We start from the raw sequence: 56,856 nt of genomic DNA, 5'->3' as shown, positions 1-56,856 counted from the left end.
CCCAGCCGACCACGCGCCAGTCGCCATCGACGATGCCGCGCACGGCGGAAGCGCCTTCGGCAGCCTTGGAGCCGCGCACTTCCTCGCCCTTGTCGTCGAAGCGCGGCGCGCCATAGCCATGCGGCTTTTCCACCGTGCCAAAATCCTTGCTGACCTTGGCCCAGATCGGCTCGTCGCCCATGACGTCGGCATCGGCGGCGTCGACGATGAAGGAGACGCGGCGCAGTTTCGGGCCTTCCGCCTGTTCCTTGGCAGCGGCTTCGCGGCCGATGAAATCGTTCTTCTCGAGCTTGATGAAGCGGTCCATCGAGCCTTCGAATGGTCCGTAGATCGGCCGCAGCTCGCGGAACCAGGTCGGGAAGTTCTTTTCCAGGCGCATCGAGAGCAGGGCGCGCATGCCGAAATCGACCAGGCCGAATTCCTCGCCGGCATCCTTGATCGCCTTATAGACCAGGCGCTGGTAGGCCGGCGCCATCCAGATCTCGTAGCCGAGATCGCCGGTGTAGGTGATGCGGTTGACCATGCAGGGGGCGCCGCCGACCGCCATCTCGCGGAAATCCATGAAGCGGAAGGCTTTGGTCGAGATGTCGACATCGACCAGCTTCTGCAAGAGGTCTCGTGACTTTGGTCCGGCGATCGACAGGCCGACCAGCGTCTGGTCGAAGCGATGGATGCGCACCGAACCGTCTTTCGGCAGGTGCTTCTCGAACCAGCGCATGTGGTATTTCTGCGCGGCCGAAGAGCCCCAGATCATGAAGCGGTCTTCGCCGGCCTTGGCGATGGTGAAGTCGCCGATCAGCTTGCCGAATTCGTTGATCATTGGGGTTAGCACGATGCGGCCGGTCTTCGGCATGCGGTTGGTCATCAGCCGGTTGAGGAACTCTTCCGCGCCCGGCCCCGACACTTCGTATTTGGCGAAGTTGGCGATTTCGGTGACGCCGACGCGCTCGCGCGTGGCGCGCACTTCCTCGCCGATCGGGCCGAAATCGTTGGAGCGGTGGAACGAGACGATATCCCTGGGCTCCTTGCCCTTCGGCGCGAACCAGAGCGGGGTTTCAAGGCCCCACGAGTTGCCCATGACGGCGTTGTTGGCGAGCATGGTGTCGTAGAGTGGGGTCGTCTGCGCCGGGCGTGCGGCCGGCAGTTCCTCATTGGGGAAGCGGATCGAGAAGCGGCGCGAATAGTTTTCGCGCACCTTGGCGTTGGTGTAGCGCAGACCGGCCCATTCGCCGAAGCGGGCGACATCCATGCCCCAGACGTCGAAGCCGGGATCGCCATGCACCATCCAGTTCGACAGAGCGAGGCCGACGCCGCCGCCCTGGCTGAAGCCGGCCATGACGGCGCAGGCGCACCAGAAATTGGTCAGGCCCTGCACCGGACCGACCAGCGGGTTGCCGTCGAGCGCGAAGGTGAAGGGGCCGTTGATGATCTGCTTGATGCCGGCCTTCTCGATGCCGGGGAAGTGCTTGAAGCCGATTTCCAGCGACGGCGCGATGCGGTCGAGATCGGGCGGCAGCAGTTCATGGCCGAAATCCCAGGGTGTGTTGACCGGCGACCATGGCTTGCAGGCTTTCTCATAGGTGCCGAGCAGGATGCCGTTCCGCTCCTGGCGGGTGTAGATCTCACCCTTGAAGTCGAGCACGCCGATCATCTCGCGGCCGGTCGACTTGTTGAACTCCTCGACCTCCGGCATCGGCTCGGTCAGGAGATACATGTGCTCCATGGCCAGCACAGGCAGTTCGACGCCGACCATGCGGCCGATCTCACGCGCCCACAGGCCGCCGCAATTGACGACATGCTCGGCGTGGACCGTGCCCTGTTCGGTGACGACGTTCCAGGTGCCGTCGGGCTGCTGCGTGAGATCGACGACGCGGTTGCGCAGCACGATCTCGGCACCGAGTTTCTTCGCCGCCTTGGAATAGGCGATGGTGGTGCCGGACGGGTCGAGATGGCCTTCGACCGGATCCCACATGGCGCCGACGAAGTTCTTCTCATCCATCAGCGGGAACATCGCCTTGGCTTCGGACGGTGTGATCAGCTCGGTGTCCATGCCGAGATAGCGGCCCTTGGCGTGGGCCAGCCGCAGGAAGTCCATGCGCTCCGGCGTATCGGCCATCATCACGCCGCCGGTCAGGTGCAGCGAGCAGGACTGGCCCGAGATTTCCTCGATCTCCTTGTAGAGCTGCACGGTGTAGGCCTGCAGCTTGGCGACGTTGGGGTCGCCGTTCAGCGTGTGGAAACCGCCGGCCGCGTGCCAGGACGAGCCGGAGGTCAGCTCCGAACGCTCGATCAGCATGATGTCGGTCCAGCCGGCCTTGGCCAAGTGATAGAGCACCGAGCAGCCGACGACACCGCCGCCGATGACAACCGCTTTTACATGGGATTTCATGAAGATAGGTCCGTTTTTGCGTAAATTGAATCAGAGGTTTCGGTCGCTGGCGGTCACGACGCCCGCCATGCACGATCAAAAATCGGTCGGCGCGCCGCCTTCGGCCGTGCGCTTCTGGACGAAGTCGTTGAGTTCCTCGCGGATCGCCGGATCCATGTAGGGTTCTTCATAGGATGCCAGCCGTTCCTTCCAGACCTTGTTGGCCTTCTCCATCGCCGTTGGCGAGCCAGCTTCCGCCCAGGTCTCGAAATTGCGCCAATCGGAAATGATCGGCGAATAGAAGGCGGTCTTGTAGCGGTCCTGCGTATGCTGGGTGCCGAAGAAATGGCCGCCGGGGCCAACCGACTGGATGGCGTCGAAGCCGAGCGCCTCCTCTGACAGGTCGAGCGGGGTGAGGAATTCGGCCACCATCTGCAACAGGTCGATGTCGAGAATGGTTTTCTCGTAGGAGCAGCGCAGGCCGCCCTCGAGCCAGCCGGCGGCATGCATCATCAGATTGCCGCCGCCCTGGATGGCGCCCCACAGCGAGAACACGCTCTCATAGGCCGCCTGCGCGTCGACCGTGTTGGCGGCGCAGGTGTTGGAGGTGCGGTAGGGGATGTTATAGCGGCGGGCAAGCTGGCCGCCGACAAGCTGCGCCTTCATATATTCGGGCGTGCCGAAGGCCGGTGAGCCGGACTTCATGTCGACATTGGAAGTGAAGCCGCCATAGCCGACAGGCGCGCCCCTGCGCACCATCTGGGCAAAGGCGATGCCGGACAGCGCCTCGGCATTCTGCTGCACCAGCGCGCCGGCGATGGTGACCGGCGCCATGGCGCCCGACAGGGTGAAGGGCGTGACGACAACGACCTGGCCCTTGCTCGACATCTGGATGATACCTTCCATCATCGGCACGTCGAGCTTGAGCGGCGAATTGGTGTTGATGATGGTGAAGACGGACGGCTCCTCGAGCAGTTGCTCGGGGCTGATGCCGCGCGCGATCCTGGCGATCTCGATGCCGTCGACATTGCGCTCCTTGCCGAGCGAATAGATGTGAAACACCTTGTCGGTCAGCGTGGCGAGGTCGCGGATGCATTCGAGGTGGCGCACCGACGGATGGATATCGGTCGGCTCGACCGGATAGCCGCCGGTGCAGTTCAGGATGTTGTGCATCTGCGCCAGGCGCAGGAAATTGCGGTAGTCGGCCTGGTTGCCGGGTCGGCGGCCTCGATCGATGTCGGAGCAGTTCGGCGCCGACGCCATCATCGAGATGATCAGATTGTCGCCGCCAAAGCGCACATTATGCGCAGGGTTGCGGGCATGGATGGTGAATTCCGGCGGGCAGTGCGAGATGAGTTCGAGGATCATGTCGCTGTCGAAGCGTACGCGCTCCGAGCCTTCGCGCACATCGGCGCCATGCGCCTTCATGATGCGGCGGGCTTCGTCGTGCAGGACGTCGACGCCGATTTCCCTGAGCACGCGCAAGGAGGCGAGGTGGATCGATTCCAGCTCGTCTTCCGACACCAGCCTGGTTGGCGCCAGCGGGTTTTTCAGCTGGCGGAAAGCCGGTTGCTCGAACGCGGCCGAGCCTCCGGCGCGCTTTCCGGCGCGGCCGCCACGGCGGGCACGGTCGGGTGCCAGGGCCGGTTCTAAGGGGTTTACGGCGGCGGTCATGATGGTCCTCGTAGGATGCGAATAGCGGGCGGCATAATGGACCGGCGGCCCGCCGGCCATTGCGGAGGCGGCGACCACTAGGGCGAGGGAAGCGACATGCCGGAACGGCAGCTGTGTGGCCGCGGCATCGCCTGATCACCGCGCTGTTGGCGCAAGCGGATTTAGCTTACCGGCCCTTTCTTTCCCCGAATTGAACCCGTAGCTGGTGGGCCTTGCCGGCAGGGAGGTCAGCCGGCACCTCACATGGAATGATGGAATGGTCGCAACCAGCTCGAGCGAAGGCGAAGCGGGGACGCAGTGGGCAGCGCTCGCCGGCGTCACCGCGGCACTTGCCATGTTCGGCGCCGCGCAAGGGCTGAGCTCACCGCTGTTCACGCTTTTGATGCAGAAGCAAGGTATGTCGCCCGGGCTGATCGGCCTGTCGGCGGCGATGATGCCGCTCGGCCTGATCCTGTCGGCCTCGTTCGTGCCGGCGGCGGTGCGGCTGGTCGGTGCGCGCAACCTGGCGGTCGGCTGCTCGCTGATCGGCGCGCTGTGTTTCCTCGGCATCGGCTATCTGCAGAACTGGATGGCCTGGTACATCATCCGCTTCATCATCGGGGTCGTCATCAATCCGCTCTATATCCTCGGCGAGGTCTGGGCGCTGTCGCTAGCGCCGCCTTCGCGGCGCGGCCGGGTGATGGGCGTGTTCAACACGCTGATGGGCGCCGGTTATGCGGCGGGGCCCTTCACCCTGACCTTCGTCGGCACGTCGGGCTGGGCACCCTTCAGCGTCGGCATCGGTGGCTTCGTGCTTTGCGCGGTCATCCTGCGCCTTGTCTCCTCGAAGCTTACCGGGTTCGAGGATGACGGGCAGCCAGCCGGCAGCTTTGTCGGCTTCGCCCGGCTGGCGCCGGCGCTGCTGCTGGCCGTGCTGGTCTCGGCCGCCGTCCAGCAGAGCACCTATGCGCTGGTCCCGGTCTTCGGCACCGGCTATGGCCTGCCGGAAGCCGTGCTCGCCGCGCTGGTGATGGCACTGTCGCTCGGCAACATCCTGCTGCAGATCCCGCTCGGCCTGCTGGCGGAACGGTTCGGTGGCCGCCCGATGATCGTAGCCTGCGCGGTGGCGACCGCAATCTGCGCGGCGCTGCTGCCGCTGCTGATCACCACGCCGCTGATCTGGGGCGTGCTGCTGGTGATGGGCGCGGTGGGCTACGGCGTCTATACGATGGCATTGGTCGAACTCGGCAGCCGCTTCAAGGGCACGCTGCTCGTCACCGGCAATGCGGCCTTCGCCCTGCTGTGGGGCGTTGGCGGCATTGTCGGCCCGCCGGGCGCCGGCCTGCTGATGCAAGGCATCGGCCCGCTGGGCCTGCCCGTGGTGATCTTCGGTCTCGATGCGGCTCTGGTCGCCTTCGCCTTGTTCCGCTCCTCGCAACGCCGAGCCTCCTGACATGGATCTGGCTGGAGCAAGCGCTTTCCGCTGGCGGGGCTTACCGCTGTTTGGCCGAGCCGGTAATCCTGCCGGGCACCAACGGTAGGACCATGGCCGCGGCGGATTCGAAAACTGGCGAAGGAATGCAATGGGCGGCGATCACCGGCGTGATCGCGACCGTCTCGGTGTTCGCCATCGCGCAGGGGCTGTCCTATCCGCTGCTGAGCTTCATCCTGCAGCGCCAGGGCGTCTCGCCGGCGATGATCGGCCTGTCGGCGGCGATGACGCCGATCGGCTTCATCGTCTCGTCGCCGCTGATCCCGGGGCTGGCGCGGCGGTTCGGGGCGGGGCGCACGGCGCTTACTTGCGCCGCGCTCTCGGCCGTGGTGCTGGCGCTGATCGGCTGGACGCAGAATGTCTATCTGTGGTTTCCGCTGCGCTTCCTGATCGGCGTGGTGACCAACCCGCTATACGTCTTGAGCGAGATCTGGGTGATTGCCCTTGCGCCGCCGGCCAGGCGCGGGCGCATCATGGGCGTCTATTCGACGATCATTTCGGCCGGCTTCGCGGCCGGCCCGCTCTGCCTGCTCGCCGTCGGTACGCAGGGATGGCCGCCCTTCCTCGTCGGTATTTGTGCCTTCGTGCTATGCGGCATGTGCCTGGCGTCGGTGCTGCCGCGCCTGCCGAAGGTGGACGAGGCCGGGCATCGGGTTTCCGTTCTAGGCTTCGTACCGATGGCGTGGCTGCTTCTGTTGGCGGTCATCGTGGCCGCGGGTTTCGAACAGGGGGCGCTGGCCTTGCTGCCGGTCTATGGCAACCACTATGGTATCGCGGAAGCCCGCATGTCGGCGCTGCTGTCGATGATGATCGCCGGCAACATTGCCATGCAGGTGCCGCTCGGCCTGCTGGCGGAGAGGCTGACCGCACGCCTGGTGCGGCTCGCCTGTGTTTCCTTGACCGTGCTCGGATGCGTGTTGCTGCCGCTTCTCATCGAAACGCCGCTGATCTGGCCGATGATCTTCGTCTGGGGAGCGGTCTCCTACGGCATCTACACGATGTCGATCATCGAGCTGGGCGAGCGTTTCACCGGCTCGACCCTGGTCGCCGGCAACGCCGCCTTCTCGCTGATGTGGGGCGTCGGCGGCATAGCCGTGCCGCCGCTGGCCGGCAGCGCCATGGATATACTGGGTGCGAGAGGCCTGCCGATCACGCTTTGCCTCATGTGCCTGGCCCTGACGGTCGCGAGCCTCGCTGGTCGCGCGAAGGCCTAAATCCTTGGCTGCAACTCTTGAATATCGGACGCGGCATGTCGATGTTGCATGCCCAAGCATTGCCTATTTGGAGATTCCATGACCAAGCCCATCGCCAAGCCAGAAGCCGATACCGCGGACCCCTTCCTCTGGCTGGAGGACAGGACCAGCAAACAGTCGCTCGACTGGGTGCATGGCCAGAACGAGATCGCGGTTGGCGAATTGCAGGGCGATCCTTCGTATCAGGCGTCGTTCCAGACGGCACTCGACCTGATGACGGCCGAGGACAACATCGCCGTCGGCGCGGCAATAGCCGGCCACGTCTATAATTTCTGGCAGGACAAGACCAATGCGCTCGGCCTGTGGCGCCGCACGACAGTCGCTTCCTACAAGACCGAGAAGCCGGTCTGGGAAACGATCATCGACTTCGACGAGCTTGCGGCGAAGGAGGGGATAAAATGGGTGTTCAGCGGTGCCAGCCGGCTCTATCCGGACTTCAGCCGCTGCCTGCTGTCGATGTCGCCGGACGGCGGCGACGCCAGCGAGATGCGCGAATTCGACATCGAAACCAGATTGTTCATCGAGGGCGGGTTCCGTGCGCCGGCTTCCAAGTCGGGTTTCGGCTGGCTGGACAAGGACACGGTCATCGTCTCGGCGGCGTTCGAGGAATCCGACAAGACCGAGTCCGGCTACCCGCGTGTGATCAAGCTCTGGAAACGCGGCACGGCGCTGGAAGAGGCGACGCCGATCTTCGAGGCGCAGAAAGACGATCTCGCCGCAGGAGCCGGCGTCGAGTTCGACGGCGAGAAGCGTCACGTGTTCCTGGCGCGGGCTATCAATTTCTTCGCGTCGCACAGTTTCCTGCATCTCCCATCTGGCGAAAACAGGCGCATTCCGCTGCCCGACGACGCCACCGACACATCGCTTTTCAAGGACCAGCTGGTGTTCGGGGTGCGCACGCCATGGATGGCACCGGATGGCACGGTGTGCAAACCGGACGGGCTCTATTCGCTCGATTTCGCGCACTGGATCGAAAGCGGCGGTTTCGGCGCCATCGAAACCTTGCTGGCGCCGGCGCATCGCGTGTCCATCGCCGGGCTCGCCAGAACGCAGGACCGGCTGTTCGTCAGCCTGATGGACAACGTGCGCGGCAAGGTTCTCGTCTGCGAGCGCAAGAATGGCGCCTGGTCGCTGAAGCCGGTCGCGTTGCCTGAGAACGGCACTGTCGGCATCAGCCATGCCGAGCATTTCGGCTCCAGCGTGTCCTTCTCCTTCACCGATTTCCTGACGCCGAGCTCGATCATCTGGTCGGATGACGACGGCGAGACGCTTGCCACGGTGAAGTCGCAGCCGGCGCGCTTCGATGCCGCGCCGCTGATCTCGGAACAGTTCGAGGCGCGCTCGAAGGACGGCACGATGATCCCTTATTTCGTCGTCCGGCGGCGCGACCAGAAAGGGCCAGTGCCAACGCTGCTCTATGGCTATGGCGGCTTCGAAGTGCCGCTCTTGCCGGGCTACGCCGGCGTGCGTGGCAGGCTGTGGCTGGAGAAGGGCAATGCCTATGTGCAGGCCTGCATTCGCGGTGGCGGCGAGTTCGGGCCCGCCTGGCACCAGGCGGCGCTGAAAGGCAATCGCCAGAACGGTTTTGACGACTTCGCCGCGGTGGCCGAGGACGTCGTCAGACGCGGCATCGCGACGGCAAGCTCGCTCGGCATCCAAGGTGGCTCGAATGGCGGCCTGCTGACCGGCGTTTCACTGACGCAGCGCCCGGAACTCTTTGGCGCCGTCATCATCGAGGTGCCGCTGCTCGACATGCTGCGCTACACCGAATTGCCGCCCGGCGCCTCATGGATGGCCGAGTATGGCGATCCGTCGAAGCCGGAAGACGCCAGGTGGCTGTCCGCCTATTCGCCCTACCAGCATGTCAAGGTGGGTGCCGCCTATCCGCCGGTGCTGCTGACGACCTCGACCGCCGACGACCGCGTCCATCCCGGCCATGCCCGCAAGATGGCGGCACGCCTGCTGGAGGCCGGCCATGCCAGGACACTGTTCTTCGAGGAAACCGAAGGCGGCCATGGCGGACGGGGCGACCGCCGGCCGCAGGCGGCGCAGACGGCGATGAAATATGTCTTCCTGCAGCGGGCACTGAGCGCCAAGGTATAAGGCGCGTCGCGACGCGCTTTGTGCCTTTGTTTTCGTGCATGTCGTTCTCCTAAAACCGGGACCACTTTTAGGCGACATGCATAGAAGTATTCCGTCATGGGCCAAGCAAAGGGTGGTTCACCTCGGCCAGCCTTTGCTCTAAGGTGCCGGGCATGGCTCCTGCTATGACCTTTGTCTGCACGTTCGGGGTCGCGGTGACACCGTCGCCGCGCACGCTGCGCGCGGAGCTTTTGCGGTTGTGCGCCCGCATCGGTTATTCACCGCCTGCCAACCTCTGATGCATTCGCCCCGGCGCCTGCCGGACGGAATCCAGAGGAAAGAATCAGACATGACCTATCAGAATTATTCGCTGAAGCAGCTTCAGCAGATCGACGCCGCGCATCATCTCCATCCCTTCACCGACCACAAGGAATTGCGTGAAGCGGGTTCGCGCATCATCACCCACGCCAATGGCCCGTTCATCTACGATTCCGAAGGGTTGGAATTGCTCGACGGCATGGCCGGCCTGTGGTGCGTCAACATCGGATATGGCCGCGACGAACTCGCCGAGGCCGCCTACGCCCAGATGAAGGAACTGCCTTACTACAATTCCTTCTTCAAATGCTCGACGCCGACGCCGGTGCTGTTGTCCAAGAAGCTGGCCGAGATCGCGCCGAAGAACGTCAACCAGGTGTTCTACGGCTCCTCCGGCTCGGAAGCCAACGACACCGCCTTGCGTCTTGCACGCCACTACTGGGTGATCGAGGGCAAGCCGGAGAAGAACCGCATCATCTCGCGCAAGATGGCCTATCACGGCTCGACCATCGCCGCCACGTCGCTCGGCGGCATGGATGCCATGCACAAGCAGCTCAACGGGGCTGTGCCCAACATCGTGCATGTGATGATGCCCTATGCCTATGAGCTGGCGCTGCCGGGCGAGAGCGATCATGATTTCGGCCTGCGCGCGGCCAAATCGGTCGAGGACGCTATCCTCGAGGCCGGCGCCGACAAGGTCGCGGCCTTTATCGGCGAGCCGGTGATGGGCGCGGGCGGCGTCAAGATCCCGCCGGCGAGCTACTGGCCCGAAGTGCAGCGCATCTGCCGCAAATATGATGTGCTTTTGATGCTGGACGAGGTCATCACCGGCTATGGCCGCACCGGCGAGTGGTTCGCGGCCCAGACCTTCGGCATCGAACCGGACACCATCACCACGGCCAAGGCGCTGACCTCGGGCTATCAGCCGCTGTCGGCGCTGCTGGTCGGCGACCGCATCACCTCGACGCTGGTCGAGAAGGGCGGCGAGTTCAACCACGGCTACACCTATTCCGGGCATCCGGTGGCCTGCGCCGTGGCCTTGAAAAACCTCGAGATCATCGAGCAGGAAGGCCTGGTCGAGCGCGTCAGGAACGACACCGGGCCTTATTTCGCCAAGGCCTTGCAGGAGCGCATCGCCGGGCATGACCTGGTCGGCGAGGTGCGTTCGATCGGCCTGATGGGCGCGATCGAGATCGTCAAGGACAAAGCGACCAAGGAGCGGTTCCTGCCGTCGGGAAGTGCCGCGGTGACGGTGCGTGACCATGCCATCGCCAATGGCATGATGCTGCGCGCCACTGGCGACACCATGATCCTGTCGCCGCCGCTGATCTGGACCCGCGACACGATCGACATGGCCTGCGAGCGGATCGGCAAGGCGCTGGATCTGGCGCAGGCCGATCTGCGCAAGCGGTAAGGCGAACCTCGACCGGGCGTTTCTTCAGGGGAACGCCCGCCCTCGAGAAACATACTGCCTCCATGGGGAACAAACTTCACCCTCCGCGCGTAGTGTGTGGGGCGGCAGCCATCCGGCTGTAGCAAGGGGTTCATTTCCATGAGAAAAACCGGCAAGAGCCGACGCGCGCAAGAAGCGGCCAGCATCGGCGCTGACCTGATGTTGGCGCCGATGGTGGCGATGATGCGCCTGCCGTTGATGGCGATGGACGCCGGCAGCAGCCAGCCCTGGGGCACCGAAAGCGCGCGTGCGGTGAACGAGAAGACCGCGGCAATCGCCGAGGGCGCGTTCGCGGCGCAAATGTCCTTCCTGCAGTCGGCATCGCGATTCTGGCCGGAACTCCTTTCCGGTCGCACGCCGTCGCTGTTCAACGGCGTCGCGGCCGAACTGTCGATCAGCGCCGCGCTCAAGCCCGCCAGCCGCGCGGTGAAGGCGAATTTTCGCCGGCTGTCGTCAAAGGCTTGAAATAGACCCTGCCGAACTTTGATTTTGCGCATTGTCGAAATCATGGTCTAGAACCAATCGGCATACGCACCGATGGGGGACATCATGGCCGGACAACCGCTCAACCAGCCGGCTGAAATCCCGGCCGAGCTCGACCGTTGGAACTGGGGCGCCTTCTTCCTCAACTGGATCTGGGGCATCGGCAACAGCACTTTCATCGCACTGCTGGCACTGATCCCGGTCGTCAATCTCGTCATGATCTTCGTGCTCGGTGCACGCGGCAGCCGCTGGGCCTGGCAGAACCGGGCCTGGCGCGACGCGGAGCAGTTCCGCAAGACGCAGCGCAACTGGGCAATCGCCGGCCTTGCTATCTGGGTGCTCAGTATCGGGGGCTGTGCGACGGCGGTCGGCAGCATCCCCTTCATGTTCAAAGGCAGTGACGCCTACCACATGACCATGGACGCCGTGCGTGCCGATACCCGGGTCAAGGCGGCCATTGGCGACGACGTAACCGACAATTTCTGGGTCGGCGGCCATCTCAACGTCAGTGCGAATGGAACGGGCGACGCCCAGTTCAGCATTCCCGTCCACGGCGCCAAGGGCAAAGCCACCGTGTTTTCCCATATGGTCCGCAATGCCGGCACGTGGAGCATCCGCCTGCTCGTGGTCAGGGTTGATGGAGTGGACGCGCCGATCGTGCTGACCAACGAAGATCATGTGCCAATCCCGAATGCGGCGATTGGAATATAGACATGAGCCTTGAGTGAGCGCGGCAGAAATGCAAAAACCGCGCTCCATCGGGAACGCGGCTTTGCCAGATACGCATGGCGTTTCGCTACGCAAACACTTGGCGAAACTTACGGGCTCCGGTACGCGAGACCTGATCCGGAGCGCCGGGCGGATGCGATATGTCCGCCTCGCAGTCCGTTTTATAGCGACATCGTTACCGCAGAGTTATCGAGAGCTTAAGCAAATCTAAATTTGCGGTTTTCTGTCGGGTCGATCCGGGAAAAAACCCATCGAATCCGTTGGTTACGCTGGGTTACCCCTGAGAAAATTAATTATGCCGGAGAAATCGGCGCCGCCATGCCCCTGGGCGTTGAACAGGGCGTAGAGCTGCGCTGCCTCGGCGCCAAGCGGGGTTACCGCGCCCGCGCTCTGTGCGGCTTCCTGCGATAATTTCAGGTCTTTCAGCATAAGGGCAGCGGCAAAGCCCGGTCTGTAATCCCTGTTGGCGGGCGAGGTCGGCACCGGGCCGGGCACCGGACAATAGGTGGTCAAGGACCAGCATTGGCCGGAAGAGGTCGAGGCGACGTCGAACAGCGCCTGATGCGACAGGCCGAGCTTTTCGGCCAGCACGAAGGCCTCGGCGACGCCGATCATCGAAATGCCGAGGATCATGTTGTTGCAGATCTTCGCCGCCTGGCCGGCGCCGTCGCCGCCGCAATGAACGATGCGCCCGGCCATCGGCTTCAGGGCCGGTTCGGCGGCCGCGAAGGCGTCTTGCGAGCCGCCGGCCATGAAAGTCAGCGTGCCGGCCGCCGCCCCGCCGGTGCCGCCCGAAACGGGCGCGTCGATGGAGAGCAGTCCGTGTCTGGCGGCAATCGCATGCGCCTTGCGCGCCGACTCGACGTCGATCGTCGAGGAATCGATGAACAGCGCACCTTTTTTGGCCCCTGGCGCGATGTCCTCGTAGACCGACAGCACGTGCTTGCCGGCAGGGAGCATGGTGATGACCACATCAGCGTCCTTCACCGCCGCCAAGGCATTGGCCATGATCGTCACGCCATGTTCTTTTGCCACTGTCAGGTTTTCCGGCACTAGGTCGAAACCGTTTACCGCATGCCCAGCCTTGACCAGGTTGGCGGCCATCGGGTTGCCCATGTTGCCAAGACCGATGAAGGCGATCGTCGTCATTGTCTCACTCCCGGAGTTTGCTGGCTTCAGCGACCAATCAAGGCACGCGCGATGATGACGCGCATGATCTCGTTGGTGCCTTCGAGGATCTGGTGCACCCTGAGGTCGCGCACCAGCTTCTCGATGCCGTAGTCGTGCAGATAGCCGTAGCCGCCGAGCAGCTGCAGTGCATTGTTGGCGACGTTGAAGCCGGTGTCGGTGACGAAGCGCTTGGCCATGGCCGACCATTTACCGGCATCCGGCGCCTTGCGGTCGAGCTTGGAGGCGGCGGCATAGAGGAAGATGCGCGCTGCCTGCAGCTCGGTCTCCATGTCCGCCAGCCTGAACTGCAGCGCCTGGAATTGATTGATCTTCGAGCCGAAGGCCTTGCGCTCGGCGGTGTAGGACAGCGCCTTGTCGAGCGCAGACTGGGCGCCGCCCAGCGAACAGGCGGCGATGTTCAGCCGGCCGCCATCGAGCCCGGCCATGGCGATGCCGAAGCCCGCGCCTTCACCCGACAGGAGGTTTTCCGCCGGCACCTTGCAGTCCTCGAAGATGACCTGGCGGGTCGACTGCATGTGCCAGCCCATCTTGTGCTCGTTGGCGCCGAAGGAAAGGCCGGGCGCATCTTTCGGCACCACGATGGTGGAAATGCCTTGCGGCCCGTCGGCGCCGGTGCGCACCATGACGGCATAGACGTCGCTGTCGCCAGCGCCCGAGATGAATTGTTTGGCGCCGTTGAGGACATAGTCGCCGCCGCTCTTCGCCGCGCGTGTCTTCAGCGCCGCGGCGTCCGATCCGGAGCCCGGCTCGGTCAGGCAGTAGCTGGCCAGCCATTCCATCGAGGTGAGCTTCGGCAGGAAGCGCTGGCGCTGCTCGTCGTTGCCGAAGCGGTCGATCATCGAGGCCACCATATTGTGGATCGAGATGAAGGACGAAAAGCCCGGATCGGCATGCGACAGCGCCTCGAAGATCAGCACAGCGTCGAGGCGGCCGAGCGCCGAGCCGCCGACATCGTCCCTGACATAGATGCCACCGAGGCCGAGCGGCCCGGTCTCGCGGATCACATCGGCCGGGAAATGCTTCCTGCGATCCCAGTCGAGCGCATTCGGCGCGACGCGGTCGGCGGCGAAGGCCTGCGCCATCTCCTGGATGGCGCGCTGTTCCTCGTTGAGTTCGAACTGGCTGGTGCTCGCATCGACCGCGGCGTCCATGGCGTTCTCTCCCTATATGCCAGCTAGCCCGCTGGCCTGTCGTTTTTGGCTTTGCGCGCGCATCAATCTAGACCAATGATGCCGCCGCGCAACCCGACCCGCTGCGGAGCGGCTGTGCACCAATGCATGCCCGGAGCGAGATGTGACGAGAAAATTCGATGAGCTGCTTCGGCAATTCCACGCCTATCTCGCTTGCGTGGACAATGCCCTGGTGCGCGACGCCGTGGCCAGCATCGGCTGGGATATGCCGGCCCGCGCGCTGGAGCCGCATAGGATCAGCTGCGTGCGCCATCTCGACCGTGCCGCCGAGCTGGCGCCACCTGCTGCGAAAGCGTTGGTGCAATGGCTGGTGGAGCATCGCAACGGATTGCACTGGGGGCAGACGTACACCGAGACGGATTTCGGCAAGGCCTTCATCGACAATTATGGCTGGCTGGAAGTGTTCGGCACGCGCGGCCATTTTGCCAATGACGAAGTGGCCGCCGGCCTGCTGATCCTTGGGCCGGAGATCGTCTACCCCGACCATCATCACGTCGCCGAGGAGATCTACATTCCGCTGACGGGCGGTACGGAATGGCGCATGGGCGAGGGCGGTTTTCGCGTGCGGGAGGCGGGCGAGGTCGTCCACCACGCCTCGAATGTCAACCACGCGATGCGAACCGGCAAAGAGCCGCTTCTGGCGCTCTACATCTGGCGCGGCGGGCCGCTGGCGCAGAAATCCACGATCACCGGAACCGCCACGCAGGGCCGAAGCTGATGGCCAGGGCAATCATGCTGCAAGGCACGGGTTCGGATGTCGGCAAGACGGTGCTGGTCGCCGGCCTGTGCCGCGCCGCGAAGAAGCGCGGGCTCAAGGTGCGGCCGTTCAAGCCGCAGAACATGTCGAACAACGCCGCGGTCGCCGACATTCCCGGCGACACCAGCAAAAGCGGCGGCGAGATCGGCCGCGCGCAGTGGCTGCAGGCGATCGCTTGCGGCGTTGCGCCATCGGTGCACATGAATCCGGTTCTGCTCAAGCCGCAGACCGATATCGGCGCGCAGGTCATCGTGCAAGGCAAGGTGTTCGGCGAGGCGCGCGCGCGCGATTACCAGGCGCTGAAGGCCCGATTGATGGACGCCGTGCTGGACTCCTGGGGCAAGGTCGGCGAGGGCGCCGATCTGGTCGTCGTCGAGGGCGCCGGTTCGCCGGCCGAAATCAACCTCAGAAGCCGCGACATCGCTAATATGGGCTTTGCCACGCGTGCCGATGTGCCGGTTGTGCTGGTCGGCGACATCGATCGCGGCGGCGTCATCGCCTCGGTCGCGGGCACGCATCTGATCCTGCCGGAAGAAGACCGCCGCATGATCGTCGGCTACCTCATCAACAAGTTCCGCGGCGATGTCTCGCTGTTCGATGACGGCCTCAAGGCGATCGAGAAATTCACCGGCTGGCGCTGCTTTGGCGTCGTGCCATGGCTCAAGGCGGCGGCGCGGCTGCCTTCGGAGGATTCGGTGGTGCTGGAGCGGCTGGCATCCGGCGAGGCGCGGGCGCTGAAGGTGGCGGTGCCGATGCTTGGCCGCATCGCCAATTTCGACGACCTCGACCCGCTCAAGGCCGAACCGCAGGTCGAGGTGGTGTTCGTGCCGCCGGGAAAGCCGCTGCCGGCCGACGCCGGGCTGGTGGTCATTCCCGGCTCCAAATCGACGATCGGCGATCTCATAAGATTCCGCGAGAATGGCTGGGACCGGGATCTTGCCGCGCATCGCAAGCGCGGCGGCCATGTCGTCGGCATTTGCGGCGGCTTTCAGATGCTTGGTCGCAGGGTGCGCGATCCCGACGGCATCGAAGGCAGTGTCACCGAGGCCGAAGGGCTTGGCCTGCTCGATATCGAAACGGTGATGGAGCCGGAGAAGACGGTGCGCAATGTCAGCGCCCGCTCGGTCCAATTCGACCTGCCGCTCGAAGGCTACGAAATCCATCTCGGCCGCACCTCCGGCCCGGACACGATGCGGCCGTCGGCGATCATCAACGGCGTTGCAGACGGTGCGATCTCCGCTGATGGCAAGGTGTCAGGCACCTATATGCACGGCCTGTTCGGCGCCGACGCTTTTCGCGGAAAATTCCTCGAAAGCCTCGGCATAAAGGGCGCCGGCATCGACTACCGCGCCGACGTCGAACGGGCGCTAGACGACGTCGCGGCCGAGCTGGAGAGCCACCTCGACTGCGACGCGATCTTCGGCCTGGCTCGGTGAGGCGTGCCGATATTCAGGTGAGGCCGGCCTGCAAATGCCGGTTTCCTGTGCTTCCGGTGCTCACCTACTTGAGTACGCTCCGCTCCGGTTCTCGGTATCAGTCATTTTTCGGCTCGGCCTGACCTGAATCTCGGCACGCCTCAGGCAGCTCACGCCTTCTCCCCCGCCTTCGGCCAGTAGGTGCCGAACGACCAGACGCTGCCTTCCGGATCGCGGCAGATGAACTCGCGGCTGCCATAGTCGCGGTCGGTCAGTTCCTGGACGATCGTGGCGCCGGCGTTCCTGGCCTTGGCATAGGCGGCATCGGCGTCGTCGACGGCGACATAGATCGACTTGCCGCCGCCGGTGCCGGGTTCGCCGACCATCTTGCCGTAATCGTCGTCGCGTGCGCTGCCCAGCATGATCATCGAGGCACCAAAGACCAGTTCGGCATGGTGCACGACATCGCCTTCGCCATAGCGGGCACGGACGCTGAAGCCGAAGGCCTCGCAGAGCCAGTCAATCATTTTTGCCGCGTTTTTGTAGCGCAGGGCAGGGTAAAGGCGCGGGGCTTCGGTGGTGATGGGCATGGGAACCTCCTTGATCTGGGTCGGTCGATAACCCACTCTGTTCGAAGGCCGCTCCAGCGTCTTGAAGAAATGTTACCTGACCGAGAGCGCCGTCGGCGTCTCGCCGGCAAGGTCGCGGAACTCGCGCACCAGATGCGCCTGGTCGGCATAGCCGCAATCGGCGGCGATATCGGCCCAATCGGCGGTCTGCTGCCGTGACAGGCCAAGCGCCCGGTTGAAGCGGACGATGCGCGACAATGTCTTCGGGCCGATGCCGATCGCATTGGAAAAGCTGCCGGCGAGATGCTTTCGGCTCCAGCCCAGTTTTTCGGCGATGGCGGAAATGCGGGCCCGGCCGCCGGAGGCGATGATGCGGTCATAAGCCCAGGCGATTTCCAGTGGCGTTTCGGCGGCGCGCTCAAGCCGGGCGGTGACGAATGCTTCCGCAAGGTCGAAACGCGACGCCCAGTCCGGCGCATTGCCGAGCTGTTCACGCAGCGCCATGCCCTCGGCGCCCAGCACGTCGTCGAGGACGACCATGCTGTCGGTCAGTTCGCTCATCGGCAAGCGGAAGAAACGGCGCGCCCCAAGCGGCGTGAAGTTGACCTGTATGCAGCAGGCGGTGCCGAAGGATTCGATCATCACCGGTCCGGCAAAAAGCCCGGCTGCGAAACTGGCGAAGCGGTCATTGTCGTCGGGCGCCTTGCCGAGGCCGATGACAAAGGGCTCGGCGAAACTGAACACCAAAGGCACGGTGAGCGAAGCGTATTCGACGTTGCGGAAGTGGCCTGCCGCTGTTTCGCGATAGCCACAAATATCTGACACAATGCCGTCAAGTGCAGGATCAGGAAGGCGCCGGCGCATCTCGAAGCGCCCCGCGATGGAGCAATCCTGTTCCTTCCGGTGCTGCATCTCGATCGGCATCGGCCATCCTTCCGCCGGACAAATCTATCAGCCGTTGGTCAGAATCAAAAGCGCCCGGCTTTTGGCCGGGCGCTCTCTGTCCCCACTTCAAGGGAAACTTGTCAGGCGCCGCGCATCAGGCAGCCGGCGGCGAGCACGATGTAGGCAATGAGAACGATCCACACCGATGCGAGCGGGATAAATGCAAGAACGCCAAGGGCGGCAAGAATGCCGATGATGGCGATGACCAGGGAAATTATGAAAACGATCTGGGTAGGCGCGCTGAGATTCATGTGTGGCTCCTCCAACATGATTCGAACAGCGCCATAGTAACAGGCGCGTGATCACACACCAATCATGACACGCAGCGGGTTGGCCGGATCGGCCAGCAGCTTTACGGCCAGCGCCAGGCAGACGATCACCAGCAGCGGCTTGATCAGTCTGGCGCCGATGCGCATGGCGAGGCTTGCACCGACGCGGGCACCGAGGAACTGGGCAACGCCCATCATCAGGCCGATTTTCCAGGAGATGACACCGACAGCGGCGAAGACGATGAAGCCGCCGATGTTGGAGGCGAAGTTGAGCAGCTTGGTGTGCGCCGTCGCCTTAAGCACGCCGTAGCCGGCAAGGGCGACGAAGGCCAGCATATAGAAGGAGCCGGTGCCGGGGCCGAACAAGCCGTCATAGAAGCCGATTGCCGGCACCAGGGTCAGCCCGAACAGGAAGGGCGACAGGCGCTCGGCCCGGTCGACATCGTTCATGTTGGGCTTGAGCGCGAAATAGAGCGCAATGGCGATCAGCACCAGCGGCAGCAGGGCGCGCAGAAGATCGCCCGGAACGATGGTGGCCAGCAAGGCGCCAATGACACCGCCTGCAGCCGCCAGCAGCGCCGACGGCAACTGCCGACGCAGGTCGACATGGCCCTTGGAGGCATAGTGGATGGTGGCCGAGCCGGAGCCGAACATGCCTTGCAGCTTGTTGGTTCCAAGCGCTTCGACCGGCGAGAAGCCGGCAAGCAAAAGTGCCGGAATGGTGATCAGCCCACCGCCGCCGGCAATCGAATCGACAAAGCCCGCCGCGAAGGCGGCGAAGGCGAGCATGATGATTGTCTGGGTGGTGAGGTCGATCATCTGATGTACGGAGACGTCCGGTCGGCGGGATAACGGCGTTCGACCACGACAGCCCTGTTTGCGCAAGGCCGATTCCGCGCTACCTCTATCCAAGCGCAATGCGCTAGGATTTGGTTAACCCGGAAAGAGGCCCCTGATGGCATTCGCATTGCTGGACCAGATACGCTCCATCTTCGACGGCGACCCGGGCGTGCGCAAGGTCGCCGACGATCCTGTCCTGTCGGCCGAACTGCTGATGCTGTTCCGCATGATCCTGGCCGACGGGACGGTCAGCGAGAGCGAGATGGTTGCCTTCCGGCGCATCTGCAAGGACGCCTTCGGCATTCAGGAAACCAGTATCGACGCCGTCATCGAATATCTCAACGAGTTCGGCTACGAGACCAACGGCTCGCAGGCGATCGCGCTGTTTCGCGATCTCGACGTGGAACGGCGCAAGCAATTGGCCCAGCATATGGCAGAGATCGCCAAGGCGGATTCGCAGCTGGCCGAGAGCGAGGTGCGCCTCTTGCGCCGCACGCTCGACCTGCTCGACATCAGCCCTGTCGATGTGGTGAAGCCGGAAGAGTAGGGCGCAGTTCGCTGGCGTCGAGGAGCGCATTTGAATGGCCTTTGCCGGCAGCTATCTGGGACAGTTGCGAGAGTTGATCGGGAATCGCCTGGTGCTGATGCCGGGCGCGCGCGTCGTCATCGAGCGCGACGACGGCCGAATCCTGTTGCAGAAACGGACTGATTTCGGCTTGTGGGGCTTGCCTGGCGGTAATGCCGAGGAAGGCGAGGGTCTGGAAGCGGTGGCGGCCAGGGAGGTGGTCGAGGAAACTGGCCTGATCGTCAGGGGCATCGAGCCGTTCGGGTTCGGCTGCGACCCGCAGTATGAAACCTTCCAGTTTCCGAATGGCGACCGCACCCAGTTCTTCGCGCTGATGTTCTATGCGCGCTCCTTTGAAGGCGAGCCGGCCGTCATGGACGACGAGAGTAGTGCCGTTGGCTGGTTCTCTGTCGATAAACTGCCTGAAATGCTGCCCAATATGGTGCGCAGCATCGAAGCCTACCTTCAATTCAGGGCTACCGGAAAATTCCAGATGATCTGAGAGTTCAACCCTGTTCTTGCATCCGCCGAGCAATTGCCCGGTGCAGGTCTGGCGCGGCCGCGACCAGCGCCCTTGCGGCCTCGGATTGCGGATGATCGAGCACTTCGCTCGTCTTGCCGCGCTCGACGATCCTGCCGTCATGCATGACCAGCACCTCGTCCGTGATGGCCCGCGCAACGGTCAGGTCATGGGTGATGAAGAGGTAGGCGATGCCGAGCTTCTGGTTGAGTTCGGCGAACAGGTCGAGAATCTGGGCGCGAATCGAAACGTCGAGCGCCGAGACCGGCTCGTCGGCGACGACCAGCTTGGGGCGGGTGATGATGGCGCGGGCGATCGACAGGCGCTGCCGCTGGCCGCCCGAAAATTCGTGCGGGTATTTGTCCATGTCGCGCTGATCGAGGCCGACCTCGTGCAGTGCGTGCGCCACCATCTCGCGGCGCTCGGCCCGCGTCGGCTTCTTGTCCAGCACATGCAAGGGCTCCGCGACCAGTTTCTCGACCTTCTGGCGCGGATCGAAGGAGCCGTACGGGTCCTGGAAGACAACCTGCATGTCGCGCCGGGCGGGTTTCAACTCGGCCTCGCTCTTGCCGGTGACGGCCTCGCCGCGAAACCGGATCGTGCCCGAACTAGGCTTGTCCAGTGCCAGGATCATGCGGGCGAGCGTTGACTTACCGCAGCCGGAGCGGCCGACCAGTGCCACCGACTGGCCCGGCTGCATCGACAGGGAGACATTGTCGACGGCGCGAATAGAGGCAGCCCGTTTCAACAGGGAGGTGCGCCGCCCGGGATAATCGCGGGTCACGCTTTCGACCTGGAGCAGAGGCTTGCTTTGGCTTGCGTCATGCGTTCTGGCGCGTGCTGGCACATGCATCGAGGCCTGCGCCAGCTGGCGCGTGTAGGGATGGAGCTGTTCGGACAGCGTGCGGGCGGTGTCGCCGGCTTCCATCACCTCGCCGCGGCGTAGGATGGTGATGCGGTCGGCCATCTCGGTCACCACCGCGAGATCGTGCGAGATCAGGAGCAGTCCCATGCGGCTCTCGGCGACGAGGTCGCGCAGGAGGTCGAGGATCTGCGCCTGCAGCACCACGTCGAGCGCCGTTGTCGGCTCGTCGGCGATCAAGAGCTTCGGCTTCAGCGCGCAGGCGATGGCGATGACGACGCGCTGGCGCTGGCCGCCCGACAGTTCGTGCGGGTAGCGCGACATCGGGAATTTTGCTTGCGGCAGGCCAACGCGGTCGAGCATTTTTCGCGCCCGCTCTTCAGCCGCGGCGCGTGTGGCCTTGGTGTGCCAGCGTATGCCTTCGGCGACCTGCTCGCCGATGGTCTTGACGGGGTTGAGCGCCGTCATCGGCTCCTGGAACACCATGCCGATGTCGTCACCGCGCAGCGCGCACATCTGATCCTCGGTTGCTGCGAGGATGTCGATGCCGTCGAATGTCACGCGCCCGGTGGCGCGCGCGGCATGGGGCAAAAGCCGCATCACCGTCAGCGCCGTCATCGATTTGCCGGAGCCGGATTCGCCGACCAGCCCCATCACTTCACCGGGGGCGACGGAAAGCTCCATGTCTTTCAGGATTTGCGTGTCGCCGATGGTGAGCGACAGGTTGTCGATTTCCAGCAGGCTCATCGCTGCCGCCGCGATCTCGGGTCGAGAATGTCGGCGATGCCGTCGCCCAGGAGATTGAGCCCGAGCACGGTGATGACGATCGCCATGCCGGGAAAGATCGCCATCCATGGCGCCACCACCATGCGGGTCTGGGCGTCGAACAGCATGCGGCCCCAACTTGGCATTGGCGGCTGCGCGCCGAGGCCGAGATAGGAAAGCCCGGCTTCGGCGAGGATGCCCAGCGCGAACTGGATGGTGCCTTGCACCAGGAGCAGCGTGGCGATGTTGGGCAGCACATGTTCGATCGATATCTGCGTGCCGCTTTTTCCTGCGGCGCGCGCGGCCAGGATGAATTCGCGCGGCCAGATGGCCAGCGCTCCGGCGCGGGCGACGCGGGCAAAGACCGGGATGTTGAAGATGCCGATGGCGATGATGGCGTTGACGGCGCCCGGCCCGAAGATGGCGGTAATCATGATGGCCGACAGCAGCGCGGGGAAAGCAAAGACGAGGTCGTTGACGCGCATCAGCGCCTCGTCGACGAGGCCGCCGCGCGCGGCCGCAAAAGCGCCGAGCGGCACGCCGACGCCCATGCCGATGCCGACCGCGACCAGCGCCACGGCGATCGAATTGCGGGCGCCGACCATGATCATCGACAGGATGTCGCGGCCGAAGTGGTCGGTGCCGAACCAATGTGCCAGCGAGGGGCCTTGCGTCTTATCGGCTATGACCAGCTTCGTCACATCGTAGGGCGTCCAGACATAGGAGATGACAGCCATCGCCAGGATCAGCACGGTGATGACGAAGCCGGTGACGAAAGCCGTGTTCCGGAACGCCTTGGCCAGAATGCCACTGAGTGTCTCTTCAGGGATGTCGATGTGCAGGGTCATTGCCGGCCTCTCAGGCGGGGATCGACCACCGCATAGGAAAGGTCGACGACGAGGTTGACGGCTATGACGGCGGCGACCAGCAGCATGACGACGCTTTCGACGACGATCAGGTCGCGTTGGGTGATGGCCTGGAACACCAGTCGGCCGAGGCCGGGGAGATAAAAAACATTCTCGATGATGATGGTGCCGGCGAGCAGGAAGGCGAATTGGAGGCCAAGAATGGTCAGGACCGGGATCATGGCGTTGCGCAGCGCGTGCCGCCAGAGAACGGCGCGGTAGGGCAGGCCCTTGGCGCGGGCGGTGCGGATATAGTCCTCGTTCAGCACCTCGATCAGTGCCGAGCGGGTGACGCGCGCCAGGATGGCTGCCTGCGGCAAGGCCAGCGCCACCGCCGGCAGCAGCAGCGATTTCAGCGCCGGCCATATGCCGGCGCTCCAGCCGGGAAAGCCGCCGGCCGGCACCAGCCGCAGCCAGACGGCGAAGACATAGATCAGCATCAGCGCGAACCAGAAATTGGGCACGGCGACGCCAAGCTGGGCCGCGCCCATGGAAATCGTATCGCCGGCCCGGCCGCGCCGGCTGGCGGAAAACAGGCCGACCGGAATGGCGATGGCCGTGGAGAGCGCAAGCGCGATCAGCGCCAGCGGCAGCGACACGGCAAGCCGTTCACGCACGAGATCGATGACCGGCACCGAATAAGTATAGGAGCGGCCGAAATCGAGGCTGAGCAGGCCGCCGACCCAGTGCAGGTAACGCAAGAGGAGAGGCGCATTAAGGCCCATCTGGTTGCGCAAGAGTTCGACCTGGTCGGCGCTGGCGTTCATGCCGAGCATCAGCCGCGCCGGGTCGCCCGGCAGGATTTCCAGCACGGCGAACACCACGATGGAGGCCAGCACCAGCGTGGCAAGCGAGATGGCGAGGCGCTTGAGGAGGTAGGCGGTCATGGACACGGGACGACAGAGGTGTCGTCATCCTGGAGCGAAGCAGGAGCGAAGCTCCGTCGCGTAGACCCCAGGATCCATTCCGTGACAGAGGTCGAAGAGCGCGACGGTCCAGAACCAGCCTCGCGCCTCCCTGTTTCCACTGCCACGTCTCCCAGATTCTGCACCGCGGGGGCGCTCGTAAGTCACGGAATGGATCCTAGGGTCTGCGCAGTCGCTGCGCGCCTGCTTCGCCCTAGGATGACGAAACGAACCTCACTCGCTCCACTTCACCTTGGTCAGGTCGTTGGCGGGGATCGGTGCGCTTTCCCACAACCCTTGCAGCTTGGCGTCCCAGACTCCGACCTTGGGCAGTTCGTAGAGGAAACCGACCACGGCATCGTCGGCCAGGATCTTCTGCGCCTGGGCATACAGTTCCTTGCGTTTGGCCTCGTCGGACGTCAGTTCCAGATCAGCGATCACCTTGTTGAAGGCAGGGTTGGCGTAATTGAAGTAGTAGTCCTTGCGCGAATAGATATCGATGTCATTCGGCTCGGTATGGGACACGATGGTCAGGTCGTAGTCCTTCTTGGTGAACACCTGGTCCAGCCACTGCGCCCACTCGACGGGGATGATCTCGAGGTTGATGCCGACATCGCGGAGCTGCGAGGCGATGATCTCGCCCCCGAGCCGCGCATAGGTCGTCGGCGGCAGCTTCAACGTGGCCTTGAAGCCGTTCTCCAGTCCCGCTTCCTTCAGCAGTTCCTTGGCCTTGGCCACGTCGTGCGGATAGCGGCCGGTGAGGTCGACATAGTATTTGTTGGCCGGCGACATATGCGAGCCGATCGGCAGGCCGAGCCCGGCCGATGCGCCGTCGATGATCGCCTTGCGGTCGAGCGCATAGGAAATCGCCTGCCTGACCTGCAATTTGTCGAAGGGCGGCTTCTTGTTGTTGATCGACAGGATGGTCTCGCCTTCGGTCGCGCCCACCACCACCTTGAAGCGCGGATCATCCTTGACCTGGGAGACGCTGTCGGGATCGAAGAAGGGGAAGGCCTGGATGTCGCCGGAAAGCAGGGCCGGCACTGCCGCCGCGGCATCGGGAACGATGCGGAACTCGACCTTTTCGAGGAAGACAGGGGCGCCCCAGTAGTGATCCGATTTGAGCAGGGTGATCGATGAACCCTTGGCCCAGTTGCCGAACTTGAAGGGGCCGGTGCCAACAGGTTTTTCCTTGTTGGTGTCGGCGGATTTCGGCGACACGATCACCGCGTCGCCCCAGCCCATATTGTAGAGGAACGAGCCTTGCGGGTGGGTCAGCGTCACCTTCACGGTGGCGGGGTCGACCACGTCGACCTTGTCGATGGCGGCAAAGAGCTGCTTTTGCGCGTTGACGGAGTTTTCCGCGCGGGCACGGTCGAGCGAGAACTTCACGTCTTCGGCGCTGAAATCGGCGCCGTCGTGGAATTTCACGCCGCTGTGCAGCTTGAAGGTATAAACCTTGCCGTCATCGGAAATGGTCCAGCTTTCGGCGAGATCCGGCAAGACTTCGCCATTGGGGCCGATCCGGGTCAGGCCCTCGAACACGTTGGCGTAGGTGACCTCCCTGATTGCCGCGGCCGCTCCCGCCGTCGGGTCGAGATGCGGGGGTTCAAGCGGAATGCCGATGACGAGATCGGTTCGGGCGGCAAACGCCGAAGTGGCGGTTGCGACCGCCAGCACGGCAGCGGCCAGAAGGGTCTTCCAAAGTTTCATCGCTGAACTCCCCATGTGCTCAAATGCTCAAGCCCGGGGATAGAAGCGTGATTTCGCGCGGGAGTAAATTGCGTTTCGTGCTGTCGCGCCGCGCCAGGAGAAATGTTTTTGCGCCGCGGGCCGGTCATCCGGTCTTGCCGCGCAGCAGCACGTTGAGGCCGATCGCCATCACCTTGGCCGATTCCACCATGTCCTCTATGCCGACCCACTCGTCCGGCCGGTGGGCGAGATCGAGAATGCCGGGTCCATAGGCGATGCAGTCGTAGATATGGCCGATGCGGGCAATGTGCTTCTGGTCGTAGGTGCCGGGCGAAATGACGTAGTCGGGCTCGCGGTCGAAGATCGCATGAATGCCTTGCGCCACCGCCTTGACCACCGGCGCGTCGCGCTCGGTCATCAGCGGCAGCACTTCCATCAGGTCGCGGATCTCATAGTCGAACTTTTTGCGCTCGCGCTTCAGCCGCTCGAGAATACCGGTCACTTCGCCTTTGACCGTGGCGAGGTCTTCCTCGAGCAGGAAGCGGCGGTCGATGGTCAGCCGGCAGGAATCGGGCACGTTGGGCGAGGGCAGGCCAGGCCGGAAATCCTCGGTCTGGCCGCCATGGATGGAATTGATGTTCATGGTCGAGCGCCTGGCGCCTTCGGGCACCACCGGCATGCGCGTCATCTTGCGGTCGAGCGCCGGGAACAGTTCGTCCTCGAAAGCTTGCAGCACAGCGCCCATATGGCGCACCGCATTGTCGCCGAGAAACGGCATCGAGCCATGCGCGATCTCGCCCTTGGTCTCGATCTCGGCCCACCAGACGCCGCGATGGCCAAGGCAGATGCGGTCCTTGTTCAGCGGCTCGGGGATGATGACGTGGTCGACCCTGGGTTTGGAGAAATAGCCGAGCCTGGCCAGATGCGCGACACCGCCAAAGCCGCCGGACTCCTCGTCGACCGTGCCGGATACCTCGATGGCGCCGGGAAAGTCGGGATAGACCTCCATGAAGGCTTCGGCGGCGATGATCGACGCGGCCAGGCCGCCCTTCATGTCGCAGGCGCCGCGTCCATAGACCCTGCCGTCCCTGACGACGCCGGCAAAGGGATCGACTGTCCAGCCATCGCCGGCCTCCACGACGTCGATATGCGAGTTGAAGTGGACGCAGGCGCCGGGTGACCGGCCATCGAAGCGGGCCACGACATTGACGCGTGGGTAGCGATCGGTGTCGCCGGGCGTGCCTTCGGCGCGGATGAATTCGGTTTCAAAACCACGCTTCTTCAGCCGCGTGCCGATAAATTCCGCACATGGCCGGTAGGCTTCGCCGGGCGGATTGATGGTCGGAAACCGGATCAGGTCAGCGGTCAGCGCGACGACATCGTCGCGCCTGTCGTCGATTGCTTGAAGGAGTCGCTCGTTCATCAGGAGAGTTGAGCAACGAACGACGTTGCATTGCAAGCCCGCCGGCAATCAAGCCGGTGCGGCGTGTCGTGGTGGCAACTATCGCGGGAAATCGTTCAAATTCGCTGCTTTGGATTGGCAAATTGATCAAGGAGTGTGTGCTATCCGTTCACCGCCATTAAAAAGGTGAAAAACAACGTGATGGCAAGACGGCAAGGGGCAATCAAAGGGGTTTGATCGCATGAAGAAGTTCTTTCTCGTAGCAGCGGCGATGTTGGCAACCGCGCTGTTTAGTACGCCGTCCGCAAGTTACGCGGCGATGTTGGAAGCAAATATCGACGTGTCGTCACAGACGATGACGGTGCGGTATGGGTCGGAGGTTTATCGCTGGGTCGTATCGACTGCCCGTCCGGGCTATTTCACGCCGCGTGGCACCTATCGGCCGCAGCGGACCGCACGCATGTGGTATTCGCGCAAATACGAGATGTCGCCGATGCCTTATTCGGTGTTCTTCCATGGCGGCTATGCCATCCATGGGACAGGCGCCGTCAGGCAACTCGGCCGTCCGGCCTCGCATGGCTGCGTGCGGCTGCACACGGCCAATGCCGCGACCTTCTATTCCATGGTGCGGGAAGTGGGCTTCGGCAACACGCGCATCGTCGTGACGAACTAACCGCACGCCCAAATCTCGTTGCCGGGCGGAGCCCGGCGCGAGACTTTTTACTGACAGCATCAACAATCGGCCAAGGTTTACCCTGTTCCGAGAAGGACGGCTATTGCCGAGGGATAAGGGGTGTGCTTTCCATGCCAATGTCTGGCTGAGGACAATCGGCAGTATCGGGCGGTTTGAATTATTAGGGGTAGCTTAAATATTGCCGGCTGATCAATCGGTTCGCCGGGAAAGCTGCCATTGCGTGCCGTTTGCTGGAATTGACAGATGCATCCCCAGTCACAGATGGACGATCGTCTTCCCAGCCGGCCCGCCGGGGCGCTCATTCTTGGCGGGGCGCACGGGACGCTGGCGCTGGCCAGAAGCTTCGGCGCTCAAAAAGTGCCTGTCTGGCTGGTGAGCAACGACACGCCGTTGCCCAGCTTTTCGCGATATGCCCAGCGGACAATGACGTGGCCCGGCCCCGACGACGGTGGTGCCGTCGCCTTCCTGCTCGATCTGGCCAAGGTTCATGGGCTGGGCGGTTTTCTGCTGATCGCCGGCGGCGATCCAGAAGTTCGCTTCGTATCGCAGTCGATCGACCAGTTGTCCGCCTCGTTCGACGTTGTGCTGCCGCCTTGGCAGCAATTGAAATGGGTCTGCGAAAAGCCGCTGCTGTATCGCCGGGCGGGCGAACTGGGGCTTGCCGTTCCGCTGACCTATGAGATCAATTCGCTCGATCGGGCAGAGGCAGCCGAACTTCGCTTTCCCGTGATCCTGAAGCCGAACATGGGCGGGCGCAGCCGTTTTGCGCGTGCCAAGGCCGTTCTCGCCAATGACAAAGCAGCGTTTTTGACAGCCTATATCTGGGCTGCCGACGAGATCGGCAGCGAGAACGTCGTCATTCAGGAAATGATACCGGGCGGAGGCGAGGGCCAGTTCTCTTACGCAGCGCTCTGGACGAGGGCGCGCCGGTGGCGGAATTCACCGCCCGCCGCACGCGGCAATATCCGGTCGATTTCGGCTACACCAGCACCTTCGTGGAGGTAGTCGACGAACCGCAATTGATCGACGCCGCGCGCCGGCTGCTTGGATCGATCGCGCATCACGGACTGGTGGAGGTCGAATTCAAGCGCGATGCGCGCGATGGCTCGATGAAGGTGCTCGACGTCAATCCACGGCCGTGGACATGGTTTGGGCTGGGCGCCGCCGCCGGCGTCGACCTCGGCGCCATGCTTTGGGCGATCAAATCGGGCCAGACGGTAAAGACAGCTTCAGCGCGGCCCGCCACGTCGTGGATGTATCTGGTTCGGGATATTGTGGCGGCCGGCAAGCTGATCTCGAGCGGCCGGTTGGCAAAACGCGCCTATTTCAGCTCATTCACAGAAGTACGAGCATGGGCGACATTCCAGGAGAATGACCCGATGCCGGGCCTGATCGACGTGCCGTTGACTGGCTGGAGAGTGCTGACGCGACGGATACTTTCCGCAATCTTAACCGGGAAATGTTTAGGACGGCGGCGTGACGGAGTGAGTTCCACGGCTGCAGAACCAGACAGGCGAGACCGCTGACATGACCGTTTTTACGCCCAGGACGGACTGCGAGGTGGCCGTGATCGGTGCCGGTCCTTTTGGACTGGCCGTCGCTTCCGCCCTCAAGGGAGCAGGTGTCGATACGCTCACGCTTGGCGGCGCGATGTCCTTCTGGCGCGACCATATGCCGAGAGGCATGAGGCTGCGCTCGCCCTGGCACGCGACCTATATCGGCCACACCAAAGGTCCGCTCTCGCTCGATTCCTATGCAAAGGTCCTCGGAATCTCGCCCCGCGAACCGCTGCTGCTCGAAAACTTCGTCGACTATGGATTGTGGATCCAGGCCCAGACGGTTCCGGATCTGGATACCCGCAGAGTAAGTCGCGTCGAAACGACGACCGGAGGATTTCGTCTGGCGCTAGCCGAGGGCACTGCCGTCAAGGCGCGCCGCGTCGTCGTTGCCACCGGCCTGATGAACCAGCAACTGATCCCCGCTGTCTTCAACGGCATCCCACGACAACTGGTCAGCCATGCCAGTGAGCATACTGGCTATGAAGCCTTCCGCGGCAAGCGCGTTGCCGTCATCGGGCGTGGGCAAAGCGCCTGCGAATCCGCCGTGCTGCTCAAACGCAGTGGCGCTGAGGTCGAACTCATCTGCCATGGCGACATTCATTGGCTGGGCTATCGGGCGCTGTCGGGAAAGCAGAGCTGGAGCTTGCGCGACTTCCTGTCGGAGCGGCTCGCATCGCCGTCCAGGGTCGGCCCGTTCCCGATTTCCTGGCTGGTCGAAGTCCCAGGCTTTGTGCACCGGTTCCCGGAGCCAGCCCGGGCAGGGCTCAACAGGCGCAGCCTCGGCGCCGGCGCGACGGGCTGGCTGAAGCCGGACTTCGATGGGATAGAGATCAGGGCCGGCAGCAGGATCATCGGTGCATCCGCCAAGGACAATGGCATCGAACTGCGGTTCGAGAAGGATGCCGCCAGCTTCGATCACGTCCTGCTCGGCACGGGTTACCGGATCGATATTGCCAAGCTCGGTCTGTTCGCGCCCGCCATGCTTGCCGCGATTGCCCGCCGGGACGGGTTGCCGCTGCTTTCCGCGGGGTTCGAATCCAGCATCCCAGGCCTGCATTTCGTCGGCGGGAGCGCGGTCGGCAGTTTCGGCCCGCTGATGCGGTTCACCGCCGGCACGCCGTTTGCCGCGCGCACCGTCGCGCGGTTCATTCAGAAAACCAAAGACAGACGTTACGCGGCGGCCTGAACCTGGAAGACCGCATAGTCGATGGTGCGGACCGCATCGAGGAAGCTGGGCATGGCCGGCACGGACAATTCCTGGAAATTACCGGTTTCGCGGATGGTGGGCCGTGCCCAGTCGATCGCGCGATGGCTCGAGCTGCCATAGACGATGAAGCAATCTCGTGGGTGGCGTTCGAGCGATGACACGAGATTCTTCAGGACGATATCGAAGACGTCCTTCGAGAAGGGATTGTAGAAATAGACCACCAGGGGCACTTCCGGAAAATCGTAGGCCGCCGCATCCGCCTCGACGACGCTGAGCGCCCGGCATTTCTGCGTCGGGTCGCTTAAGCGCTCGATGTTACTGCGGGCGATCTCCACCAGTTCGCGTGCGAACTCCACGCCGATGATCTCGGCGAACGGATATCGCGAGGCCAGCAGCAGGGTTCGCGACTTTCCGGAGCCGATGTCGATGAACGTATGGTTGTGGAGATCGCGGGGCAGCGACTTCATGATGAAGTCGAAGGTTCTGGGCGATGTGCAGACGGCTTCATTGCCCATGGCGCGGTGCGGGCCGACGACACTGAGGGCGCCGAGCTGGATCGAGCCGGCCGTATCGACGCCGTGCCGGCGATCCCATTTCCGGGCGAGACGGTCGGCGAGCATATGCCTGATGTTGCGCTGGACAAAGCCAAGACTTGTGCCGAGCCCATGCCGGCGGATGAGCCTTATCGGCTCCAGCAGGCCATGCCGACGGAAATGGGACCACGCCCGGCCAAGACGGCCGAAGGAGCGATCCTCGAGGCCATCCCGATCCAGGCGCGGCATTTCGATATTCGTCATGCCACGGGTTCCATCCCAGTCGATGAACATCTCCTGGGGTATGTGCGCCCTGGTCGTTTAAGATTCCCTGACCAGTAACGTTACGAATGTCTGGATCGCAGGCCCATGAGTGCCGGAAATGGAAGCGGCAAACACTGCTGCGGAAGAGATCAACTGTTCGCGGCCGGGGCCTTTGCCTGCGGCTGCTTTTTACGCCGCGAGTTGCTGATCTCCCACCTTTTGTGGAACCACATCCATTGGCCGGGATCCTCGCGCACCCAGCGCTCGACCACGTCGTTCAGCATCTGGGTGGTGGCGTGGACGTCGACGCTGCCATCGGCGGTGCGCGGCAAGACCAGTTTGTCCTCGATCTCGAGGCGGAAGCGGTTGCCGGGCAATCTGATGCAACGCGCCGGGTAGACGTCGCAGTCATAGTGACGGGCAAGCGTGCCCAGCACACGGTTGCTCTGGCAGGGGCGGCCGAAGAATGTCGTGTCCAGGCCGTTGGAGAATTTCTGGTCGACGAGGACGCCGATATTGCCGCCGTTTTCCAGCACTCCGGCCAATGCGAACGAGGCGCCGGCCATCGACGGCAGCAGCGCCCCCATGGTCGAGCGCCGCGTCGAAAGGATGTAGTCGGCAAGGTAGGGGTTGTTCGGCGGACGAAACAGCGCCGTGATGTTCATGCCGAAGGTCGCCGCCGCCACCGGCAGCAGCTCGAAATTGCCGAGATGGCCGGTGAAGACGATGTGCGGCTGCTTCTCCGCGGCGATCTCGACGAAGTGCACTATTCCCTTGACCTCGACGCGGCCGGGCTTGCTGGCGGCCGGGTCATAGTCGAACAGGGCGTCGAGGAAGATGTATTCGGCGGCAAGGCGGGCCATGTTGCCCCACATATCGGAGGCGATGGCCTGGATTTCGTCCTCGCTCTTTTCCGGATAGGCCTTGCGCAGATTGTCGATGGCGACCTGGTGGCGTCCGACCCTGGGACCAATGAAGCGCGCGACGCGGTCGGCGAAATTCAGCGCGCTGTCGACCGGCAGCAGGCGCAGCACCGAAATGATGATCATCGCCGCGCGGGCAACCAGCCAGTAGTTCAGCTGGCGCAGCTGCCTGCCATAGCGAAACCTGAGATCGCGGCGAAACTTCTTGAGCACCGAAGTCAAGGCCTCAGGCGACGCGCAGGATGATCTTGCCGAAAACGTCGCGGCCTTCCATGCGCTTCAGCGCGGCGTCGATATCGTCGAAGCCGACTTCGGTGTCGATGACCGGCGCGACCTGTCCCGCCGCCATTTTCTGCATGGCGTTGGCCATGTTCTCCATGCGGCAGCCGAAGGAGCCGAGCAGCTTCAATTGCTGCTGGAAGAGCTGCATCAGGTTGATTTGCGTCGACACGCCTGATGTCGAGCCGCAGGTCACCAGGCGGCCGCCGCGCTTCAGGCACAGCATCGAGCCGGCAAAGGTGTCGGCGCCGACATGTTCGAAGACGACATCGACGCCCTTCTTCTTGGTCAGCTTGCGCACGACGCCCTCGAAGCGGTCTTCGCGGTAGTTGATGACGTGGTCGGCGCCGAGCGCCTTGGCCTTGTCGATCTTGTCGTTGGAACCGACCGTGGTGATGATGGTGCAGCCCATCCGCTTCGCCAGCTGGATGGCCGCCGAACCAATGCCGGAGCCGCCGGCATGGACGAGGATGGTTTCGCCGGGCTGCAGTCTCGCATTGTCGAACAGCATGTGCTCGACCGTGCCGAAGGTGACGGGGGCCACCGCGGCGCCGATGTCGCTCACGCCGGGCGGAGCGGGGACCAGCAGGCGCGCCGGCAGGTTGATCTTCTCCTGGGCAAAACCGTCGAGATGGAAGCCGTGGACGCCGGAAACATGTTCACAGAGATTGTCGCGGCCTTCGCGGCAGGCGCGGCAAAGGCCGCAGGTGCGCGCGCCGTAGATCGACACCAATTGTCCGGGCAGCAGGCTGGACACGCCGGGACCGACCGCCTCGACCTCGCCGGAGGCTTCGGCGCCGACGACCAGCGGCAGCTTGCGCTTGGCGAAGGCCATGCCGCGCCAGCCCCAGACGTCGATATGGTTCAGCGCCACCGCCTTGATGCGCAGCGTGACTTCGCCGAGTGCGGGTGGCGGGGGAGGCGGCAGGTCCACCGTCTCAAGACGGCGGTCCTCTATAAGTTGCAGTGCGCGCATAAGGCCTGTCGGTTCTGTTCGAGCGGAAGTGGCTCGCTTAGACCGGTTCCCGCGCCATGACAAGGCAAGTGTTCTGGCCGCCGAAGCCGAAGGAGTTCGACAGAACGCTGCGAACCTCGGCATTGCGCTTCTTGTTCGGCACCACGTCGAGCACGATCGCCGGGTCGGGATTGTCGTAGTTGATGGTCGGCGGAATGACGCTTTCGCGCATCGTCATCAGCGAGAACGCCGCCTCGACGGCGCCCGCCGCGGACAGCGTGTGGCCGATCATCGACTTGTTCGACGAGACCGGCATCGAGCCGATGCGCTCGCCGAACACGGTCGACAGCGACAGATGCTCCATCTTGTCGTTTTCCGGCGTCGAGGTGCCATGGGCGTTGACGTAGTCGATCTCGTCCTTGCTCAGGCCGGCATCCGCAAGGGCGGCGCGAACCGCCGCGATTGCCGGCGAACCGTCGGGCTTGGAGCGGGTGCGGTGGAAATCATCGGCCTTTTCGCCGCAGCCGCGCAGAATGCCAAGAACGGTGGCGCCACGGGCAAGGGCTGCCTCCAGTGATTCCAGCACCAGCGCGCCCGAACCTTCGGCGAGGACAAAACCATCGCGGTCCTTGGAGAACGGTTTTGACGCCTTTTCCGGGATGTCGTTGTGGGTCGACAGCGCCGACAGCAGCGAGAAGCGGATCAGCGCCTCGGCGGTCGCCGAGCCGTCGGCGCCGATCGACAGCGCCCGGTCACATTCGCCGCGGCGGATCGCCTCGACGCCGAGCTGGATGGCGGTGGCGCCCGAGGCGCAGGCGGTCGACAGCGTGATCGGTAGGCCGCGCGTGCCGAACCGGTCGGCGAGCCGGTCGGCGATCGAGCCGAACTGGGTGGTCTCGAAGATGTCGAGTTCCTTCAATCCGCGCGCCACCCGCAGCAGCCTTTCGGCGCCGGCGTCCTGTTTGTCGGAATTGTAGAGCGAGAAGCGTTCGTGCCAGTCGAGCTCGACGGGCGGCGAGGCGAGGAAGAGGGGACCGCCGAAATCACTGGAATCGAGGCCGGATTCGGCCACGGCTTCATGCGCGGCGGTTTCGGCCAGCTCGTAGGTGAGGGGGCTGGCGCCCTTCGCGCTTGAGTCCAGGAAGTCGACCATACCAGAAATGCGGGTGTTGAGGTGGTCGACCGGAAAGCGGGTGATCGGGTGGATGCCCGACTTGCCCGAGGTCAGCGCCGCCCAATTGTCAGCCTTGCCGACGCCAAGCGAAGTCACCACGCCGATGCCGGTGACGGCGACGATGGGTCTGCCCATGTGATCTCTGAAATTGGTCATCGGGAAGCCCTCGAGCGGTTCATCTCTGCAACATGGCTGGCGCCGACTTACGCCGACTTGACCAGCGCCATGCCCTCGAATTGGTGATAGCCGATCGCCGTTGCAAGGACGCTTGCGGGAATGCCTTCGAACGGCTTCTCGGCTGCGGCGTCAAAGACGGGGTAGGCGGCCTTGCGGTCGACGGCGAGTGCGGCAAGCGCCACGGCGAACGGAAACTGCGCTTCCTTCATGTGCCCGGTCAGCGTCGAGAAGCCGCGTGCGGCAATTGTCCCGTCGGCATCGAGCGCTGTTTTCTCGGCTGATGTTGCCGCATGCGCGCCCGAGGCACCCGAAAGCGCCAGCAGCTTGCCGTTCGGCAGCGCCGCCCGGCTCAGCAAGCCGGCGATTTCGGCGTCAAGTTCTCCACGCGACCGCCTGGCCCGGCCGGAGACGACCGGTCCGAGCTCGGCATAGATTTTGCGCCCACGGCTTTCCGCGTGTTCACGCTGTTCCAGCACCAGGAAGGCGCCGCCGGAGCCGGAGACCACGCCGCCACCCTCGGCACCCTGCCTTTGCCAGACAGGCTTCCAGGGGCCGCGATGCAGATAGCCGGCAAGCTCGTAGCCGAGCAGCATGTCGGAATGTTCGGTCTGGAACGCGCCGCCGACCAGGACATGTGTGGACTGGCCCGAGCGGATGCGGGCAGCGGCCGTCTCGACGGCGGAAACACCTGCGCCTTCCTCGCCCATGAAGGTGCGCGAGGAGCCCGTCACCTTATGGACGATGGAGATGTTGCCGGCGAGCAGGTTGGAAAGCTGCGCCAGGAACAAGGTCGGCCGCAATTCGGTGGTCAGCTTCTCGTTGAGCAACACGTCGCGGTCGTTGCGGCTTTCCGAAGCGGCAAGGATGGCGGCATCGACCGCCTCGTCGCGCTCGCCGCCACCGGCGGCCACCACCATGTCCATGGTCGCGCAGAGCTCGTCATTGCCCTTGATACCGGCGTCATCGAGCGCAAGGCCGGCGGCATAGGTGCCGAGCCGTTGCCATGTCTCCATCTGCCGCTGGTCGCCGCGCTTGGCGATCTGCAGGTTCCAGTCGATCTCCGGCAGCGGATGAACGGTATAGGGCGCGAAGCGCGCGGCTTCGAGCACCGGCTGCAGGCCCGGTTGCGCGAGCTTCTGCCAGTGGGCGTCAGGGCCTTCTCCCAGCGAGGAGACAAGGCCGATACCAGTGATGACGACGTCGCGGGGGCTACTCATGGGCGGCTTTGTGGGTCAGGCGGCAAAGCGCGTCAAGGTTGCGCGCTCAACTGATGTCAGGCGGTCTTGGCGGCGACCAGCGCGTCGATCTTGGCGCACAGGTTCTTCATGACGAAGTAGTCGTCGGTCGAAGCCTTGCCGTCATTGACTTCCTGGGTCCACTTTTCCAACGGCACCTTGATGCCGAATTCCTTGTCGATGGCAAAGACGATGTCGAGGAAATCGAGGCTGTCGATGCCGAGATCGTCGATCGTGTGGCTCTCGGGCGTGATGGTGTCGATATCGATCTCGCTGGTGTCGGCAATGATCTTGGCGACTTTGTCGAACGTGGTGGACAAGGGCTTTTCCTTCTTTGCGGGCGGAATCTGTCCGCATCCTGTTTGGGCGCTGTCTAATCGGTTTTTCCCGGCAGGAAAAGGCCTGATAGTCCGGGCGCAGATGGGAAGCGTGCCCAAGAAACGCAAGAAGGGCCGCCGGTCAACCCGGCGGCCCTTCCCATTACGTCAGGTTAGTCTCGGTTTCGATGCATGTCGTTTTCCCAAAACCGGGAACCACTTTTGGGCGACATGCATCAGCTGTCACGGAGCTTGACCAGGTCGTTCAGCAGCCCGCCCGTTCCGTTGTGGACGGTCAGCCGCTCGACCTTGCCGGCGATGGTTTCCAGAGCCTCGAGCTCCTTCAGTCGCAGCATCACCGGGTTCTCCGCCATCACCCTGGCCGTGTTGAGCAGGGAACGCGTGGCGTTCGTCTCCTCGCGGCGGCGGATGATGTTGGCCTCGGCCTGCTTTTCGGCCGAAACCACCTGGTTGAGGATCTCGCGCATCTCGCCCGGCAGGATCACATCCTTGAGCGCGATATCGCTGACCTCGACGCCGATCTCGGCCATGTCGGCACGGACCTTGGCCGCGGCTTCCTCGTCGACCGTCACCTTCTTTTCAAGGATCTGGTCGAGCGTCAGCGCGCCCAGCGTCTTGCGGAAGGCGTATTGCAGGGCGCGATAAAGGGCTTCGGAGAAGTCCTTCACGGCGCTCACCGCCTTGACCGGGTCGACGACCCGGTATTCGGCGGCGATGTTGACGCGGATCGTCACGCGATCCTTGGTCAGCACTTCCTGCCCGGCGACATCGAGCGACTGGCGCTTGAGGTCGACGACCTTCACCTGCACCATGCGTCCGACGTTCCAGAAGCCATGCGCGCCCGCGGCAAGCGTCCGCACCAGGACACCGTCGACGAACAGCAGCCCCGCCTGGCCATCGACGACCGGATGGACCGACATCAACTCCGCCTTCCGGGCCTGGCCGAGCCGGCGCATGACCGCCGGATCGATGGCGAGATCGGCCGACGCGTCGATCACGGCCACCGTCCACGGCCCGGCATCCGTCCACAGCACCAGCTTGCGGTCCGGCGCCAGCACGGCATGCAGATTGCCGTCACGCTCGATGATGGCGACATCCGTGCGCCCGGTGCGAACGACGGTGAAATGACGCGCGGCCACATCCGGTAGCTTGTCGAACAACGCCTTCTCGTATGCCGAAACGAATTCCGGGTTCTTCAGATCGTGCCTTGACACTTCCAGGCTCCCGCGCCGGTTGGCGAGCCAGTGCTCGCCCGGCATCAGGACGGCCTTGATCTCACCCTTGTGGAGGGTGAGGGCACGTTCGTTTTCCCTTACGAGGACGCGCTCGCGTCCAAGAACCTTGTCGAGAACAGTCATTGTCTTACTCCTGTCGGGCATGGCCCCATGCGAGGCGTCAACTCATGCGTCGATCTTCCCTTCGTTTCTCGTTTCACATCGTCTTCCGGGACGAATGATCCGGGGACCGGTGGCATCGATCCGTGGCGGGCCCTCGGGAGCGGATCGCGGGGCAGCGAAGCGGGCGCCGGAGGCCGAAGCCTCCCTTGCCGGCGACGATGCGCCTTGACCATCACCGCGGACCTGGCCGCGAGCCGATGGCGTCGGACCTTTCGAAACGGCCTTGGCCCGAAGGCTTCGGCCGTCCGTCAGGTCTTCAGCATTCCGGTCCCCGGACCGTTTTCTGGATAACACCACCCAAAGGTGTCGGCTTATCAGGCCGTTGGAGAAGGAATCGAACCTTCGACAGTCAGATTAACAATCTGATGCTCTAACCAAACTGAGCTATCCGTGGTGCAGACAGCAGGATTCGAACCTGCGACCTCCGGATCCAAATCCGGCGCTCTCCCTGACTGAGCTACATCCGCGATCCCAATCCCCAAAGCGGCGCCGTATACAGGGCGGCAATGCCGCCTGCACGGGCGGAGACGAAAGCTCCAACCGTTGTGCTCACTTCGGTTCTCGTGACCGGGAGCGCGGCTATAGAGCCTGCGACGGGTTGTCGCAAGCGGCATTGTCGCGGCCAATTCGTGGCTTCGTTCAGCAGTGGTATTTCGGCAACACTCGCATCCAACGTTGGAGGCGCGGATCGGTTCGTTAGAAGGTGACGCGGCCGAGCACGCGCAGACCGCCGCCTTGCGGCTCGACCACCACGGCTTCGCCTTCGCGCGGGGAAACACCGGTCAGCGCCACGATGTCTTCCAGATGGGTGACCATGACCAGATTGTCGGAGCCGGAATAGGCGCGGATTTCCTTCATGATGGCGGCGATCTGTGCTGCCTTCTGCGCATCGTCGCCCTTCAGGAGATCGAGCGGGGCGAAAAATTCCGGTTCGGCCTCGAAGGCGATACGCGCGGTGTCGAGGCAGCGGCAGTAGCGGCTGGACAGCACGCGTTCGATCGGCGCGGCGCGGGCGGCAAACAAGGCGCCGATCTTGCTCGCCTGCTGCTTGCCGCGCGCCGACAGATTGATCTGGGTGGCGCAGCTGTCGATGTCGAAATTGGCGGGGTCGGAGGTGCCGGTGACCATGGCATGGCGCAGCAGCACGACATGGCCGCCATCGCGCAGCAGCGCCCAGCCGGCATCCGTGGCATGGGCCGCGACGGGAACGACGAACAGCAACAGGGCCAGGGCAAATCGGATCATCGCAGTCCTTCAGGAGCCCGTCATCGGGTTCCGGTCATTCGCATATAGGGATCGGAACCCCGGCACAAAGACAAGCGGGCGTTGCAGACGTCCCAGCCTCACTTTTTGGCGATCTGCTTCTTCACCAGATCGATCTTCTGGTCGGTAAGCGGGATGGGGACGGTGTAGCCGGCTTCGGTAAAGCCCTGCTTGGCATTCTCGAAGAACGCGATAGCCCTGAGATACTCGGCCTTGCCGCCGCCATAGCTGGCGCGGTTCCAGTGGATGTCGCCGAGATTGTTCTGCTCGAAGGCCCACTGCAGGGGCTGGCTTTCCCTGGTGAAGACCTTCAGCGTTGCCGTGAAAGCCGCCTCGGCCTCGTCGAGATATTTTCCGGTCCGTTCGATATTGCCGAGATTGAGCAGGCTCATGCCGATGCCGTTCTGGGCGTTGGCCCAGTCGACGGGTGCGGTCTCGATGGTCAGCACTTCGAGTGCTGCCCGCCGCGCGGCGATCGAATCCCGCAGGATTTTGGGATCGGCATTGCTCATGCTGAGCCAGTGCAGCGTCGAGCCGAGGCCGGCCTGGGCCAGCGCCCATTGCCGCGGGTTTGTCTCGCGCTTGTACTCGCGCAACGCATTGCTGTAGGCGTCGACTGCCTCCCTGTAGTGCTCGGGCTTGTCCGTCACGCCGCCAAGCAATTGCAGCGTGTTGCCGAGATTGTAGTAGCTCATGGCCCAATCCTGCGGGAATTTCCGCCTGACATAGACCTGCCGCGCCGCCTGGAATGCTGCCACCGACTGTTCGAGCCTGGCCGCGTCGCGGGTCCGCTGGCCAAGCGTCTGGTAGATCGAGCCGAGATTGTTCTGCGCCGACGCCCAGTCCATCGGGAAGCGCTGCCGGGTAAACACCGTCAACGCATCGTCATAGGCCGCGGCGGCATCTTCGAGCGTGTCGGTGCCCATGTCGAAGCGGGCGACGCCGCTCAGCGCGTTGCCGAGGTTGAGCCGGCTGGTCGCCCAGGAGACCGGGAAGGTCTCACGGGTTCGCACCTTCAGCGCGGCGCGGAAGGCATCGGCCGCCTCGTTGATCTTGGCCTTGTCGTTGAGCTGGATGCCAAGCGTCACCAGCGTGTTGCCGAGATTGTTCTCGACCATCGCCCATTCCACGGGGGCTTTCTCGCGCGTGTACTCTTCAAGCGCCAGCCGGTAGGCGGCTTCGGCGTCCTTCAGATGCTCGCCGGCGGGTTCGCGCTGGGAGAGCGCATAGAGCGCGAGGCCGAGATTGTTCTGCGAAGCGGCCCAGTCGAGCGGCAGCTTGTCGCGCGGGCGCTTTTCCAACGTGGCGCGCATCGCCGCCACTGCCTCATTGAGCCGCTTCGGGTCGCTCTCGCGTTCGCCGATCTTCAAGAGGACATTGGCGAGGTTGTTTTGCGCCGCCGCCCAGTTGGGGTCGTCCTTCTCGCGCTCGAAGACGACGAGCGAATCGCGGAAGATCTGCGCGGCTTCTTCCAAATGCGCGGTCTCGGTCTCGCGCTCGCCGATGGTCTGCAGCACCACCGCCATGTTGTTGCGGGTGATGGCCCAATCCTTGTTCTGCTCGCCATTGGGAATGAAGTTCAGGATAACGTGATAGGCTTCGATCGCGTGCTGCAGTGCATCGAGATCGCCGGTGGCGGAACCGTGGGCGTTGAGTGCCTCGGCTTCCTGATTCTTGTAGTTCCAGCGCAGCTTGTCGTCCCATTTCTCGACCAGCGAGAAGGCCTTGGCATAGTCGTTGGCGGCGGATTTGTAGTCGAAGACCAGCGCTGCGGCGTCGGCGCGCTTGGCATAGATGGCGGCGTCGGCGATGCGCTTCTGCCTGACCAGTTCCTCGGCCTCGTCGACCGCACCGCTGTTCTGCTCGACCCTGCCGACCGCATCGTCGAGGAATTTGCGCGCCGTCACCATCGCTCCCTGGCCGATGGCCTTGTCGGCCGAGGCAACCAGCCGCTTGATCTCGGGATCGTCGGTGCGCAGTGCCGCGCGCTCGGACATCATCTTCTTCAGGCGCTCGGCCTGGGCGTCGAGCACGTTCTGCAGGTCGGTCGGATCCTCGGGGATCTTGTCCGTGCCCAGCGCCCTCAGCACGCCATAGAGCGCGTCGAGCGGCACGCCGTCCTGCAGCGAGGCCAGTTCCACCTGCGCCCGCTTCGGGTCGGGCAGGTCGGAGATGGTCAAGAGCAGCTGCCGCCTTTCGCCGGTGATCAGCCCGTCGTCACCGGTCGGCTCCGGCGGCGCGATGCCGAAATAAAGCAGCCGGCGCAGGCTTTCGTTGACCCAGGGGCGCTGCTTGGCCTTGGTGTCGAGATAGACTTCCTCGGTCACCATGCGCATGACGGAGCCGAACTCCGTGCCTTTCATCGCCGCGAGGTGGCGCAGCAGGGCGGCGGCATAGGGGCTGTTTTCGCCGGCCGCTCCGTCCAGCGCCGGGCGACCCGGTTCGGCGGCAAAGCCGACCACCGTGCCCAGGCTCGCATCCTGCGCCGACGCATTGGCAAGCGCCTTGGCGCCGCGCACCGGTTCCAGCCCGCCAGCGCCGATCGGCTCGGCGGAAGCGGTCGGCGCCCGGCGCACCAAAGCGTCCGCCGGAAACGGATTGGTGCGGCAGGCATCGAGCAGCATGATCGTCACCGGCACGGTCTTTTTCAACTCGTCCATGACGGCGGAAATCGGGACCAGCGCGTTATCGGCATCCTTCAGCGACGAGATGTCGGCATCGACCGGAACCAGATAATTCTCGCCGCCGGCCTCGATGCCGTGGCCGGAGTAATAGATGAGGGCGACGTCGGCTCCCTCGGCATCCTCGACGAAACGTTCGAGGTCGCGCTTCAGCTTGGCGGCATCGCGATCGGTGACGTTGCGGGCGTCGAAGCCGAGGTCGGTCAGCATCTTGGCCATGTCGCGGGCGTCATTGGCCGGGTTGGGCAGGGCGGCGATGTGCAGGTAATTCGACTGGCCGATGATCAGCGCCACGCCCTTGAGGCTTTTCGTCTCGGCCAATGCAAACGCCGTCGCGGCAAGACAAAATAGCGCGGCGACGAAAGCCGTCAGCCACACACGCGCAAGAAGGTTGCGTCCTGAGGTTTCGACAAAGGTCATTTGTCGTTCGTGCCCGCCCTGATACTCCAAACCCTCTATAACGCTGCCAGCCTACCATGATCAAATTCGGGCGCGATTGCGCCGCGCGCGTGGCTCGCCTATCCCTGAAAAATGTCTCCGCTTACAGAAACCGTGCTTTTCGTCTTCAGCCTGGTCGCGCTCGGCTATCTCGCCGGGTTGACCGGCTATCTCAGACCGGCGAGCGGCGAGGGGATATCGGATTTCGCGGTCTCGGTGGCGATGCCGCTGCTTCTGTTCCAGACCATGGTGAAGGCCGATTTCCACGGCGTCGCGCCGTGGCCGTTGTGGGGCGCTTATTTCACGGCGGCGGCCATCACCTGGGCCGCCGGCCATCTCGTCACCACGCGGATATTCGGGCGCGACGCGCGCGCCGGTGTCGTCGGCGGCGTGTCGTCGGCCTATTCCAATGTCGTGCTGCTGGGCGCTCCGTTCATCCTTGGCATATTCGGCCCGAGCGGCTTCGAAGTGCTGTCGCTGCTGGTCTCGGTGCACCTGCCGGTCATGATGATGGCCTCGATCGTGCTGTTCGAGATGTTCGGCCGGGGCGGTGGCGAACATGTGCATCCGCAGCGGGTGCTGCGCAGCTTCTTGCGGCGGATGTTCATCAATCCGCTGATCATCGGTATCCTGCTCGGCCTGGCATGGCGGCTGAGCGGCGTGCCGCTGCCCAGCCTCGTCATGCGGCTGGTCGATGCGCTGGCCAACACGGCAGGGCCGGTGGCGCTGTTTGCCATGGGGCTCAGCCTGCGCCGCTTCGGCATCTCCGGCAATGTCCGGCCGGCGCTGGCGCTTTCGGCGCTGAAATTGTTCCTGATGCCGGCGCTGGTTCTCGCCTTCGTCTGGCTGCTCGGCCTGCCGCCCCTGACCGCCAAGGTGGCGGTCGTGGTGGCGGCGCTGCCGTCGGGCATCAACTCCTATCTCATCGCGGTACAGTCCAACACGGGCCAGGCGCTGGCATCGAACCAGATGACCATCGCCACCGCCTCTGCCGCCGTCACCACGGCTTTCTGGCTGACGATTGTCCTGCATGTCTTCGGCTAGACCATGCGCAAATCGAGGCGAGGCGGCAAAGCTTGCTCTCGTCCCGGGCTGGCCCAACCCCTATATGCCATCTTGCGATTGCTTGCGGGCCTTGCCCTAGGTAAAGAGCAGTGGCTCCGGCGTGCCGGCTTCAATTCATGGCGCACGCTCACCGAAGATTTCACAGACCGGCCCGTTAGTGCGCCGAACGGAGGATAGACCATGCTTCAGAAAACCAGCCATTTCATGCGGCAGGCCAATCTCATCAACGGCGAATGGGTGCAGGCCGACAGCGGCCAGACGGTCGACGTCAACAACCCCGCCACCGGCCTCAAGATCGGCACCGTGCCGAAGTCGGGCAAGGCCGAGACCCGCCGCGCCATCGAGGCCGCGGACGCCGCCTTCAAGACCTGGCGCAAGACGACCGCGCTCGAGCGTTCGAAGCTCTTGCGCAAGCTGCACGATGCGATGATGGACAATCAGGACGTGCTCGCCGAGCTCTTGACCATCGAGCAGGGCAAGTCACTGTTCGAATCGAAGGGCGAGATCGGTTCGGCCGCGGCCTACATTCTGTGGTTCGCCGAGGAAGGCCGCCGCACCTATGGCGACGTCGTGCCCTCGCCATGGGCGGACCGCCGCATCCTGGTGACCAAGGAACCGGTCGGCGTCATCGCCGCCATCACGCCGTGGAATTTCCCGTCCTCGATGCTGGCCCGCAAGCTCGGTCCCGCGCTCGCCGCCGGCTGCACCGCCGTGGTGAAGCCCGCCTCGCAGACACCTTACTCGGGCCTCGCCTGGGGCGCGCTTGCCGAGGAAGTCGGCTTCCCCAAGGGCGTCGTCAACATCCTGACCGGTTCGGCCAGCGAGATCGGCGACGAGATCTGCGCCAATCCGCTGGTGTCGAAGATCACTTTCACCGGGTCGACCGAAGTCGGCAAGCTTCTCATCCAGAAGTCGTCGGTCACCGTGAAGAAGGTGTCGATGGAGCTTGGCGGCAACGCGCCGTTCATCGTCTTCGACGACGCCGATATCGACCGTGCCGTCGCCGGCGCCATCACCGCCAAGTACCGCAATTCGGGCCAGACCTGCGTCTGCACCAACCGCTTCCTCGTCCAGGCCGGCGTCTATGACAGGTTCGTCGAGAAGCTGGCTGCGGCCAGCAACGGGCTGAAGGTCGGTTCCGGCCTCGAGGAAGGCGTGCAGCAGGGACCGCTGATCGACGAGAAGGCGGTCGAGAAGGTGGAAGAGCTGATCGCCGACGCCACTGCCAAGGGCGGCAAGATCGTCGCCGGCGGCAAGCGTCATGCGCTCGGCGGTTCGTTCTTCCAGCCGACGGTGATCGCCAATGCGACGCCCAAGATGCGCTTCATGAAGGAAGAGATCTTTGGCCCGGTCGCCCCGGTGTTCAAGTTCGAGACCGAAGCGGAAGCCATCGCGCTCGCCAACGACACCGAATTCGGCCTTGCCTGCTATTTCTACACCGGCGATCTCGGCCGCGCCTTCCGCGTCATGGAGGGGCTGAAATACGGCATGGTCGGTGTCAATGAAGGCCTGATCACCACGCCGGAGGCGCCGTTCGGCGGCGTCAAGGAATCGGGCCTCGGCAAAGAAGGCGGACATCAGGGCATCGAGGATTACCTCGATACCAAATATGTCTGTATCGGCGGCCTCGGCCTCTGATACCTTATCCCCGAGGTCGACGGGCCTAGCCCGCCGACCTCGGGTTGAGAAAACCTGCCGAAATCCTTTGGATCAACTGACGTTTGCGGGCATGGCAATGAAGGACGGCGAGGTTTTCGGCACGACGCAGGCAGGCGAGCCGGTGCGCCGCTTCACCATCAGGGGCGGTGGCCTCACCGCCAACATCATCGGGCTCGGCGCCATCATCCAGGATTTGCGCCTGACCGGCCATGATGCGCCGCTGGTGCTCGGCTACGACACGCTGGAAGCCTACGAGGCCGACAACGCCTTCTTCGGCGCGGTGGTCGGCCGCTATGCCAACCGCATCCGCGACGGCCGCTTCACCATTAACGGCACCCGCTACCAGACCGAGCAAAATTTCCTCGGCAAGCATACGCTGCATGGCGGCTCGCAGGGCTATTCGCACCGGCCGTGGGCGGTTTCGCTGCATGGCAGGGACTTCGTTACGCTGACGCTGCACGATCCCGACGGCGCGATGGGCTTTCCCGGCGCCCTCGACGTCACCTGCACCTACCGGCTGAAAATCCCCGGCACGCTGAGCGTCGAGCTGACGGCGACCTGCGAGGAGCCGACGCCGTGCAATCTCACCCAACATTCCTATTTCAACCTGGATGATGGCGGCGCCGGCGACATTCTCGACCACAGGATGATGCTGAACGCCGGCGCCTATCTGCCGGTCGACAGCGACATGATCCCGACCGGCGTGGTCAAGCCGGTTGACGGTACGCCCTTCGATTTCCGCCAGGCGCGGCCGCTGCGCATGGAAACCGAGGGCGAGCAACTGCCTTACGACCAGAACTTCTGCCTCGCCGCGGCGCGCGGGCCGCTGCGGCAAGCGGCATGGACGCAAGGGGCGAGTTCCGGCGTCGAGATGGAGGTCTGGACCACGGAGCCTGGCGTTCAGCTCTATACCGGCCAGTATGTGACGCCGCGCAAGGGGCTCGAAGGCCGCGACTACAAGGCTTTTTCCGCCTTCTGCCTGGAACCGCAAATATGGCCGGATGCGCCGAACCGGCCGTATTTCCCGCAGGCGACGCTATGGCCGGGCGCGATCTATCACCATGTGACGGAATATCGTTTCCGCCTTCCATAGGTCTCCAGGCGGCTAGTTTTCGAACGCCGCCCGCAGCGTCTCGAATGGCGCCAGGGCGCCGCGGACCTGCACCACGGCAGCGGCAACGCGATGTGCCCGACTTGCCGCTTCGCGCGGGCCATGGCCGGCAAGTCGCGCCGCGAGATAGCCGCCATTGAAGGAATCGCCGGCGCCGGTGGTGTCGACGGCGGCCGCGACATGGATCGCCGGCACGTCGTGAAGAGTACCGTTTTCAGCAATGAGCGCCGGCTGTTCGCCATTCTTGATGACGACTTCACCGACCCGTTGCCGGAGCCGCTCGGCGGTCGCTTGCGGCGTCGCATCCTCAAACAACATCTGCTCGTCGGGGAAGGTTGGCAGCGCGATGTCGGTGACGCCGAGCGCTTCGACGATAGCCGCCTGCGCGTCCTCGCGAGTTCGCCAGAGCCGTGGCCGGTAATTGGGGTCGAAGGCGATCAGCGAGCCAGCGGCACGCGCCTTGGCCACGGCGGCCAGCAGTGTTTTGCGCGCGGCATCGTCCAGAATTGCCAAAGTGATTCCGGAAAAATACACAAGCGCCTGATTTTCAAGGTTTTTCGACAGTGCTGCGGGATCCGAGGCAAGCTGCCGGGCGGCGGCGTCGCCGCGCCAGTAGGTGAAGGAGCGCTCGGCACCGGTCAAGGTGATCGCATAGAGGCCGGGCCGCGCACCCGGTATCACCGGGCTGGAGCCGATGCCGATGCCGTTTTCGGCGAAGAAGCCGATCTGGCCTTGCGAAAAGGGGTCGTCGCCGAAGGCCGAGACATAGGTCGCCGGCCGGTCTGCGCTCAGCGCATGCAGCGCCCACAGCGTGTTGAACGAGTCGCCGGCAAACCCCATGCGCCAGTTCGGGCCGGTCTGGCCCGAAAGTTCGAGCATGCATTCGCCGATCGAGGCGACGCCGTTTCCCGCCATCTGCAATCCTCCAGTGGTTTCGGTGCTGTAGCTTTTTGCCGGCGGCAGCGCCATGCTTGGCAAGCAGGCTTTTTTGCGCCACAGCGTTTTCCCACAGGCTGGCGGGACGCGATCCACCCGGCCGAGCGTTATCCGCAGAAGAGGAACCGGTTTGGCATCGATATGGCGTTATCTCTTGGCGGGTCTTGGTCTGGCTGCTCTGCTGGTCGGCGTTCTTGCGGTCGTCTATCTGACCGCGCCGCAATCGGCGCAGATGGTCGGCCCGGATGTCTCGCGGACGAAGAAAACCGACAACGGGCTGTACATGGCGAGCTTCGTACCGGAACGGGGCGTGGTGCGGCAGGGCGAACTGGAATCCTGGCTGCTGACGCTGAAAACAAAGACGGGGGCTTCGGTGGAGCGCGCCGCGATCGCCATCTCCGGCGGCATGCCGCAACACAATCACGGCCTGCCGACCAGCCCGCAGGTGACCGACTATCTCGGCGATGGCCGCTACCGCATCGAGGGGCTGAAATTCACGATGAGCGGCTGGTGGCAACTTCGGTTCGCCATCTCGTCGGGCGCCGGCTCCGATACGGTGCTGTTCAACGTGGTGCTGTGAGCGATCGATGAAGCGCCTTTTCTGCTTTCTGGCGCTGATGGTCGCCGTCATCCTCGTCGGCTGCGGCAAGCCGGATTTTTCCGACGCGGAGAAGAAGACCATAGCCTCGCTGGCGTTGAACACGCTGCCGTCGCTGAAGCCCGACACCACCAATCGCTTCGCCGACGTGCCGGCCGCCGCCGCCCTTGGCTCGACGCTGTTCTTCGATCTTGGGATGAGCCGCGACGGCACGGTGTCGTGCTCGACCTGCCACAAGATAGACCGCCAGTTCCAGGACGACCTGCCGCAAGCGGTCGGCGTCGGCCATACCAACCGGCGCACCATGCCACTGGCCGGCGTGGCGCGCGATCCGTGGTTCTTCTGGGACGGCCGCCGCGACAGCCTGTGGGCACAAGCGCTGACGCCGCTGGAAAACCCGCTGGAGCAGGCAGGAAACCGTACTGCCTACGCGCACTACATCAAGGCACGCTTCGGCGAGCGCTATGAGCGCATTTTCGGGCCGCTGCCCGATTTTGCCGGCATTCCGCTGAATGCCAGCCCGCTTGGCAACGATGCCGAAAGGGCTGCCTGGAACGCGATGAGCGATGCGCAGCGCGACGCCATCAACCGCGTTTACGCCAATATCGGCAAGGCGATCGCGGCCTTCGAACGCTCGATCGAGCCGGCGCAGACGCGCTTCGATCGCTTTGCCCTGGACCTTGCCACCGGCGCCGAGCCGAAGAGCGATGCCGTCTTCACGCGGGAAGAAATCCTTGGGCTGAAACTGTTCATCGGCAAAGCCAATTGCGTGACTTGCCACAATGGCCCGCGCTTCACCGACAACGGTTTTCACAACACTGGCGTGCCACCCGTCACGGACCTGCCGCCGGACCGGGGGCGCGTCGATGCGGTGGCACAGGTCGAGGCCGATCCGTTCAACTGTTTTGGCGCCTATCGCGACGGCGACGTCAGCGCCTGCGGGGAACTGCGCTTCATGGTCAAGGATGGGCCGCAGCTGATCCGGGCTTACAAGACACCGTCGCTGCGCGGCGTGGCCACGCGGCCGCCCTATATGCATGCAGGGCAGTTTTCGTCGCTCGACGAGGTGGTGGCGCACTACGCCAAGGCGGCGCCGAGCGTGGAGGGGACAACCGAGATCCACCCGCTGCAGCTGTCGGACCGCGAACGCGCAGCGCTGGTGGCGTTTTTGAAGACGCTGTCGGAGTAGGCTCTTGTTTGACCATGATCTTGTCCGAAAACCGGCATCCACTTTTCGGGATCACGGTCAGCGATCCTTCACCGTCTCCATCGCCACGAAGGTCGAGGTCTGGGCGACATGGGGGAGCGCCGAGATGCGCTCGCCGAGCACGCGGCGGTAGGCAGCGATGTCGCGGGTGCGGACCTTGAGCAGGTAGTCGAAGCTCGACGCCATCATGTGACATTGCTCGATCTCCGGCACGGCCTGCACCGATCGGTTGAAAGCGTCGAGCGCGGCGGAACGGGTGTCGGACAGTTTCACCTGGACGAAGGCGACATGGCCTTCGCCCATGCGCTCACGGTCGATGATCGCCTGATAGCCCCTGATGTATCCGTCCTTCTCCAGCCGCTTGACCCGCGCCTGCACCGGCGTCTTCGAAAGACCGACCTTGGCGGCGAGTTCCGACATGGAAAGCCGGCCATTGCCCGCCAGCGCCGACAGGATGTTTCGGTCGATGCGGTCCAATTGGTCTTCTGTCATCAAAATCACAGTACAATCTCTGAGGAACTGGCACAATGATAGATCGATTGGACTATCTCGTCGATTTCTTTGGACCGACTGAAATCCGCGCCTGTGCTAGCTTGCGCCATTCGGTCCGGTGACCGCCGGCCCGCTCCCTGATGCTCGTTCCACGGGACCCGCCATGCCGCTCGACACCATCCGCCAGCAGATCCGCGCCAACTATCTTCCCGACGAAGACGAGGCCGTGAAGCGGCTGGCCGAGGCGACAGGGCTTTCGGCTGGGGATCGCGATGCGATCTCAGCGCGAGCCGCCGATCTGGTGCGGGCGGTGCGCGGCTCGTCCGATCCCCGGCTGATGGAGGTTTTCCTCTCGGCCTACGGCCTCTCCACCAAGGAGGGCGTGGCGCTGATGTGCCTGGCCGAGGCGTTGCTGCGCGTGCCCGACACCGAGACGATGGACGATCTGATCGCCGACAAGATCGCGCCGCATGACTGGTCGGCGCATTCCGGCGGATCGAGCTCGATCTTCGTCAACGCCTCGACCTGGGCGCTGATGCTGACCGGCCGTGTCCTTGACGAGGGCGAGGGCGGTATCGAAGGCACGCTGCGCTCCATGGTGCGCAGGCTGGGCGAGCCGGTCATCCGCAAGGCGGTGGCCGCCGCCATGCGCGAGATGGGCGAACAGTTCGTGCTCGGCCGCACCATCGCGGAAGCCGTCAAGCGCGGCCGGCCGATGACGCAGAAGGGCTACCTCTATTCCTTCGACATGCTGGGCGAGGCGGCCCGCACCGAGGCCGACGCGCTGCGCTACCACAAGGCCTATGCCGACGCGATTTCCTCGCTCGATGCCGGCTCCAACGGTCCCGACATCAGGCAGAACCACGGCATCTCGGTGAAGCTCTCGGCGCTGCATCCGCGCTACGAGGTGGCGCAGAAGGAAGAGATGCTGCCGGTCATGGCCGAGCGGCTGTTGTCGCTGGCACTCGCAGCCAGGCATTCGCGCATGGGTCTCAACATCGACGCAGAAGAGGCCGACCGCCTCGATTTGTCGCTGGATGTCATCGATCGCGTGCTGGCCGAGCCGGAACTCGCTGGCTGGAACGGCTTTGGTGTGGTGGTGCAAGCGTACGGGCCACGCGCGGCCTTCGTCATCGACTGGCTCTACGCGCTGGCGAAGAAATACGACCGCACAATCATGGTGCGGCTGGTTAAGGGCGCCTACTGGGACACCGAGATCAAGCGAGCGCAGACGCTCGGACTTGCCGGATATCCCGTCTTCACCCGCAAGGCCAACACCGACGTTTCCTACATGGCTTGCGCGAAGAAACTGCTTGGCATGACCGACCGCATTTACCCGCAATTCGCCACCCACAACGCCCACACCGTCGCCGCCATCCTGTCGATGGCCAAGAACCGCGATTCCTTCGAATTCCAGCGCCTGCATGGCATGGGCGAGGCGTTGCACGAGACGGTGCGTCAGGCCGAAGGCACGCGCTGCCGTATCTATGCGCCAGTCGGCGCGCATTCGGACCTGCTGGCCTATCTGGTCCGCCGGCTGCTCGAGAACGGCGCCAACTCCTCCTTCGTGCACCAACTGACCGACGAGGATGTCGAGCCGGAAGACATCGCGCGCGATCCGCTCGAAACGGTCGAAAGCCAAGGCCCCGCCGCCAATCCGGCGATTGCCAGGCCGTCGCAGATTTTTGGCGCAGGCCGCCGCAATTCCAGAGGTTTCGACATCACCGACACGGTGACGCTGGCGGCCATCGACAAGGCCAGGGCGGCGTTCGCCGGGCCGGACCGCTGGCATGCCAAGCCGATCACGCGGGCCGCCGGCTATGGCAAGCCGCGCCCGATCGTCAATCCGGCCAAGCCTGATGAAGTGGTCGGGACGGTTCACGAGGCCGCCGCCAAGCAGGTCACGATCGCCGTGCGCATCGCGGTGGAAGCGCAGCCGGCCTGGGCGAAGCGTCCCGTTGCCGAACGCGCCGCCATCCTCGATCGCGCCGCCGATCTCTATGAAGCCAATGCGGTCGAGTTCTTCGCGCTCGCCACCCGCGAGGCCGGCAAATCGCTGGCCGATGGTGTGGCGGAAGTGCGCGAGGCCGTCGACTTCCTGCGCTACTACGCCGCCGAGGCGGCCAATGCCGAGACCGGCACGCAGGCGCGCGGCGCGATCGTCTGCATTTCGCCGTGGAATTTTCCGCTCGCCATCTTCACCGGTCAGATCGCGGCAGCACTCGTTACCGGCAATTCGGTCATCGCCAAGCCGGCCGAACAGACACCGCTGATCGCCTTCCGCGCCGTCGAATTGCTGCGCGAGGCCGGCGTGCCGGAAGACATCATCCAGCTGCTGCCCGGCGATGGCCCGTCGGTGGGCGCGCCGCTGACCGCCGACCCACGCATTGCCGGCGTCTGCTTCACCGGCTCGACCGAGGTCGCCAAGCTGATCGAGAAGCAGCTGGCCGAGACCGCGGCACCCGACGCCATGCTGATCGCCGAGACCGGCGGTTTGAACGCCATGATCGTCGATTCCACGGCGCTGCCCGAGCAGGCGGTGCGCGACATCCTCGCCTCTGCCTTCCAGAGTGCCGGCCAGCGCTGTTCGGCGCTGCGTGTGCTCTACGTGCAGAAGGACGTCGAGAAGAAGATGCTGGAGATGCTGAAAGGCGCCATGGAAGCGCTCAACATCGGTGATCCCTGGCGGATTTCGACCGATGTCGGTCCGGTCATCGACGATGACGCGCAGTCCTCTATCCGTGACTATTGCACCAAGAAGGGTCTCGAGGGCCGGCTGATCGCCAAGCTCGAGGCGCCGAAGGACGGGCGCTTCGTCGCGCCGCATGTCTTCCGAGTCAAAGGCATCGAGGAGATGGAGCGCGAAGTCTTCGGGCCGGTATTGCATGTCGCCAGCTTCGACGCCGATGAGATCGACGCGGTGATCGCCGCCATCAACCGCAAGGGCTATGGCCTGACCTTCGGCCTGCACACCCGCATCGAAGGTCGCGTCCAGCATTTCGTCGACGGCATCCATGCTGGCAACATCTACGTCAACCGCAACCAGATCGGCGCCGTCGTCGGCTCGCAGCCCTTTGGCGGCGAGGGGCTGTCCGGCACCGGGCCGAAGGCCGGCGGCCCGCACTATCTGCGCCGCTTCCGCAAGGGGCCGGAAGCCGGTACGGAAGTTGGCGATGGCCACAAGGTGACGGCGACCGAACTGGCCGACAATCTGCCCGATCCGGCCCTCGGCGGCTGGTCGACGCGCCCGGACCGGATCGCCATCCTGAGGAAGCATCTGCGCGGCAAGGGCGCTGTCGCCATCGGCGCTGCCGCTGCAATCGATTTCGGCCAGGTCGACCTGCCCGGCCCGACCGGCGAAGCCAACACGCTGTCGCTGTCGCCGCGCGGGCGGGTGTTGTGCCTGGGGCCGGATGCCGACACGCTGCTTGCCCAGACTATTCAGGCGCTCGCCGCCGGCAATGCGGTGCTGGCCGTGGCCCCTGGGGCGCCGGCCGCCTTGTCGGCGCTGACCGGCAAGGGCTTGCCGCTCGCGGCGATAGATGGCCGCCCCGATCCGGTCGAGGCGCGCGCGCTGCGCGTCGATGTCGTCGCCTTTTCGGGCACGCCGGAGGCCGCGCGCATCGTGCGCAAGGTCATCGCCGACAGGACCGGCCCGATCGTGCCGCTGGTCAGCGAGGTGCTCAACCCGGCCGCCTATGCGCATGAGCGCGCGGTCTGCGTCGACACCACGGCAGCGGGCGGCAATGCCAGCCTGCTTGCCGCGGCCTAGTTCAGCCTATTCTCAGGCGCCCTCGACGACCGAAAAGCCCTCGAATTGCGGGTGGCCGAGATAGTGCACCTTCGTCGTGCCGACATTCCTGTGCGCGGCGCGGAAATTCTCCGACTTGGTCCAAGCGACGAAATCGTCCTGGCTCGCCCACACCGTGTGCGAGGCAAACAGTGTGTAGCCTTCGGTCTCGTTGACCGGGCCGCGCAGCAGATGGAATTCCCGAAAACCCTTCATCTCGGCAAGGCTGGAATCGCGGTTCTTCCACACGGCCTCGAAATCGGCTTCCGAGCCGTTCTGCACCTTGAAGCGGTTCATGGCGATGTACATGGGGTTCCTTTCTGAATTGGTGGACTGCTGCGATTGAAGGATGCGGGTTGGCCGCTCTCAGAACGGACCGATCGCACCGGTGAATTCCAGACTGTTGCCGACCTTTGGTGGGATCGGAGGGAAAGGGGCCGCCTTGCGAACGAAACCAAGCACGATCTGGTCGAAAGTTGCCGAGCCCGAGCTTTCGACGACACGCAGCTCATCGATGTTGCCCTGCCGGCCGATGACGAAGGTGACAACGGTGTTGCTGCGCGCCGTCGCTTGCAACGAAGGCGGCACTGCTCGATAGACGCGGCCAAGTTTGCTGATGACGTCGCTTCGGTAGCTGGACTCAGTGGCGGCCCCCGCCTCGTTCTGCCTTCTGCCCTTGCTGGCTGCCTGAGCCAGCCGATCCTGCCCATCTGCCGTGCCGCGCTTCTCATCCGCTGCTTTTGCAGGGGCGGCGGCCGGAGTTGGCCTGGCGCTGGGGATCGGCGGTTGCTCGGGAACGGCGACAGGCATCTCAGCGGTCTCGGCCTGGACGCTCGGCTGTGCCGGTGTTTCGGCCCTGGCAGCCACACTCTGGTCATCAGGGTGCGGGGTCGCCGCCACCAGTATGTCCGGTGTTGCCGCAGGCTGTTTGACAGCTTCCGGCAAAGGTTTGGGCGGCGGCTTGGCTGCTTCCGGGATGGGTTGGGGAGTTTGCTTTGCAGCTTCCCGCTCGGGCTGCGAGGGTTTTGTCGGCGGCACCGGTCTGGCCGCCGGCTCCGGTTTCGTCGGCTGCGGTTTTGGCTCCAGCGTGACATTGATCGATGCTGGATCCTTGTCCAAAGCGGTGCCGGCCACCTTGTCGCCTGCGCGATCGCTGCCTTCCGGTTGCTCCGCATTCCTGGAATCGAATGTGCCGGCGGGCGAGATCAGAAAGAATGCCGCCATGGCGGCGTGAAGCAGGCCGGAGACGACGAGGGCAATCGGCCATCGGGCCGCCGGCCGCGCGGCTGCAAGCGGCTCGGCCGGCGCTATCGCCAGCTCGCTGCCAGCGTCGGGGAGGGGACTGATTTCCTGCATGTCGCGGGCCGGAAATTGCAGCGGCCAGCGGGCAAAAGTCAAATCAAGATCGTTTGCCCCTGGCGTCAGCGATCCGTGGCCGGCCAGCGGCCAGGCAACGGTATTTGCTGTGAATGCGGGGTGCAGTCCCAAAGCCGTTCTCAGACGCCGAAGGCGATGCCGGTCTTGGTGTCCGTCTTCAGCCTGCGCATGCAGGCGGCCGGTTCGACGCCGGCGCCTGCGCATTCGGTCGCGCTGTTGATCAGCACGCGGCTGACCTTGGTGCAATCGGTGCCGGCGAGATCAAAGCGGGTCACCTTGGTCTTGCCTGCCGTCAGGTCCTTGAAATCGAGCACGGTCAGCCGGTCGACAACGCCGGCCTCGTTGAACAGGGCGATCTCGAAAGCCGCCTTGGAGAGGTCGGCACCGAGATTGTTGTTGACCAGGAAGGTCAGCCGGCAGCCCTTGTCGGAGGGTTGCGCGGCATTGAGCTCCAGGGTCAGCGCGGGGGCCGGCGCGGACCCTTCAGCCCGCGCCGGAACCATCGCAAGCGACATCGCCAACGTCGAGGGCAGCAGACGAAGGGATGTCGTCAAGCTCGCCATGCCATCAGCCTCCAAATCGCATTGTTGCCGCCAGTTTCAGCGTTATGCCCGGCTCATAGACCGCGACTGTCGTGCTGCCGTTCAGCGGGTTGGCGTATTTGACGTCGAATAGATTGTCGGCGCGGAAATCGACCTTCAGATTGTCTGTCGCCTGGTAGGTGGCGAAGGCATTGACCAGCGTGTAGTCCTCGGCCACCGCATTGCCCTTTGGTTTGCCATTGTACTGAACCTCACCACCAACGGTCAGCTTGTCCTCAAGGAAGCGCAGCCCGAGCTGGGCGGTGACCTGGGAGGAAGGGATGGTGGCGAGATCGGCTTCCACACCCTTGTAGGAAATGGTGTGGCCATTGGTGATCGAGGCCGAAAGCCCGGCATAGCCCCATCCGGCGTCGTAGACGCCTTCCAGCTCAAAGCCGTCGATCTTGGCCTGGGCGAAATTCTGATACTGGAAGCAGATCGGAATGCCGGGTCCGAACGGGCAGCCGCTGCCTGGAGCGAACGGCGACAGGGTCACGCCATCGATATAGTCATCGACATTGTTGTGGAAGTAGGCCGCCTTGACGCGAAGCGCGTCGCCGGGTTCGAAGATGTCGTTCTGCCTGTAGTTGATGCCGAATTCCGTCGTCTTGCCGGTCTCAGGCCGCAGATTGGGATTGGGCAGGAACGGGAAGGTGACGCCCGCCGGGTGGTTGCCGCTGATCAGCGTCTCCGTCAGCGACGGCGACCGATAGCCTTCGGCGTAGGTGCCGTAGAATTGCAGGCCGGCAAGGCCGGCGCTTTCGAACGGCGAGACGCCGACGGTGATGCGCGGCGACAGCCGGTCGCCCGAGGTTTCACGCGTGCTGTCCTTCAGGCTGTAATTGTCGTAGCGCAGTCCGGCGATGACTTCGAGCCAGTCCCAGGTGAGCTTGTCCTGGACATAGGCGCCGGACACGTTGCGCTTGCCCGAAGGCGTGTAGAAACTGTCGCCGCCGGCCGTACCGCCCGTCTTCACATCGTCGCCGACCCAGTCGCCGCCATAGGTCAATTCGTGGGCGATGCCACCTGTTTCGAAGCGCGATGTGTTCCAGATGTCGATACCCGTGGTGCCGACGTCGAAAGTCGATTGCGACCCCGCCGGCAGGACAGTGGGAAGACCCGTTATGGGATCAAACCGTTTTTGCGGGACAAGGCTGGTCAGGTCGAGATTGGTCTTGTTGTACGAGGTGTTGATGTGGAGATCGAGCCAGCTCTTGTCCTCGTCCGTGATGTTGTAACGGGCGGTGAACGTGTTCGACTTCAGGTCGACGTCGTTGACCGGCACGCCGCCGCTGGTTTCGTCCCAGCCGTCGCTTGAGCCGACCCAGCCCAGCTTCAACTCGCTGTTTTCGGTCGGCCGGATGCTGGTCTTGAGCAGGCCGCTCAGCACGTCGAAGCCGGTGCCGTTGACGGTGTCGCCGCCGCCATCCTTGTAGTTGTCGTAGTTGCGGTAGACGATGTTGCCGAGTGTGTCCCAGTTCTCGTTGAAACGGTAGGCGCCGGTGGCGCTGGTGGTCCAGCCCTTGCCGTTGCTCTCATAGCGTCCGGTTACCAAAGCCCCCCATGTTTCCTCCGGCTTGAGGAAGTCCGCGGCGTCCTTGGTGTCGAAGAAGATGACGCCGCCGATGGCGCCCGAACCATAGGTGTTGGCGACCGGACCACGGATCACATCGACGGATTTGACGAGTTCGGGGTCGATGTAGAAGGTCGACTGGGTGCCATGGTCCGAACGCTGGAAATCCTGGCGTGCGCCATCGACGATGACCGCGACGCGGCCGAAATCCTGGAGGCCGCGAATGTTGATACTGGTGCTGACGCGTCTGGCGTCGGCCTGTGTCGCGACACCGGGCACACCCAGCAGCATCTCATTCGGCGTCGTCGCCATGCGGCGGGCGAGTTGCTCCTGGTCGACATGGCTGGCCGAGGCCAGTGATTCGATCGCCGTTTCGCCGGTGCGGCTGATAACCAAAATCTTGTCGAGCAGCGTTGCGCCCGCAGGGGCAGCTTTTTCCTGGTCAGCCTGCTGCGACTGATCCGTCTGCTTGCCCGCCGGCTGCGTTGCCTGTTGTGCATGCGCCGATGGTGCCGATAGGGCGATCGCCGCCACGCTCGCCAACAAGGCCGCCACACCGTTCGCCGCCGACCGGCCGCGCAGTTCCCAGTTCAAAAACCCCATGCCCCAACTCCAGATTCCAGGTTTCGTGCTGGCTGGCCTGGGGCTCGCTGGCATTTTTCATCGTGTCCGGCGTCTTAAATGTTGACTCGTTTACTCCGGTATTGCACTGACTAGTAAACATGATTAT

The 56,856-nt window shown here is 64.0% G+C and carries 48 protein-coding genes and 2 tRNA genes (1 of these 50 running past the window's edge); 20 read left to right on the top strand and 30 right to left on the bottom strand.

The window, feature by feature from the left end:
* A protein-coding gene (locus tag ACLGL5_RS26420) for a GcvT family protein (RefSeq protein WP_494372799.1) crosses the window boundary here: on the bottom strand, positions 1–2,389 show its 5' portion. The gene continues 182 nt to the left of window position 1, outside the view; the window shows 2,389 of its 2,571 coding nt (coding positions 1–2,389); it begins with the start codon at positions 2,387–2,389; its stop codon lies off the left edge, out of view.
* A gap of 75 nt (positions 2,390–2,464) precedes the next feature.
* Positions 2,465–4,042, bottom strand: coding sequence for a trimethylamine methyltransferase family protein (locus tag ACLGL5_RS26415; protein ID WP_069093441.1), 1,578 nt, complete (start codon positions 4,040–4,042; stop codon positions 2,465–2,467).
* Positions 4,043–4,298: 256 nt separating this feature from the next.
* Here ACLGL5_RS26415 and ACLGL5_RS26410 point away from each other — a divergent pair, with 256 nt between their 5' ends.
* From ACLGL5_RS26410 to ACLGL5_RS26385, 6 genes are all read left to right on the top strand, one after another.
* On the top strand, positions 4,299–5,474 hold the full coding sequence (locus ACLGL5_RS26410) for an MFS transporter (protein ID WP_069092370.1): 1,176 nt from the start codon (positions 4,299–4,301) through the stop codon (positions 5,472–5,474).
* A 92-nt stretch (positions 5,475–5,566) separates the two neighbouring features.
* Positions 5,567–6,727, top strand: coding sequence for an MFS transporter (locus ACLGL5_RS26405; protein ID WP_064984051.1), 1,161 nt, complete (start codon positions 5,567–5,569; stop codon positions 6,725–6,727).
* Between the two features lie 78 nt (positions 6,728–6,805).
* Positions 6,806–8,869 (top strand): prolyl oligopeptidase family serine peptidase, encoded by a 2,064-nt coding sequence (locus ACLGL5_RS26400; RefSeq protein WP_069092369.1) that lies wholly within the window; start codon positions 6,806–6,808, stop codon positions 8,867–8,869.
* Positions 8,870–9,197: 328 nt separating this feature from the next.
* The gene (locus ACLGL5_RS26395) at positions 9,198–10,577 is read left to right on the top strand and encodes an aspartate aminotransferase family protein (RefSeq protein WP_069092368.1); all 1,380 of its coding nucleotides are present in this window, start codon (positions 9,198–9,200) and stop codon (positions 10,575–10,577) included.
* 138 nt (positions 10,578–10,715) lie between these two features.
* Positions 10,716–11,081: a hypothetical protein gene (locus ACLGL5_RS26390; protein ID WP_027046943.1), complete on the top strand. Its 366-nt coding sequence runs from the start codon at positions 10,716–10,718 to the stop codon at positions 11,079–11,081.
* An 84-nt stretch (positions 11,082–11,165) separates the two neighbouring features.
* Positions 11,166–11,810, top strand: coding sequence for a cytochrome c oxidase assembly factor Coa1 family protein (locus tag ACLGL5_RS26385; RefSeq protein WP_038652878.1), 645 nt, complete (start codon positions 11,166–11,168; stop codon positions 11,808–11,810).
* A 282-nt stretch (positions 11,811–12,092) separates the two neighbouring features.
* Here ACLGL5_RS26385 and mmsB read toward each other — a convergent pair whose 3' ends face one another.
* The gene (mmsB, locus tag ACLGL5_RS26380) at positions 12,093–12,977 is read right to left on the bottom strand and encodes a 3-hydroxyisobutyrate dehydrogenase (RefSeq protein ID WP_069092367.1); all 885 of its coding nucleotides are present in this window, start codon (positions 12,975–12,977) and stop codon (positions 12,093–12,095) included.
* Between the two features lie 26 nt (positions 12,978–13,003).
* The gene (locus ACLGL5_RS26375) at positions 13,004–14,170 is read right to left on the bottom strand and encodes an isobutyryl-CoA dehydrogenase (protein WP_069092366.1); all 1,167 of its coding nucleotides are present in this window, start codon (positions 14,168–14,170) and stop codon (positions 13,004–13,006) included.
* Positions 14,171–14,312: 142 nt separating this feature from the next.
* Between ACLGL5_RS26375 and ACLGL5_RS26370 the strand changes: the two genes are divergently transcribed.
* The gene (locus ACLGL5_RS26370) at positions 14,313–14,927 is read left to right on the top strand and encodes a dimethylsulfonioproprionate lyase family protein (RefSeq protein ID WP_069092365.1); all 615 of its coding nucleotides are present in this window, start codon (positions 14,313–14,315) and stop codon (positions 14,925–14,927) included.
* Positions 14,927–16,402 (top strand): cobyric acid synthase, encoded by a 1,476-nt coding sequence (locus ACLGL5_RS26365; protein ID WP_069092364.1) that lies wholly within the window; start codon positions 14,927–14,929, stop codon positions 16,400–16,402. Before ACLGL5_RS26370 ends, ACLGL5_RS26365 begins: the two co-directional genes overlap by 1 nt.
* Before the next feature lie 149 nt (positions 16,403–16,551).
* Here the strand turns inward: ACLGL5_RS26365 and ACLGL5_RS26360 are convergent, their stop codons facing one another.
* The 4 genes from ACLGL5_RS26360 to ACLGL5_RS26345 form a co-directional block, all read right to left on the bottom strand.
* Positions 16,552–16,971 carry a VOC family protein gene (locus tag ACLGL5_RS26360; protein WP_027046941.1) on the bottom strand — a complete coding sequence of 140 codons (420 nt, stop codon included), beginning with the start codon at positions 16,969–16,971 and terminating at the stop codon, positions 16,552–16,554.
* 72 nt (positions 16,972–17,043) lie between these two features.
* Positions 17,044–17,874 carry a helix-turn-helix domain-containing protein gene (locus ACLGL5_RS26355; RefSeq protein ID WP_069092363.1) on the bottom strand — a complete coding sequence of 277 codons (831 nt, stop codon included), beginning with the start codon at positions 17,872–17,874 and terminating at the stop codon, positions 17,044–17,046.
* A gap of 101 nt (positions 17,875–17,975) precedes the next feature.
* Complete coding sequence (locus ACLGL5_RS26350; RefSeq protein WP_080511798.1) at positions 17,976–18,146, bottom strand: hypothetical protein; 171 nt, start codon at positions 18,144–18,146, stop codon at positions 17,976–17,978.
* Between the two features lie 51 nt (positions 18,147–18,197).
* On the bottom strand, positions 18,198–18,983 hold the full coding sequence (locus tag ACLGL5_RS26345; RefSeq protein ID WP_069092362.1) for a TSUP family transporter: 786 nt from the start codon (positions 18,981–18,983) through the stop codon (positions 18,198–18,200).
* A gap of 136 nt (positions 18,984–19,119) precedes the next feature.
* Here ACLGL5_RS26345 and ACLGL5_RS26340 point away from each other — a divergent pair, with 136 nt between their 5' ends.
* Together ACLGL5_RS26340 and ACLGL5_RS26335 are read left to right on the top strand one after the other, a co-directional pair.
* Positions 19,120–19,551, top strand: a complete 432-nt coding sequence (locus ACLGL5_RS26340) for a TerB family tellurite resistance protein (RefSeq protein ID WP_027046940.1) — start codon at positions 19,120–19,122, stop codon at positions 19,549–19,551.
* Between the two features lie 34 nt (positions 19,552–19,585).
* The gene (locus ACLGL5_RS26335; protein WP_494372798.1) at positions 19,586–20,071 is read left to right on the top strand and encodes an NUDIX domain-containing protein; all 486 of its coding nucleotides are present in this window, start codon (positions 19,586–19,588) and stop codon (positions 20,069–20,071) included.
* A 4-nt stretch (positions 20,072–20,075) separates the two neighbouring features.
* On the opposite strand, the gene ACLGL5_RS26330 is transcribed toward ACLGL5_RS26335, so the two are convergent.
* The 5 genes from ACLGL5_RS26330 to ACLGL5_RS26310 all read right to left on the bottom strand — a co-directional run bounded on the left by ACLGL5_RS26330 (position 20,076) and on the right by ACLGL5_RS26310 (position 26,641).
* Entirely contained in the window at positions 20,076–21,698 is a 1,623-nt protein-coding gene (locus ACLGL5_RS26330; protein WP_069092360.1) for an ABC transporter ATP-binding protein, read from the bottom strand.
* Complete coding sequence (locus ACLGL5_RS26325; RefSeq protein ID WP_019858657.1) at positions 21,695–22,564, bottom strand: ABC transporter permease; 870 nt, start codon at positions 22,562–22,564, stop codon at positions 21,695–21,697. Before ACLGL5_RS26325 ends, ACLGL5_RS26330 begins: the two co-directional genes overlap by 4 nt.
* A complete protein-coding gene (locus ACLGL5_RS26320; RefSeq protein WP_069092359.1) occupies positions 22,561–23,508 on the bottom strand; it encodes an ABC transporter permease in 948 nt (315 codons plus the stop codon). The genes ACLGL5_RS26325 and ACLGL5_RS26320 overlap by 4 nt, the downstream gene beginning before the upstream one ends.
* 252 nt (positions 23,509–23,760) lie before the next feature.
* Positions 23,761–25,239, bottom strand: a complete 1,479-nt coding sequence (locus tag ACLGL5_RS26315) for an ABC transporter substrate-binding protein (protein ID WP_027046939.1) — start codon at positions 25,237–25,239, stop codon at positions 23,761–23,763.
* 124 nt (positions 25,240–25,363) lie between these two features.
* Positions 25,364–26,641, bottom strand: a complete 1,278-nt coding sequence (locus ACLGL5_RS26310) for an acetylornithine deacetylase/succinyl-diaminopimelate desuccinylase family protein (protein WP_069092358.1) — start codon at positions 26,639–26,641, stop codon at positions 25,364–25,366.
* A 220-nt stretch (positions 26,642–26,861) separates the two neighbouring features.
* Here ACLGL5_RS26310 and ACLGL5_RS26305 point away from each other — a divergent pair, with 220 nt between their 5' ends.
* The 4 genes from ACLGL5_RS26305 to ACLGL5_RS26290 all read left to right on the top strand — a co-directional run bounded on the left by ACLGL5_RS26305 (position 26,862) and on the right by ACLGL5_RS26290 (position 30,059).
* Complete coding sequence (locus ACLGL5_RS26305) at positions 26,862–27,293, top strand: L,D-transpeptidase (protein WP_069092357.1); 432 nt, start codon at positions 26,862–26,864, stop codon at positions 27,291–27,293.
* A gap of 282 nt (positions 27,294–27,575) precedes the next feature.
* Complete coding sequence (locus tag ACLGL5_RS26300) at positions 27,576–28,319, top strand: hypothetical protein (protein WP_245307167.1); 744 nt, start codon at positions 27,576–27,578, stop codon at positions 28,317–28,319.
* Positions 28,244–28,840, top strand: coding sequence for an ATP-grasp domain-containing protein (locus ACLGL5_RS26295; RefSeq protein WP_245307165.1), 597 nt, complete (start codon positions 28,244–28,246; stop codon positions 28,838–28,840). The genes ACLGL5_RS26300 and ACLGL5_RS26295 overlap by 76 nt, the downstream gene beginning before the upstream one ends.
* 1 nt (position 28,841) lies before the next feature.
* Positions 28,842–30,059 (top strand): NAD(P)-binding domain-containing protein, encoded by a 1,218-nt coding sequence (locus tag ACLGL5_RS26290; protein WP_069092356.1) that lies wholly within the window; start codon positions 28,842–28,844, stop codon positions 30,057–30,059.
* Here the strand turns inward: ACLGL5_RS26290 and ACLGL5_RS26285 are convergent.
* The 11 genes from ACLGL5_RS26285 to ACLGL5_RS26235 form a co-directional block, all read right to left on the bottom strand.
* A complete protein-coding gene (locus ACLGL5_RS26285; protein ID WP_069093440.1) occupies positions 30,044–30,877 on the bottom strand; it encodes a class I SAM-dependent methyltransferase in 834 nt (277 codons plus the stop codon). The genes ACLGL5_RS26290 and ACLGL5_RS26285 overlap by 16 nt on opposite strands.
* Before the next feature lie 149 nt (positions 30,878–31,026).
* Positions 31,027–32,013, bottom strand: coding sequence for a lipid A biosynthesis lauroyl acyltransferase (locus ACLGL5_RS26280; protein ID WP_069093439.1), 987 nt, complete (start codon positions 32,011–32,013; stop codon positions 31,027–31,029).
* A gap of 13 nt (positions 32,014–32,026) precedes the next feature.
* Entirely contained in the window at positions 32,027–33,055 is a 1,029-nt protein-coding gene (locus tag ACLGL5_RS26275; RefSeq protein ID WP_019858646.1) for a zinc-binding dehydrogenase, read from the bottom strand.
* Positions 33,056–33,092: 37 nt separating this feature from the next.
* Positions 33,093–34,364, bottom strand: coding sequence for a beta-ketoacyl-ACP synthase (locus ACLGL5_RS26270; protein ID WP_038647343.1), 1,272 nt, complete (start codon positions 34,362–34,364; stop codon positions 33,093–33,095).
* A gap of 47 nt (positions 34,365–34,411) precedes the next feature.
* Positions 34,412–35,602: a beta-ketoacyl-ACP synthase gene (locus ACLGL5_RS26265; protein ID WP_069092355.1), complete on the bottom strand. Its 1,191-nt coding sequence runs from the start codon at positions 35,600–35,602 to the stop codon at positions 34,412–34,414.
* 56 nt (positions 35,603–35,658) lie between these two features.
* Complete coding sequence (locus ACLGL5_RS26260; RefSeq protein ID WP_010909964.1) at positions 35,659–35,940, bottom strand: acyl carrier protein; 282 nt, start codon at positions 35,938–35,940, stop codon at positions 35,659–35,661.
* Between the two features lie 233 nt (positions 35,941–36,173).
* Positions 36,174–37,316 (bottom strand): slipin family protein, encoded by a 1,143-nt coding sequence (locus tag ACLGL5_RS26255; RefSeq protein ID WP_019858643.1) that lies wholly within the window; start codon positions 37,314–37,316, stop codon positions 36,174–36,176.
* A 361-nt stretch (positions 37,317–37,677) separates the two neighbouring features.
* Positions 37,678–37,745, bottom strand: a tRNA-Asn gene (locus ACLGL5_RS26250).
* 1 nt (position 37,746) lies between these two features.
* Positions 37,747–37,822, bottom strand: a tRNA-OTHER gene (locus ACLGL5_RS26245).
* A gap of 229 nt (positions 37,823–38,051) precedes the next feature.
* The gene (locus tag ACLGL5_RS26240; RefSeq protein WP_069092354.1) at positions 38,052–38,600 is read right to left on the bottom strand and encodes a histidine phosphatase family protein; all 549 of its coding nucleotides are present in this window, start codon (positions 38,598–38,600) and stop codon (positions 38,052–38,054) included.
* A gap of 98 nt (positions 38,601–38,698) precedes the next feature.
* A complete protein-coding gene (locus ACLGL5_RS26235) occupies positions 38,699–41,719 on the bottom strand; it encodes a caspase family protein (protein WP_019858641.1) in 3,021 nt (1,006 codons plus the stop codon).
* A gap of 111 nt (positions 41,720–41,830) precedes the next feature.
* Here ACLGL5_RS26235 and ACLGL5_RS26230 point away from each other — a divergent pair, with 111 nt between their 5' ends.
* From ACLGL5_RS26230 to ACLGL5_RS26220, 3 genes are all read left to right on the top strand, one after another.
* Positions 41,831–42,781 (top strand): AEC family transporter, encoded by a 951-nt coding sequence (locus ACLGL5_RS26230; protein WP_069092353.1) that lies wholly within the window; start codon positions 41,831–41,833, stop codon positions 42,779–42,781.
* A 201-nt stretch (positions 42,782–42,982) separates the two neighbouring features.
* Positions 42,983–44,440, top strand: coding sequence for an NAD-dependent succinate-semialdehyde dehydrogenase (locus ACLGL5_RS26225; RefSeq protein ID WP_038647332.1), 1,458 nt, complete (start codon positions 42,983–42,985; stop codon positions 44,438–44,440).
* 91 nt (positions 44,441–44,531) lie between these two features.
* Entirely contained in the window at positions 44,532–45,554 is a 1,023-nt protein-coding gene (locus ACLGL5_RS26220) for an aldose epimerase family protein (RefSeq protein WP_019858637.1), read from the top strand.
* Between the two features lie 12 nt (positions 45,555–45,566).
* Here ACLGL5_RS26220 and ACLGL5_RS26215 read toward each other — a convergent pair whose 3' ends face one another.
* Positions 45,567–46,487 (bottom strand): sugar kinase, encoded by a 921-nt coding sequence (locus ACLGL5_RS26215; RefSeq protein ID WP_027046937.1) that lies wholly within the window; start codon positions 46,485–46,487, stop codon positions 45,567–45,569.
* Between the two features lie 151 nt (positions 46,488–46,638).
* On the opposite strand from ACLGL5_RS26215, the gene ACLGL5_RS26210 reads away from it, so the two are divergent.
* Complete coding sequence (locus tag ACLGL5_RS26210; RefSeq protein WP_027046936.1) at positions 46,639–47,088, top strand: FixH family protein; 450 nt, start codon at positions 46,639–46,641, stop codon at positions 47,086–47,088.
* Between the two features lie 7 nt (positions 47,089–47,095).
* Complete coding sequence (locus tag ACLGL5_RS26205) at positions 47,096–48,295, top strand: cytochrome-c peroxidase (RefSeq protein WP_019858634.1); 1,200 nt, start codon at positions 47,096–47,098, stop codon at positions 48,293–48,295.
* Between the two features lie 57 nt (positions 48,296–48,352).
* On the opposite strand, the gene ACLGL5_RS26200 is transcribed toward ACLGL5_RS26205, so the two are convergent.
* Positions 48,353–48,805 carry an Lrp/AsnC family transcriptional regulator gene (locus ACLGL5_RS26200; protein WP_027046935.1) on the bottom strand — a complete coding sequence of 151 codons (453 nt, stop codon included), beginning with the start codon at positions 48,803–48,805 and terminating at the stop codon, positions 48,353–48,355.
* 163 nt (positions 48,806–48,968) lie between these two features.
* On the opposite strand from ACLGL5_RS26200, the gene putA reads away from it, so the two are divergent.
* Complete coding sequence (putA, locus tag ACLGL5_RS26195) at positions 48,969–52,577, top strand: bifunctional proline dehydrogenase/L-glutamate gamma-semialdehyde dehydrogenase PutA (protein WP_069092352.1); 3,609 nt, start codon at positions 48,969–48,971, stop codon at positions 52,575–52,577.
* 12 nt (positions 52,578–52,589) lie between these two features.
* Here the strand turns inward: putA and hmuQ are convergent, their stop codons facing one another.
* Genes hmuQ through ACLGL5_RS26175 form a run of 4 tightly spaced genes read right to left on the bottom strand, consistent with a single transcriptional unit; the run spans position 52,590 to position 56,729 of the window.
* Positions 52,590–52,904 (bottom strand): heme-degrading protein HmuQ, encoded by a 315-nt coding sequence (gene hmuQ, locus ACLGL5_RS26190; protein ID WP_019858631.1) that lies wholly within the window; start codon positions 52,902–52,904, stop codon positions 52,590–52,592.
* Between the two features lie 57 nt (positions 52,905–52,961).
* Positions 52,962–54,176 (bottom strand): TonB family protein, encoded by a 1,215-nt coding sequence (locus tag ACLGL5_RS26185; RefSeq protein ID WP_245307268.1) that lies wholly within the window; start codon positions 54,174–54,176, stop codon positions 52,962–52,964.
* A complete protein-coding gene (locus ACLGL5_RS26180) occupies positions 54,092–54,535 on the bottom strand; it encodes a hypothetical protein (RefSeq protein ID WP_069092351.1) in 444 nt (147 codons plus the stop codon). The genes ACLGL5_RS26185 and ACLGL5_RS26180 overlap by 85 nt, the downstream gene beginning before the upstream one ends.
* Positions 54,536–54,539: 4 nt before the next feature.
* Positions 54,540–56,729: a TonB-dependent hemoglobin/transferrin/lactoferrin family receptor gene (locus ACLGL5_RS26175; protein ID WP_494372797.1), complete on the bottom strand. Its 2,190-nt coding sequence runs from the start codon at positions 56,727–56,729 to the stop codon at positions 54,540–54,542.
* Positions 56,730–56,856: the final 127 nt, after the last annotated feature.

This window comes from Mesorhizobium sp. U510, assembly GCF_059180695.1.
Note: the sequence above shows the minus strand (reverse complement) of the source record. Positions and strands in the feature narration are given on the sequence as shown.

Excerpts from the sequence above, each read along its gene's own strand:
- ACLGL5_RS26360 (WP_027046941.1), bottom strand. The coding sequence starts at position 16,971 with ATGCCCATCACCACCGAAGCCCCGCGCCTTTACCCTGCCCTGCGCTAC.
- ACLGL5_RS26235 (WP_019858641.1), bottom strand. The coding sequence starts at position 41,719 with ATGACCTTTGTCGAAACCTCAGGACGCAACCTTCTTGCGCGTGTGTGG.
- ACLGL5_RS26315 (WP_027046939.1), bottom strand. The coding sequence starts at position 25,239 with ATGAAACTTTGGAAGACCCTTCTGGCCGCTGCCGTGCTGGCGGTCGCA.
- ACLGL5_RS26385 (WP_038652878.1), top strand. The coding sequence starts at position 11,166 with ATGGCCGGACAACCGCTCAACCAGCCGGCTGAAATCCCGGCCGAGCTC.
- ACLGL5_RS26180 (WP_069092351.1), bottom strand. The coding sequence starts at position 54,535 with ATGGCGAGCTTGACGACATCCCTTCGTCTGCTGCCCTCGACGTTGGCG.
- ACLGL5_RS26215 (WP_027046937.1), bottom strand. The coding sequence starts at position 46,487 with ATGGCGGGAAACGGCGTCGCCTCGATCGGCGAATGCATGCTCGAACTT.
- ACLGL5_RS26230 (WP_069092353.1), top strand. The coding sequence starts at position 41,831 with ATGTCTCCGCTTACAGAAACCGTGCTTTTCGTCTTCAGCCTGGTCGCG.
- ACLGL5_RS26300 (WP_245307167.1), top strand. The coding sequence starts at position 27,576 with ATGGACGATCGTCTTCCCAGCCGGCCCGCCGGGGCGCTCATTCTTGGC.
- ACLGL5_RS26185 (WP_245307268.1), bottom strand. The coding sequence starts at position 54,176 with ATGCGCAGGCGCCGGCGTCGAACCGGCCGCCTGCATGCGCAGGCTGAA.
- ACLGL5_RS26340 (WP_027046940.1), top strand. The coding sequence starts at position 19,120 with ATGGCATTCGCATTGCTGGACCAGATACGCTCCATCTTCGACGGCGAC.
- ACLGL5_RS26265 (WP_069092355.1), bottom strand. The coding sequence starts at position 35,602 with ATGAGTAGCCCCCGCGACGTCGTCATCACTGGTATCGGCCTTGTCTCC.
- ACLGL5_RS26355 (WP_069092363.1), bottom strand. The coding sequence starts at position 17,874 with ATGCCGATCGAGATGCAGCACCGGAAGGAACAGGATTGCTCCATCGCG.
- ACLGL5_RS26350 (WP_080511798.1), bottom strand. The coding sequence starts at position 18,146 with ATGAATCTCAGCGCGCCTACCCAGATCGTTTTCATAATTTCCCTGGTC.
- ACLGL5_RS26395 (WP_069092368.1), top strand. The coding sequence starts at position 9,198 with ATGACCTATCAGAATTATTCGCTGAAGCAGCTTCAGCAGATCGACGCC.
- ACLGL5_RS26275 (WP_019858646.1), bottom strand. The coding sequence starts at position 33,055 with ATGCGCGCACTGCAACTTATAGAGGACCGCCGTCTTGAGACGGTGGAC.
- ACLGL5_RS26325 (WP_019858657.1), bottom strand. The coding sequence starts at position 22,564 with ATGACCCTGCACATCGACATCCCTGAAGAGACACTCAGTGGCATTCTG.
- ACLGL5_RS26225 (WP_038647332.1), top strand. The coding sequence starts at position 42,983 with ATGCTTCAGAAAACCAGCCATTTCATGCGGCAGGCCAATCTCATCAAC.
- hmuQ (WP_019858631.1), bottom strand. The coding sequence starts at position 52,904 with ATGTACATCGCCATGAACCGCTTCAAGGTGCAGAACGGCTCGGAAGCC.
- ACLGL5_RS26285 (WP_069093440.1), bottom strand. The coding sequence starts at position 30,877 with ATGACGAATATCGAAATGCCGCGCCTGGATCGGGATGGCCTCGAGGAT.
- ACLGL5_RS26270 (WP_038647343.1), bottom strand. The coding sequence starts at position 34,364 with ATGACCAATTTCAGAGATCACATGGGCAGACCCATCGTCGCCGTCACC.
- ACLGL5_RS26175 (WP_494372797.1), bottom strand. The coding sequence starts at position 56,729 with ATGGGGTTTTTGAACTGGGAACTGCGCGGCCGGTCGGCGGCGAACGGT.
- ACLGL5_RS26330 (WP_069092360.1), bottom strand. The coding sequence starts at position 21,698 with ATGAGCCTGCTGGAAATCGACAACCTGTCGCTCACCATCGGCGACACG.
- ACLGL5_RS26290 (WP_069092356.1), top strand. The coding sequence starts at position 28,842 with ATGACCGTTTTTACGCCCAGGACGGACTGCGAGGTGGCCGTGATCGGT.
- ACLGL5_RS26255 (WP_019858643.1), bottom strand. The coding sequence starts at position 37,316 with ATGACTGTTCTCGACAAGGTTCTTGGACGCGAGCGCGTCCTCGTAAGG.
- putA (WP_069092352.1), top strand. The coding sequence starts at position 48,969 with ATGCCGCTCGACACCATCCGCCAGCAGATCCGCGCCAACTATCTTCCC.
- ACLGL5_RS26320 (WP_069092359.1), bottom strand. The coding sequence starts at position 23,508 with ATGACCGCCTACCTCCTCAAGCGCCTCGCCATCTCGCTTGCCACGCTG.
- ACLGL5_RS26335 (WP_494372798.1), top strand. The coding sequence starts at position 19,586 with ATGGCCTTTGCCGGCAGCTATCTGGGACAGTTGCGAGAGTTGATCGGG.
- ACLGL5_RS26400 (WP_069092369.1), top strand. The coding sequence starts at position 6,806 with ATGACCAAGCCCATCGCCAAGCCAGAAGCCGATACCGCGGACCCCTTC.
- ACLGL5_RS26405 (WP_064984051.1), top strand. The coding sequence starts at position 5,567 with ATGGCCGCGGCGGATTCGAAAACTGGCGAAGGAATGCAATGGGCGGCG.
- ACLGL5_RS26220 (WP_019858637.1), top strand. The coding sequence starts at position 44,532 with ATGGCAATGAAGGACGGCGAGGTTTTCGGCACGACGCAGGCAGGCGAG.
- ACLGL5_RS26205 (WP_019858634.1), top strand. The coding sequence starts at position 47,096 with ATGAAGCGCCTTTTCTGCTTTCTGGCGCTGATGGTCGCCGTCATCCTC.
- ACLGL5_RS26365 (WP_069092364.1), top strand. The coding sequence starts at position 14,927 with ATGGCCAGGGCAATCATGCTGCAAGGCACGGGTTCGGATGTCGGCAAG.
- ACLGL5_RS26375 (WP_069092366.1), bottom strand. The coding sequence starts at position 14,170 with ATGGACGCCGCGGTCGATGCGAGCACCAGCCAGTTCGAACTCAACGAG.
- ACLGL5_RS26410 (WP_069092370.1), top strand. The coding sequence starts at position 4,299 with ATGGTCGCAACCAGCTCGAGCGAAGGCGAAGCGGGGACGCAGTGGGCA.
- ACLGL5_RS26415 (WP_069093441.1), bottom strand. The coding sequence starts at position 4,042 with ATGACCGCCGCCGTAAACCCCTTAGAACCGGCCCTGGCACCCGACCGT.
- mmsB (WP_069092367.1), bottom strand. The coding sequence starts at position 12,977 with ATGACGACGATCGCCTTCATCGGTCTTGGCAACATGGGCAACCCGATG.
- ACLGL5_RS26200 (WP_027046935.1), bottom strand. The coding sequence starts at position 48,805 with ATGACAGAAGACCAATTGGACCGCATCGACCGAAACATCCTGTCGGCG.
- ACLGL5_RS26305 (WP_069092357.1), top strand. The coding sequence starts at position 26,862 with ATGAAGAAGTTCTTTCTCGTAGCAGCGGCGATGTTGGCAACCGCGCTG.
- ACLGL5_RS26240 (WP_069092354.1), bottom strand. The coding sequence starts at position 38,600 with ATGATCCGATTTGCCCTGGCCCTGTTGCTGTTCGTCGTTCCCGTCGCG.
- ACLGL5_RS26390 (WP_027046943.1), top strand. The coding sequence starts at position 10,716 with ATGAGAAAAACCGGCAAGAGCCGACGCGCGCAAGAAGCGGCCAGCATC.
- ACLGL5_RS26310 (WP_069092358.1), bottom strand. The coding sequence starts at position 26,641 with ATGAACGAGCGACTCCTTCAAGCAATCGACGACAGGCGCGACGATGTC.
- ACLGL5_RS26345 (WP_069092362.1), bottom strand. The coding sequence starts at position 18,983 with ATGATCGACCTCACCACCCAGACAATCATCATGCTCGCCTTCGCCGCC.